Below are 52,398 nucleotides of genomic sequence, written 5' to 3'. Positions count from 1 at the left end.
CTTCTCTTGAATCATTTTGCAGAACGAACGGTAAATCGGTTGTGGGACGAGTTCTTCCTTCACCAAATAAAACGTCCAGTCCCGATTCTTACGACTGATTTCTACTTGATCGATATAACCGTCCATAAAATAGGTCCGCACCATATCGCCTGGAATCTCGGCTTGCTGCATCAAAAGCTCAAAGCGATTCCGTTTATCAGCCAGATTACTCATGAACAGCCTCCCCATAAAAAATACGAAGGGCAATGGAGCCTAGACTCCAAGTGCCCTGGATTTGAAACTTAATAACTACGGCCAAAAACAACCGTGTGCTTCGCGGCTTCCCCGCAAATGAGACATGTCGACTTCGTTTCGGATGGTTCGAAAGGGATATTGCGGCTTGTCGCCCCTGTCTCTTCCTTCACTTGCGCTTCACACGCATCCGAGCCGCACCAGCCGGCTAACGCGAAACCGCGCTTCGTCTCGAGGAACGACTTGAACTCGTCGACCGTATCGACCGCAATGTAATGTTCATCGCGGAATTGCTTCGCTTTATCATACATCTGCTGGTGAATCTCGGCAAGCAGATTTTGCACTTCTTCTACAAAATTCGCCTGCTGAACGACCTTCTTCTCACCGCTCACGCGGGAAACGAGAACGACTTGTCCATTCTCCATGTCGCGAGGTCCAAGCTCAACGCGAATCGGAACGCCGCGCATTTCGTATTCGTTGAACTTCCAGCCCGGGCTTTGATCGGCGCGGTCATCTACTTTGACGCGAACTCCGGCTTTTTTCAGCTCAGCAAATAACTCGTCCACACGTCCGATGACTTGTTCACGTGTTTTTGGAGGTCCAATTGGAATCATGATGACTTGCGTCGGTGCAACCTTCGGCGGCAGCACAAGACCGCGGTCATCCCCGTGCACCATGATCAACGCGCCGATCAGACGGGTGCTTACGCCCCAAGACGTCGTATGCGCGAATTGATGCTGATTTTCACGGTCAAGGAATTTGATATCAAACGCAACTGCGAAATTGGTGCCCAGGTAGTGGGATGTACCGGCTTGCACCGCTTTCCCGTCCTTCATCATTGCTTCGATGGAGAAAGTATCTACTGCGCCAGCGAACTTCTCGGAAGGCGTCTTCTGGCCGACGATCACCGGAATCGCAAGGAACTCTTCAGCAAATTGGCGGTACACTTCCAACATTTGCATCGTTTCGCGGCGTGCATCCTGCTCGTCTTCGTGAGCGGTATGACCTTCCTGCCAGAGGAACTCGGTTGTACGCAGGAACGGCAGCGTGCGCTTTTCCCAACGAACTACGTTTGCCCATTGGTTAATCAGCAAAGGAAGATCCCGGTAGGAGTTGATCCACTCGGCGTACATGTGGCCGATCATCGTCTCCGACGTCGGACGAATTGCAAGGCGCTCTTCCAGTTTCTCTCCTCCGGCTTCCGTTACCCATGGCAATTCAGGGTTAAAGCCTTCGACGTGCTCTTTTTCTTTCTGGAAAAAGCTCTCCGGAATAAACAGCGGGAAGTACGCATTGCGGTGTCCCGTCGCTTTGAACATGCTATCCAACTCGCGCTGAATGTTCTCCCAGATTTCAAAGCCGTCCGGTTTGAACACGATGCAGCCGCGAACCGGCGAGTAGCTCATCAGATCCGCTTTCTTGATAACATCAATATACCAGCGGGAGAAGTCTTCTCCCTGCGGTGTAATTTCTCGGACAAATTGTTTATCGTTCGACATAAATCCTCCCACGATTCTTGGACTACCCTTTGATTAATCGTAAAATATCATTGTAGGTGACAGCCACCATCAGCAGCATGAGCAGCGCGAAACCGACAAAGTGAACCAGACTTTCGCGGTTCGGATCGATTGGCTTACCGCGAAGCGCCTCCAGCCCCATGAAGAGCAGGCGGCTTCCATCCAGTGCCGGAATTGGCAGCAAATTGAAGATCCCCAAGTAGAGACTTAGTGTAGCCGCCCAAGAAATCAAGTACGTAATCCCCATCTTAGCAAACTCCGCCGACACTTGCGCCGTTCGTACCGGTCCGCCGAGATCGTCGAGCTTGAACTGCAGCATAACAAGCTTCTGCAAGCCGGTCACTATGCTAATGGTTGTTCCTACGACCTGGTCATATGTACCGGTCATCACTTCTTTAAATGTTGCATTGCGGCGATCCCCACTGATGACGACACCTAATTTGCCTGTTCCCGCTTCGAGTTCAGGAGTCACTTGCAGCGTTAAAGGCGCCCCCGCACGATCGACGACCCAAGTCATCGTTTTGCCGGCAGAGGATTGAATCGCCGTCACGAGTTTCTCGCGGTCGTCACCAATCACCTGATTATTGATGGAAATGATCACATCGCCTTTGTGCAATCCAGCTTTTTCACCAGCTTTGCCAGCCTGAACCGTATCCAACTTCACATTCGTGAACACGCCGGACATGATGACAACGATGAGGAACAGCACGATGGCCAGTACAAAGTTCATCACAGGCCCCATCACAATGGCTAGCGCACGCTTGCCCACCGGCTTGGAGCCAAATTGACGATCATACGGCGCAATCTGCGTCTCGGTCCCCTTGGTCACCATCAGTGCTTGCGGATCCACAGCAAATGCCGCATTCTCTCCATCAACATCAAGAGCTACGCGGAGCGCGCGTTCCAAATCGATCGATTCAACAACACCCAGGATGACGTTGGAACGGCGGTCTAATTGATCGAGGTACAGGTGCGTGACTTGATTCTGCTTGTTCACCTTAACGGCAATTGTCTGACCGGGATTAATCTGAACGATTTCAGGATCCTCCCCTGCCATTCGCACAAAGCCGCCGATCGGCAAGATGCGCAGCGTATAGCGGGTCTCGCCTTTTTTATATGAGAAAATTTTCGGTCCAAATCCGATGGCAAACTCGCGTACCAAAATGCCCGCCCGCTTGGCAAAGTAAAAATGGCCCCATTCATGAATCGTCACAAGGACGAAAAACAGCAAAATCACCTTTAACGCAACTTCAATAGCCGACAAGTCGTATTTCCCCCTTCGGGTTGTCTTAGAAACTGTCCTATGTAGAAAGGAGAGCGTATTCTTAGATTACCACTATTGAACCGCGGAATACAAGCTATGCGCACTCAGATCAGTATACGAGCCAGGAGGACGAATTAGACGTTATTAGCTAGCGCCCGTTCCATTTAAAACGTCATCGCAGCCGCAACCTGTCTCGCCCATTGATCTTGTTCATGAATGAGTTCAATTGGAGGATTTGGATAAAATTCATGCTTTTGAAGTGTTGCTTCGATAATGGATTCGATTTGGAGGAACGTGATTTCGCCTTTCAAAAAGCGAGCAACCGCAACCTCGTTGGCCGCGTTGTACACGGTCGGTGTCGTGCCGCCCTGCCTGCCGCTTTCGAACGCCATGCGCAGGCACGGAAACCGTTCGTAATCCATCTCGCGGAAGTTAAGCTTGCCGATGGCCGCCAAATCCAAACGCGTCGTCGGTGTCGGAATCCGATCAGGATACGTCAGCGCGTAGGAGATTGGAATCCGCATATCCGGATTGCCAAGCTGAGCGATGACGCTATGATCGATGAACTCGACGTAGGAATGGATCACGCTTTCGGGATGAAGGATAACGTCAATGTGATCATAATCCAAACCGAAAAGCCAATGCGCCTCAATCACTTCTAGCCCTTTGTTGACCATCGTCGCGGAATCGATTGTGATTTTGGCGCCCATGGACCAATTCGGGTGATTCAGCGCTTCCTTGACCGTCACGCCTTTGAGCTCAGCGCGTGTGCGATCCCGGAATGAGCCGCCTGACGCGGTCAACGTAATGCGCTCGATTTGCGAAGGCTTCTCGCCGTTCAAGCATTGAAAAATCGCAGAATGCTCGCTATCCACCGGCAAAAGCGCAACGCCTTTGCGTTTTGCCGCCTCCGTCACGATGTGACCGGCGCTGACGAGCGTTTCTTTGTTGGCAAGCCCAATATGCTTGCCTGCTTCAATCGCAGCCAGCGTTGGCTTCAGGCCTTGGCTGCCTACCAGCGCAGTCACAAGGATGTCCGCGCCGCTTTCCGTCGCGACCGCCATTAAGCCCTCCTCGCCGTGAATCACACGAGTGCCCGTAGGCACATGTTGTGCAATCCGGTCGGCCAGCTCCTTCGTTGCCACGGATACAAGCTGCGGACGAAACCGCTGCGCTTGCTCAATGATCAGTTCGCTGTTAAAACCGCCGGAAATGGCGGTTACTTGGAACTGTTCTGGCGCGTGCGCCACAATATCGAGCGTCTGCGTACCGATCGATCCGGTGGAGCCGAGTATGGCTATTTTCTTCATGATTTGCACACCCCACAGGTAATCATTATTGCGGAATTAAGCCAAGCAAATAAACAAAAGGAAACACGATCAGCCAACTGTCCATGCGATCCAGCACACCGCCATGACCAGGGAGCAACGTGCCCGTATCTTTAATCCCTTTGACCCGTTTATAAGCCGATTGGATGAGGTCTCCCACTTGGCCCACAACCGCGATGACGAGACCTAAAAGAAGCGCCTGCGGAATGCTCAATAGTTCCGGGGAGGCAATAGCAAAAATAATCGCTGCGATCACGGAAATAACGATGCCGCCAATGGCGCCTTCAACGGATTTTTTAGGGCTGATCTGCGGCCATAACGGCGTTTTCCCAAGCTTGGAGCCAACAAAATATGCGCCTGAATCGGAAGCCCAAATACAAACGAAAATCAAGAACGTCCAGAACAGGCCGTGGTCTCCGAGCCTAGCCGCGATCATGTAATTGAAACCAAGACCAATGTAAACGACGCCAAGCAAAATAACCGAGACTTGATCAATCGTGATTTTATTCTTCGAGGCGACGGTAATAAAAAGAAGCAGGAACATGCCGAGCCAGATAACAGCAGTAGTCGAGAGAGGAAACGAACCGCCGAACTGATCTTGTTCCCAAGGAATCGTTAAAATAAGCAAAGCAATGAGTCCGATGCCCGCTGTCAGTTTGTAAGGCATGTACCCGTTCATTTGCAAGTATTCGCGATAACCGATAATAGACACCAACACAATCAGCCCTGCGTACCAGTATCCGCCTAATACGAGCAAGGTAAGGAATACAATTCCGGCGATAATACCGGTAATTAATCTCTGTTTCAAGGTGAATCCCCCTAGATACATCTAAGCTTTAAACTCCGCCGTATCTTCTGCCGCGGCGCTGATACTCCGCAATTGCTTGATAGAACAAGTCTTCCGTAAATTCAGGCCAGTATGCGTCCGTGAACCAAAGCTCGGAGTATGCCAGCTGCCACAGCAAAAAGTTGCTGAGTCGCAGCTCTCCGGAGGTTCGGATCAGGAGATCGGGATCCGGCAGATCCGCCGTTAGCATATAGGATGAAATTTGCGTTTCGCTCAGTTCATCAGGATTAAGCTTTCCTACCTGGACGTCTTGAATCAAATNNGCGGCCGCCATAATTCAAAGCAAAATTCAAAATCAACCCTGAATTATGCTTCGTCCGTTCAATCGCATCTTCAATTGCATTCAGCGTGTAGTCGGGCAGCCCTTCTTTCCATCCGGTCATCCGAATCCGCACGTTGTTTTGGATCAACTCTTCAATCTCCAAAGGAAAAAACTCTTGTGGAAGCTTCATGAGAAACTCCACTTCTTCCTTCGGACGCTTCCAATTTTCCGTGGAAAATGCATACAAGGTCAGCACTTTAACGCCGATGTCGTTAGCAGCCATCGTTATTTTTTTCACATTTTTCATCCCGGAATGGTGTCCTGCAACGCGAGGCAAGCCTCTTTGCTGCGCCCACCGTCCGTTGCCATCCATAATGATCGCCACATGCGCCGGGACTTTATCCAGCTCAATCTCCGGCAGGGATAAACGAGCAGGCTTGCGGTTGTTACCGAACCAATTTTTGAATAGCTTAAGCACTGTTGTTCCTCCCAACTCGGGAAAGATGAAAAGCCCCCAGTGATTACTACCCGGGGGCGCATATCTATCGCTAAACTTCCATAATTTCCTTCTCTTTCGCTGCCAGCACTTTCTCGACCTCGGCTACGAATTTGTCGGTGAATTTCTGGATGTCCTCTTGATGTTTACGGGATTCATCCTCCGAAATTCCGGATTTCTCGAGCTTCTTGATGTCATCGTTCGCGTCGCGGCGAATGTTGCGGATCGCAACTTTCGCTTCTTCGCCGAATTTCTTCGTCATTTTCACGAGTTCAGCGCGACGCTCTTCCGTCAAAGCCGGGATGACGATTCGAATCACGGAACCATCGTTGGAAGGCGTTAAACCAAGATCCGATTTCATGATCGCTTTTTCAATCGAAGACATCGAGCTCTTGTCCCAAGGCTGGATAAGCAGCGTACGGGAATCCGGTGTCGTCAAGTTCGCAAGCTGATTGACCGGGGTCATTGCACCATAATATTCGACTTGAATACGATCTAGCAGCGACGGCGTAGCGCGTCCGGCACGAAGCGTCAGCAGATCTCTCTTGAGCGCGCCGATTGCTTTCTCCATCCGGTCTTCTGCGTTCTTTTTCACTGATTGCGGCATCGATTATACACTCCCTTTAACAGTCGTACCGATTTTCTCACCAAGAACAACGCGTTTGATGTTGCCTTTTTCCGTAATATTAAACACCACTAGCGGGATGTTGTTGTCCATACAGAGGGAAGAAGCCGTTGAGTCCATAACGCCAAGGTTATTGCTAATGACTTCCATGTAAGTCAGCGTTTCGAATTTTTTTGCTGTCGGATCCTTGAACGGATCAGCGGAGTATACACCGTCAACCTTGTTTTTGGCCATCAAGATAACTTCAGCCTCAATCTCTGCTGCTCGAAGCGCGGCGGTCGTATCTGTCGAGAAGTAAGGATTGCCCGTACCAGCCGCGAAAATCACGACTCTTCCCTTCTCCAGATGACGCATCGCTCTTCTGCGAATATACGGCTCAGCCACTTGCTGCATCGTAATCGAAGACTGAACACGTGTCGGTACGCCGATATTCTCAAGCGCATCCTGAAGCGCCAAAGAGTTCATCACTGTAGCAAGCATGCCCATATAATCCGCGGTTGCACGATCCATCCCTTTTTCGCTGCCGGCAATGCCGCGCCAAATGTTGCCGCCGCCAACAACAACAGCCACTTCAACATTTAATTCTACTACATCTTTCACTTGCTGAGCAATGGAGGTAATAATTTCGGAATCAATGCCGTACCCTTGCTGTCCCGCCAAAGCTTCCCCACTCAATTTCAGTACAATTCTTTTGTAAAAAGGTTGACCCAACTTGTATAACCTCCGTTTCCTTGCAAACCGATCAAGTAAAGGGCTAAAAAAGAAGGAACACCAAGTGTTCCAACTTTTTGTCGCTGCTTATTATAGTTTCACTTGGGACATAACTTCTTCCGCAAAGTTTTCTTGTTTCTTCTCAAGGCCTTCACCGAGTGCAAAACGTACGAAACGACGGATGGAGATGTTCTCGCCGATCGTTGCGATTTTTTCGTTCAGCAGTTGCTCGATCGTTTTGTCTGGGTCTTTCACGAAGGATTGCTCCATCAAGCAGTACTCTTCGTAGTATTTGCCGATACGGCCTTCAACCATTTTTTCAACGATTTTCTCAGGCTTGCCTTCGTTCAATGCTTGAGCGCGAAGGATTTCTTTTTCTTTTTCTAAAGCCTCACCTGGTACTTCATCGCGGCGAACGTAGATTGGGCTTGCTGCTGCAATGTGCATCGCGATGTCGCGGCAGAACGATTTGAATTGGTCTGTTTTACCTACGAAGTCTGTTTCACAGTTGATTTCAACCAGAACGCCAACTTTACCGCCAGCGTGGATGTAAGACTCAACAGCGCCTTCCGTTGCGATACGGCCAGCTTTGTTTGCCGCTGCGGAAAGACCTTTCTCACGAAGAATTTCAGACGCTCTTGCGATATCACCGTTTGCTTCTTCAAGCGCTTTTTTGCAATCGAGCATCCCCGCGCCTGTTTTTTCACGTAGTTCTTTTACTTGTGCAGCTGTAATTGCCATGGAAAAGAAACCTCCTAATTGGATTAAATAATATGTAACGCCATTGTTATTCCAAAAAAAGGGTGGTGACAGGCTGTTACACCTTCCAACCACCCTTTTCACATTCATATGGATTAAGCTGTTGTTTGCTCGCCTTGGTGTGCTTCGATAACCGCGTCAGCAATTTTCGCTGTCAGCAATTTCACAGCGCGGATTGCATCATCGTTACCTGGAATCACATAATCGATTTCGTCCGGATCGCAGTTTGTATCAACGATACCAACGATTGGGATACCCAATTTGCGAGCTTCTGCGACAGCAATACGCTCTTTACGAGGGTCGATAATGAAAAGTGCGCTAGGCAGGCCTTTCATGTTCTTGATGCCGCCCAAGAATTTCTCAAGACGTTCTTTCTCTTTGCGGAGAATGATAACTTCTTTCTTAGGAAGAACTTGGAACGTGCCGTCTTCTTCCCATCTTTCAAGAGTTTTCAAACGGTCGATACGTTTTTGAATTGTAGCGAAGTTTGTCAGTGTACCACCCAACCAACGTTGGTTGATGAAGTACATACCGCAACGTTCTGCTTCTTCAGCAACGGAATCTTGCGCTTGTTTCTTAGTACCTACGAAAAGCAGTGTACCGTTCTCTTCAGCAACGGATTTAACGAAGTTGTAAGCTTCTTCAACTTTTTTAACCGTTTTTTGTAAGTCGATGATGTAGATACCGTTTCTTTCAGTGAAAATGTACTTGTCCATTTTCGGGTTCCAACGACGTGTTTGGTGACCGAAATGTACGCCAGCTTCTAAAAGCTGTTTCATGGAGATTACTGCCATCCCCAATCCCTCCTCAAAATGGTTTATTTGGCATCCGCCGCCCCTCGCATCTTTGCATAAAACCTACATATGTAAGCACCATTATGCAAATTGACGGGCGTGAGTTTTTAACACCGTGAATAAATATACCACAACTGAAAATCGGTTGCAACTTTTTCTCCCTATCGAAATTTGGCCGTTTCAACAAAAAAAGATCTTTCGAAGAAGATCTTTTAGCCCGACTTATTTCGGCGGCTGCGTCAACAAATTGGCCACGATTCCGGCCATATCCTGCACGCCCTCGAAGGCGTGGAAGCCGACCTGAATCTTGTAATTGCCCCCCTGTTTGGCAAGCTCCGCTGCAAACGCGTTGCGATCCGCAATGACGCCGGATTGAACGAGCAAATCGGCGACGGCCGTCGCATCAAGATTAGGTTGAACGTAAATTACAATTTTCTGCGGCGGCGCTTTGGCCGTCTGTTGTTCCGTTTTCGGTGCGGCTGCCGCTTTGTCTCCCTCTTCTTTGACTTTCTTCTGCACAGCTGCGTCAAGCTCGGCTTGCGTAAACATTTTCACATTCAAATCGTAGACTTGAAAATATTTAGAGGCTTCCTGCTTAAGCTTCTGCGGGTCCATCTCCTCCAACGAAATCGTGCCGGAGGGGTTGGTATTCGGCGCCGCGCTAGGACGAACAAGCATAATTTCCAGCAAAATCGCCCCAACGATGACGCCGATGCCGAGACCTGAAACGAATAAACGATTCTTAAACATGCGTACGCTCCTCCTGTCTGGAGAGTTGGAGGATCAAATTGACTTCGCCTTTATTCATATTCAGCTTTTTGGCGATGGCCTCAACGCTTTTGCCTTGGTCATGCAAAGCAAATAGCTCCATATAGCGCGTTCTCATGCTTAACCCTGTGTATGGTGGCTCTGGATCGGGCTGCGCCGCTTGATCGGCTGCTGCATAACTTTCCGCTGCCGCATGCGCTTCCTGTACTTCTTGCGGGCTGATGGAAACGGCCGTCTCCGCCATCGTGGTACGATCAGCTCCAAGCTCAGCTGAAGATTGCTTGGTCAGTTCGCGCGAAAGCTCGATTTTTTGGCGCTCCAACGACTCCAAGCGCCCCGCCAGTTTGGCGAGCTCCACTTCGTAGTCATGTTTCGTTTTCGTAAAGAGATCGAGCATGGCCTGATTTTGTTCATCCATTTCCGCCGCGAAATGTTCGATTGTTTCCTCGATCTCCTGAACGGCCGATTTCGCCTTCCCCGCTCCGGTTGAAACGGTTTTTGGAAGAAACCGCGCGTAGACGACCAAGACCAGACCGAGCAAAATAACGTATACAAATGGCGGCATTGCCATGAGTTTCACCTTTTTCTTTTCAGCGGTTGTTCAAAAAAATTAAAGAGACAAATCAATATGATGCCCTTTATAGGGATGTACGGGAACGCGCACGCCGTCCTCTGGCACAGCGGCCGTTTGCCCGGAGGCGGCGCCGCGAGCCTTGCGCTCTTGCGGAGCGCGCTTCTGCTCATGCTTGTCTTTGAGATCCGGGCGTGCGCTTTCCTCCAGCTTGGCGCTGCGATGACGATCGTGATCCGTCTCCAGCAAAGCATGCTGCTCAAGCACGACTTCATCGTGCCGCGGTTTCTGCATCAGTTGGTTTTGCTTTATCCCGGCCTCGTCGTTTTTGTGTACGGCGAACTGTAAATCGATGGCTTTAAAACTCATCGCTTACACCTCCCCATTTACACATTAGCACTAAATGAAATATCTCCATCGTGAAGACGATAAGTAACGCGATTCGCCTGATCTTTGATGAATTTGGTATTGCGGCCGATCACGAGCTTCGTCCCGCCATAGATCGTCGAGATAACTTGAACCTTGGCAGTGGAGGAATCCTCCAGCGACTTCTCGATTTCAAGCATGCGTTCTTTGAGCACGTTCTGCTCTTCAATCGCCTGTTTCTTCGTATGATTCAACTTGACGCGCATGCCCACTTTATCCGGCGTCAATTGGCCTGCAGCAGCCAGTTGGTCCAGGATCGAAAGCGCTTTAGTCGTCTTTTCAAAATTGTCCATATGCGTGCGAAGCTGTGCGCGAAGTTGCACCAGTTCGTTGCGAAGCTCCGGCAGCACGCCGACTTCAATAACGGTCGTCGTTGACATGGAATTGCCGATCGTTCTCGCCGTCACCTGTTCGCCGGCTTGAATCGTTCCTCCGACAATGAGTCCCTTGGAACCGGCACAAATCACACTTTTTCCTGCGCGCACTGTCGAATGCATAATACTTTGCGAAACCGTTAAATCTCCCCCTGCTTCAATGGTTGCATCTTGGATAAAGGAGCTTTTCACATTGGACCCGGCTTTAATATTCGCTTTATTTTGCCCGACAATGCCTGCAGTAATCTCAATCGAGCCCTCTGCTTCCAACTCGGCCGCTTCGACGCCACCAATGATCCGAATGTCTCCGGCCGCGCGAACTTTAAAGCCTGGAAGAACATTGCCGCGGATGACAACTGTGCCGATAAAATCAATATTCCCAACACGATAATCGACATCGCCATTGACTTCATAAATCGGAAATACGTTGATTTTATCCTTGTCGGTCTTGACCACCATGCCGTCGATTGTAGCATATAGTCCCGTAGCATCGTTATCGGCCACGACGTTTTTCCCCATTTTGAAACGGGTTTCTTTGCCTTTCTTATAAGGCAGCATTTCACCGGTTACCGCTCGGCCGGGTGCACCATCCGTCGCCAGGAAGCGCTGTCCGATCAACTGCCCTTTTTTCACATTGTGCAAGGAAATGACTTCTTTGAAATTAACCCGTCCGTCCTCTTGCTCGATCGCTTTCTTATCGTCGGCTTCCATATCGAACAAGAGCTTCACATAACCGTTTTTCCCGTCTGTGGACGGAGTGCCTGAAGCAATCTGCGTTTTCCGCTGTGCAAACGACCGGGGATTGGCAACGATCGCCGACAAAACCGATTCGTCTACGCCGTGAACGACTTGATGGGACTGAACAAGACCTTTCAGCTGCCCTAACGTTACCGTAAAATTGTCGTCCAGATTGGAAAGAAGTGCATGTGCCGACAGCTTATCATCCGACACTGAGATTTGAATGTAATACTCCAAAGGCATGTTCCCCTCGCTCATGGACATACCACCTTTCATTTCGTTCAGAATGTGTTAGCTATCTTGGAAGAGTTGATTCTTAAAACGTCCCAGCACACCTTTCAACCTAAGAATCGCCTTAGAATGCAGTTGAGAAATACGTGACGGCGATAAGCTCATCACCTCGGCAATTTCACTCAAGGACAACTCCTCAAAATAAAACAGCGAAACAACCGTTCTCTCCTTTTCAGTCAAGCGCTCGATCGCTTTCGCCAAAGATTCTTTTAAATAAAATTCATTCACCTGAACTTCAGGGTTCTTCGCCTTTTCGTCCACAAGTAAGGAAAGCCTAGTTTCAGACTCTTCTTCCCGAATCGGATCATCGATGGAGCATACGGTCGTGATCGATATATCCTGGAGCATTTGTTGAAATTCCTGCTCGGTAATTTGCAAATAGGCACTAATCTCCGAATCCGACACAGAACGCAAGTACTGTTGTTCAAGCTTTTGATAAGCATCCTCGATCTTTCTAGCCTTCTCCCGAACGGATCTCGGCACCCAGTCGCCTTGCCGCAGCCCATCAATGATGGCGCCGCGTATGCGCCAAGAAGCGTACGTTTCAAACTGCAGTCCTCGCTCATAATCAAACTTCTCTATCGCATCGATCAAGCCCATCACGCCAAAACTGGACAAGTCATCTTTCGAAACCGTTTTAGGGAGCCCAATCGCCAGACGCCCGGAGACATAGTCGACAAGCGGCAAATAACTTTCGATCAGCGACTGTCTAGCGGCAATCTGGCTATGTTCCTTCCACTGCTTCCACAAGTCAATATTAGCAAGATGCGGTTGTTTTTGTTCAATCATGGTTCTAAACATTCACCATCCTTAATCTTCGGACATTCGCCTTAGTGCACCCGCCAGTTGTTCAGGGTCCAATTCTTTCTTGGTGACTAGCTTAGGTGGATTCAGTGGTGAAAATTGCATGTCTGACAGTGAATCGGCATTCTGGTTTGAAAGATTCGACTTCATAAGCTCAAGCGTTTCGCCGTCCTCGTTCGGAGTCACCATATCTAAATTCTGTCCCAGTTGCCCATTCTCCTGCATAGGATCAGCTGAGGTTTTGGCCGAAGCTTCTCCCGCTCCCGCAACCAGGCCCAGCACCCAACGAAAACCGAAAGTAAGCACGAATAAAATAAGGAAAGCATATACGCTTTTTAGCAAAGTCGACAGCAGCAAATTGTTGCCGATCGATAAGGCAAAAGTGAATAGGCCCGCTAGTGAAGCTACGATGACGTTAATTCGCATTGTACCAATCATAATTAAATTTCCTTTACGCCTAATTGAACGCTTCGGATGACCAAAATCCCCGTCTCACAGATAAACTCGATTGTGCGACCGTAATTGGCCCCCGTATCCTCCGCTATAATCGGGATGCGATATTGACTAAGCATTTCTTTGCAGGATTCCACATTGCGCGGACCGATTCTCATGGTGTCGTTATTCCCGGCAAATGCAAACATCTGAGCACCGCCGGCTAGCTTAGCCTCAAGCTTGTGAACATTGGCGCCAAGCTGCGCCATTTTGGATATTAATTCAGGAATTGCGGTATCCGCATATTTGGCGATATTGAGTGACCCTTCACGGGCGATTTCAGAAGAAGGCAGCATCACGTGCGCCATCCCTCCGACTTTCGCCCGGCTGTCATAAAGGGTTACGCCTACACATGAACCCAGGCCTGTAGTTTTTAAGACACCACCGCGTTCTGCAACATTGAGGTCAGCCATACCTACTTTTATTAGACTATCCTGCATCATCAGAGACTACCCCTAGTGCGGAAAATATTTTACCAAACGATTCCGGATCGGGGATCAAGAAGAAGTGCCCCTGCACTTCATTCTCCCCTTCCAAAAATTTGGTATCAATGAGAAGGGCCTGGTCTCCCATTTGACCAAATTGCAGTAAACCATAACTCAAAATTGCGCCGGACATGTCGATCGCCAGAGACGGGACCGTCGGCTGCAAATTCAAGTTTGTAAAATCAGCAAGTGAAGACAAGTACGAGCCGGCCAATATGTTACCGATTTCATTCAGCGCAGACAATTCCAACTCGGAGTACTCCCCTTGCTCGTCCGAAATGTGAAGACCAATGAGATCGCGCAGCATATTTTTCGCTGCATCCAAATTCAAAATGAAAAACATGTTGCCAGGCGCATCCCCCTCCACTCGCAAGAAGATGGCCAGTACAACGGCCTCCGCGCCGCCGACGCTTTCACAAATTTCTTCAAACGGCAACATTCTTACTTTTGGCACGAGCATGTCAATCGGCTTATCCAGCAAAGTGGAAAGCGCAGTTGCAGCATGACCTGCTCCAATATTGCCGACTTCCTTGAGGACATCCAACTGAAACTCTTCCAAGCGACCGAATACATCCACTAGCCTAGTCCTCAAGTCTTTCTAATTGCGAAATCTCGCTTTTATTGAGCACTTGCTCCAGGTTTAATAGAACAAGTAGTCGATTATCCCCAACGCGCGCAATACCGTCCAGGTACTTCGCCTTAATGCCGCCGACAATTTCAGGCGGTGTGTTGATGTTGTCCGTATCCACATCAATCACATCATTGGCTGAATCTACAATTAGTCCTACTTCAAAGTCGCCGGCGGAAACGATAATAATCCGTGTAGCATCCGTGCTTTCGTTCTCTTCCAACCCGAATCTAGCACGCAGATGAATGACAGGGATGACAACGCCGCGCAAATTGATAACGCCTTTAATGAAGTCCGGTGCCTTCGGCACACGCGTCATCGGTTGCATTCTTTCAATCGTTCTTACTTTCTCGACTTCAACCCCATACTCTTCCGATCCAAGCGTAAAGACAATGACCTTTTTTTCTTCTCCCATGGTGATAGCCTCCTTAGCGAATATGGTTTATTTAATAAGTGCGTTCGTATCAATAATCAGGGCCACTTGACCGTCGCCCAGAATCGTTGCGCCGGAAACCGCGAAAACGCCGGTTAAGTATTTGCCAAGCGGCTTCAGTACAATCTCCTGCTGGCCGATAAACTCGTCCACCATCAGCGCTACTTGCTTGTCGCCCTTGCGGACAACAACGATTTCCGTTTCGGTTTCCTTATCTTCGTCGTAGTCCGGCACCTCAAACAACGTGCTCAAGGAGACGACCGGGATGATACTGCCCCGATAATCGATCATCAGATTGCCGTGAATATTTCGGATTTGTGATTTCTGGATCGCCGACGTTTCGACGATGGATGAAAGCGGAATCGCGTATTTCTCGCTGCCTAGACGAACGAGCATAGCCGAAATGATCGACAGTGTCAGCGGCAATTGGACCGAGAACTTGCTGCCGAAGCCAGGCTTGGAATCAACCTGCACGTGGCCGCCCAGTGTTTGAATTTTCGTTTTTACGACGTCGAGACCGACACCGCGCCCGGAAATATCGGAAATTTTTTCCGCTGTGCTGAAGCCTGAGGCGAACAATAAGTTGTACACTTCATGGTCGGTCAGTTTCGCGGCTTGCTCTTGGGTAACAAGCCCATTTTTTAATGCCGTCTTGAGCACTTTATCACGATAAATGCCGCGGCCGTCCTCTTCGATTTCGATGAAAACATGGTTGCCGCTGTGGAAGGCGCGAAGATAAATTGTGCCGTGCTCCGGCTTGCCCGCAGCCAAACGGTCGCTGATCGGCTCTATGCCGTGATCCACCGCGTTGCGCAGCAAGTGAACTAACGGATCCCCAATCTCGTCAATGACTGTGCGGTCAAGCTCGGTCTCCGCACCTGTGATGACGAGTTCAACTTTTTTATCCAGCGATTTCGCCAAGTCGCGAATCATCCGTGGGAATCGATTGAACACCGAATCGACCGGCACCATGCGAAGCTTTAGCACGATATTTTGCAAATCGCTGCTGACGCGCGACATATGTTCTACGGTTTCCGTCAAATCGTTACGCTTCACTTCGCTCGCCAACTGCTCCAGACGCACGCGGTCGATCAACAGCTCGCTGAACAAATTCATCAGCGTGTCCAGACGATCGATATCCACGCGAATTGTGCGGCTTGCGACGGGCGCTCCGCCTGCTCCTGCAGCAGGCTTGCCAGCGGCCGTAGGGGCAGGCGCCTCCGGCTTTGCGGGTGCAGCTGGTGCTGGTGCAGCAGGAGCCGCTGTCGCTGCAATTTCCTTGCTAGCCGCATTTACTTCAGCTGCAGCGGGGTTCGACAATTCGGCCAATGATTCCGAATCTACCGTGATAATGACAGCGGACGCGATTTCGGAGACGTTCAGGATTTCTTTCTCCAACGTGGCTTGATCCACTTGGGAAATAAAATAGAGGGAGAAGGAACGATCGAATTTCTCCTGCTCGATTTCTTGAACAGATGGCGTCGATTTGACGATCTCGCCCATTCGTTCCATCGCGTCAAATACCATATAAGCACGTGCTGCTTTTAACACACAGTTCTCGTTAACGGTGACTTCCACATAGAAGACGCGGAATCCGGAGTCGATCGACTGCTGCAGGATGGAATATTGAAATTCATCCACTTCAATACCGCGGGTCGGCGCTTTAGACGGAGCGGCTGCAGCAGGCGCTTCCGTCTTCAAGTAATCACCGGAGACAATTGAACGCAGCGAAGCAACGATTGCAGAAACATCGGCGCTTCCTGTTCCGCCTTGAATGATGTCCTCAACCATCGTTTCCAGGGAATCCAAGCTCTTGAAAATGCAATCGAAGATGAACGGATTCATTTCAATTTTACTGTTCCGTACGAGATCGAGCACGTTCTCCATATCATGGGTCAACGCTGCGATGTCTTCAAACCCCATTGTTGCGGCCATCCCTTTTAACGTGTGAGCGGACCGGAAAATGTTATGTACGATGCTAATATCCTGAGGATTCGCTTCCAAACTTAAAAGATTTTCATTCAACGATTGCAAATGCTCTTTGGATTCATCGATAAACATTGATAAGTACTGACTAATGTCCATATTCAAACACCCCCATTAGAATCGTCCTGCACCTGACATTGACACGCCTCTGCTCATCCATCTTGCAAAACGCACCGGGCAATCCTGCCTGCGATTTCTTGCTGCGGAAGCACCAACATCGCCGCCTGGCTTTCAACCGCTGCACGCGGCATGCCGTACACCACGCATGTTTCTTCCGCTTCGGCAATTGTCGTGGAACAGCCGGACTGCTTGAGCGACAACATGCCTTTCGCCCCGTCGCTCCCCATTCCCGTCATAATGACGACGTGCCGTTTGAGCTCCGGTACACCAAGCAAGGATTCAAACATTACATCCACGGAAGGTCGATGTCCTGACCGCGGTTCTTCCTTTGTCAAACGAATTTTATAAGTGCGATTTGGTTCTTTTCCAATCACCATATGCCAGCCGCCAGGCGCGACATAAGCTGTTGCGGTTTGGAGGATATCCCCTTCCGCGGCCTCTACGACTCTGATCTGCGAGATGTCATTCAAGCGCTGTGCGAGCGATTTCGTGAAATTCGGCGGCATATGCTGGACAATTAAAATTGGTGCAGGAAATCCCGCGGGTATCTGGGATATCACTTGGTGCAAGGCGCGCGGTCCGCCCGTTGAAGTCCCGATCGCTACGATATGCTCAAAATGCGATGACCCGGGATTAACCGATTTCACCGATGCTGCCGGTTTCGACGGCGAAACTGTGGTTGTGCTTTTGATCGCTGCTGTTGCCGCCGTCTGCTGAACGGCTCCTTGCGCGTTGTCCGGCTGAATGCCTCTCACCTTTGTCCGAACGGCAATTTGCAGCTTTTCAAGCAGTAACTGTTTCACTTTGTATAAATCCAGCGAAATGGAGCCCGAAGGCTTTCGAATAAAATCGACGGCTCCCCATTCCAGTGCTTTAATCGTTTCGGCCGCGCCTTCCTGCGTAAGGGAACTCACCATAATGACAGGTGTCGGCTGTTCGCGCATGATGCGCTGCAAAGCTTCCAAACCGTTCATGATAGGCATTTCGATATCCATCGTAATCGCATCGGGACGCAGCAGCTTAGCTTGCTCAATGGCCTCTTGCCCGTTTTTGGCTGTTCCAACCACCTTGAATTGTGGATTTTCTGAAATCAGGTCACTGATGATTTTTCTCATAAAGACGGAGTCATCGACAACAAGAATGTTATAAGATGCCATAGCTGTTCCCCCCTCTTTATGTGTTATTCGACATGATCTGCGAAATTCCTATTTCAAAAGTCTCATCATTTTATTTAGAAAGCTTTTGACGCCGGATGAAGGCGTGTGGCTCGTACGGTAGCCGCCTACAAAAGCTTCGGAGATCGCACGAATGTTCCCGGCCGCAGCCGAATTGGGAAAAGCGAGAGAGAAAGGAACTTGCTTTCTTACTGCTTTCGACACCGCCGCGTCATCCTCAATGAAGCCCAGTGTCGGAATTTGAAGATCCAAAAATTGATGCGCAACCAACGATATTTTATCCGCCGTCTGCCTGCCTTCCTTCGCGTCGGTCACCCGATTGATGACCAATTTGAAGGACACCTGATGCCCCATGGACGTCACCATTTTGATAATCGCATAAGCATCCGTGATCGACGTCGGTTCCGGCGTAGTCACAACAATCGTTTCTTCCGAAGCGAGAATGAATTGCAGCGTTTCTTTGGAAAGCCCTGCACCGGTATCGAAAATAATAAAATCCGCATACCCATTCAGCTCGCCGATCTGTTCGGAGAAATAATTCAGTTCTTCTTCTGTCAGACGAAGCAAATCCGTAAAGCCAGACCCGCCGGCGATAAATTCCAAGCCATTGGCGCCTTTTTGAATGATTTCCCAGATCGTTTTTTCCCTTTTCAAGAGGTGGTACAAATTGTACGTCGAAGGTACGCCCATCAACACGTCGATATTGGCAAGCCCGATGTCAGCGTCAAAAACAAGCACCTTGTAGCCCTGCGCTTGAAGCGATAAAGCGAAGTTAAGCGTAAAGTTCGATTTGCCGACCCCGCCTTTACCACTGGTCACGGTAATGATCCTGGTCTGTCGTATACTTCGATCTTGGTGAGTTTGAACCAGATGCCGTAACCCTTCTGCTTGATCCTTCATGTTTGCGGTTCCTCCAATAACAAATCGATGACTTGCCACTCATTCAATTCCACAATATCGTCCGGGACATTTTGACCGGTGGTCACGTAAGACAGCTGCAATGAGAATTCATTGACGACATTCACGATCGCCCCGTAGGAATCGGTTTCATCCATTTTCGTAAACAACACTTTATCGAGCTTGAACTTGCTAAAATTGTTTGTAATCGCTTGAATGTCCCGATACTTGGTCGTCAAGCTAAGAACAAGAATGGTTTCACTTTTGCCTTGTGTTTTCAGAAGAGAATTCAATTCCGAAACGTACATTTCATTTCGGAAATTGCGGCCGGCCGTATCCATAAAAATCACGTCGCAGTCCGCAAGATTCGTGAACGCTTTCGCTAGGTCTTGCGGGGAGAATACGACTTCAAGAGGTACATTTAAAATCGTCGCATATGTTTTAAGCTGCTCGATCGCAGCGATACGGTAGGTGTCGGATGTAATGAAGCCTACCTTGCGGTGATATTTCAGCACTTGATCCGCTGCGAGCTTGGCGATCGTCGTCGTCTTGCCGACTCCCGTCGGACCGACGAAATGAACGACACGCGTCTGATCGGAGATGTGCTTGCTTTGTTCGGAATGGAGCGTCTGCCCCAGCTTCGCGCGTACGAGTTGTCTCGCATTCTCTTCCGTAATCGGTTCGCCCGCGGCTTCCAAATCGCTCTGGACTTCCTCCATCATACCGCGGACGAATGCAGGATCTACCTCCTGCGCGCAAAGCAACTGTTCCAGCTTCTCCAGCGGTTCCGGCATGCGGTCCGGTTCAGCGGTTGCCGTCAGTCTCTTCATCATTTCTTTCATCTGCTTCAGTTCATCCATCAACTGATTTTCATTCAAAAGGGACTGTGCGGGAGCCGCCGCAGTTGCCGTAGCCGTAGCTGCTGTCGGCGCCTGCACTTGCGCAGCGGCTGGCGCGTAGGCTTGCTGTTGGCGTTGGCGAAGCGAACCTTCGACGATAGGCTGCGGCGGCGCAGCCTCTTGCTTCAGTGCAGACGGAACCAGCACATCCGGCACCTCGGGGAAATCGGATTGCTGCGCTCTCGCTGGCGCTTGCACATTCGGCATGATCGGCTTCTGCGCCTGCTGCGCAAATGACGGTGCCGGACGGCTCGATGCGCCGCCGGAAGCGGCGGCAGCCCCATCGATCGCGGCGATCACTTCGATTTTCTTTTTGCCGAACATCCCTAGAAAGCCGCCGGTGCGGATCTCCTTCGTATTGAGAATGACCGCATCCTTGCCCAAATCCGTTCGGATCTTCTGCAAAGCGTCCGGCATGGAATCGACAACATATCGTTTTACTCTCATAAATTGACTACCCCCATGCTTTGAATTTCAACGCTCGGCTCAAGCTCGCTATAAGATAAAACCGGAATGTCTTGCAGCGTGCGTTCCAGCAATTGTCGTACATACATGCGAATCGTAGGCGATGTTAAAATAACCGGCTGCTGCCCAGATTGAATCAATTTGGTCACTTGTTCCGTCACGCGGTGATGAATAATTTGGGAAGACGACGGGTCCAGGGCCAAATAGCTTCCTTGATCCGATTGTTGGACGGATTCCGCAATTTTTTTCTCCACAGAAGGACCGACTGTAATGACTTTCAACGAATCTCCGATGGACGTGTACTGCTGCGTAATTTGACGAGACAGCGCTTGTCTCACGTATTCCGTCAATATTTCAGGATCTTTGGTATATGTCCCGTAATCCGCCAACGTCTCCAAAATGGTAACCAGATCGCGTACAGAAATTTTTTCACGAAGCAGCTTGGCTAGCACTTTCTGCACGTCCCCCACGTTAAGAACGGAAGGAATAAGATCATCCACAAGCGCCGGGTACGTTTCGCGTACATTGTCGATGAGCGCTTTGGTTTCTTGACGTCCAAGCAGCTCATGCGCATGTTTCTTAATTATTTCCGTCAAATGCGTTGCGACAACAGACGGTGGATCGACAACAGTGTACCCTGAGAGTTCGGCCCGCTCTTTGTTCATCTCATCGATCCAGATGGCCGGAAGTCCGAACGCAGGTTCGGTTGTCTCGATACCGGAGATTGAATCGTCATCAATGCCCGGGCTCATAGCCAAGTAGTGATTGAGGAGCAATTCGCCACGGGCGACCGTATTGCCTTTAATTTTGATGATATACTCGTTGGGCCGCAGTTGAATGTTGTCACGGATCCGGATGACCGGAACGACAACCCCAAGCTCTAACGCGCATTGACGTCGGATCAGGATGATCCGGTCCAGTAGATCTCCGCCTTGCTGCGTGTCCGCGAGCGGGATGAGCCCATAACCGAACTCGAATTCGATCGGGTCCACCTGCAGAAGCGAAATGACGCTTTCCGGACTCCGCACTTCTTCGATCTGCTGCTCCTCGACCAGCTGTTCCTCTTTAATCGCCTCGCGCTCCAGATTTTTCTGCATTCTGTAGGCTGCGTAAGAAAGCAGACCTGCAATCGGGAACGTTGTAAACCAGTGAATCGGTGTAAAAACCCCCAACACCACCAACGTACCTGCGACGATATACAGCAGCTTTGGCTGGGCAGTCAATTGTTTTGTGACATCATGCCCCAGATTGCCTTCCGAGGAAGCCCTGGTAACGATAATACCCGCAGCTGTGGAGATGAGCAGCGCCGGAATCTGGCTGACCAATCCGTCACCAATCGTCAGAATGGAAAACGTTTGGAGCGCCTCGGAGAAGCCCATCCCTTTCATCGACATGCCAATAATGAAACCGCCGATTAAGTTGATAACCAGGATGATAATGCCTGCGATCGCATCCCCTTTTACGAACTTGCTGGCACCGTCCATCGCTCCGTAAAAATCGGCTTCACGTTCAATCTTTTGCCGGCGCTCCCGCGCCTGGACTTCATTAATCATGCCGGCATTGAGGTCGGCGTCGATACTCATTTGCTTACCTGGCATTGCATCGAGCGTAAACCGTGCCGCAACTTCGGCCACGCGCTCAGAACCTTTGGTAATTACGATAAATTGTACGAGGACCAAGATCAGAAAGACGACGAATCCTACGACAATGTTGCCCGCGGCAACGAAAGAACCAAAAGTTCTGACCACGTCCCCTGCTTCCGCGTGAGACAAAATGTTGCGTGTAGTGGATACGTTGAGTGCCAACCGGAATAAGGTCGTAATGAGCAGCAAGGAAGGGAAAATCGAGAATTGCAGCGCTTCCTTCGTATTCATCGCGACCAGAATAACCATTAGGGCAATAGAGATATTGATAATGAGCAAGAAGTCGAGCAAAGGGATTGGAACCGGTACAATCATCATTAAAACGATGCAGATAATGCCCACGAGTACAAATAAATCTTTGACTTTCAACGGATTGCACCTCCCTCTTTCGTTAGTTCGTACGGCCTTTCATCTTATATACATACGCCAGTACTTCTGCAACAGCCTGGAACAATTCGGCAGGAATCGCTTCGCCGATTTCCACTTGGGCATATATCGCTCGAGCAAGCGGCTTGTTTTCCATCGTCATAACGCCGTGTTGTTTGGCAATTTCTTTAATTTTCAAGGCCATGTAATCGGCGCCTTTGGCAATTACCGTCGGCGCTTGCATGTTTTTCGAGTCATACTGCAAGGCTACGGCGAAGTGAGTTGGGTTCGTGATGATGACATCCGCTTTCGGAACTTCCTGCATCATGCGTTGCATGGCCATGGCCCTCTGCTTCGCCCGAATTTTTCCTTTAATTTGCGGGTCGCCTTCACTCTTCTTATACTCATCTTTGATGTCTTGCTTCGACATGCGAAGGCTTTTCTCGTATTCATACTTCTGGTAGATGTAATCAAAAATCGCCAGCACGACTAGAATCGCGCCGATTTTAATCCCTAAGCTTAGCGTGACGGAGCCGATGAAAGAAAATGTGCTTTCCAACGGAGCGTGACCTAGCGCCAGGAGCTTCGTCTTTTGCCCCACTAACGTGGTGTATACGACGAGACCGATAATGAGTAATTTAAACGTGGATTTCAGAAAATCCATCACCGTACGCATGGAAAACATGCGCTTAAATCCTGCAAGCGGATTGATTTTATCGAACTTAGGTATCAGTGGTGAACCGATGAACATAAAGCCGATTTGCGCATAGTTGCCAATCACGGCGATCAGCATGACGAGAATGAACATCGGGGCCAGAATAATCAAGCCTTGCATCATCAGATCGTGAAACAGCGCTTGAACGTTGCTGCTCGTAACATCCATAGAGAGCTGATTTTCATATACCTTTCGAAACATCAGCATAATCCGATCTTTCATAAAGGAGCCGAACAGCATAAGCGTTACAAAGGAAAACAACAGGATGAGCGCCGCGGGCACATCCATGCTCTTGGCAACTTGCCCTTTCTTCCTGGCATCCTGCCTCTTCTTTGGCGTCGCCCGTTCCGTCTTCTCACCGGCAAACCATTGCAAATCGAGCTGCAAACGAAATCTTTGAGCCACGGGACTCCTCCTGCTTATGGGGCTGGCGAACTTCCACCGCCGATGAGCTGCAGCATTTTCCCCACATAATCAAAAGCTGTACCGAACAACTGCTGAAACTGAGATATCAATTCCGGGAACAAGAAAATCAGAATGAAAAATCCTAAAATCATTTTCAACGGCGCCCCAACAACAAAAATGTTGAACTGCGGTGCCACTCGGGTCAGCAATCCCAGACCCAAATCTGTTAAAAACAGCGCGGCGACTACAGGTGCAGCCAGTTGAAAGGAAAGATAAAACATTTTCGATAACGATTGAAAAAGAAAATCCGAAACTTGCCCGTTGTAGATCCGTGCAAACATCTGATTGTCGAGCGGCACCCATTTATAACTGTCGATAATCGCTTTTATCAAGTAATGGTGTCCGTCGAACGATAAAAATAAAAGCACGGCGACCATATACTTGAGATTCCCGAGCATCGGATTCGAGGTTCCTGTCAGCGGATCGATGACGCTTGCCATGCTGAATCCGATCTGCATGTCCATGAAGGCACCGGCTGTCTGAACGACTGTAAAAAAGATATAGACAACAAAGCCAAGTGCGACGCCAATCAGCATTTCACGAATGATCATGAGCACATAGACGCCATCCATCGGGATTGTCTGGTTCCAACCCACAATCGCAATCGTGATCAAAGAGATGAACATCGAGATGCCGATTTTGAACATCGCAGGGATGTTTCGGGACGATAAGACAGGCACCACGACAAAAAACGAAGTGATTCGACAAAAAATAAGCAGAAAGACAGGAAGCGCTTGAAAAAAAATGGCCATTTCGTTCACAACCTAACCAACGAATTTATACAGATTGTTGAGCAGGCTGAACGTAAAATCAACCAATGTATTCATTATCCAAGGACCAAAGATCAAGATGGACAGCAGCACCGCCACGATTTTTGGAACAAAGGCCAAGGTCTGCTCCTGAATCTGCGTCGTTGCCTGAAAAATGCTGATGATCAGTCCAACGACGAGCCCAATGACCAACATTGGCGCGCTGGCTTTAAGAACGGTGTATACCGCCTCTCCTGCAATTTTAATAACAAACTCCGAACCCATGAAGGTCTCCTCCGTTATGATCTTCGTCAACTATAGCTTAGAAGCAATGATCTCACGACAAGATACCACCCATCCACCAGGATAAAAAGGAGAATCTTGAACGGCAGTGCAATCATAACCGGCGGGAGCATCATCATCCCCATGGCCATTAAGGTACTTGAGACGACCATGTCGATGACCAGAAACGGTATGAATATCATGAACCCCATCTGAAACGCCGATTTCAGTTCACTGATCGCATAAGCTGGAACTAGCGAAGTAATAGGAATATCCGCCACGCCTGTCGGTGCTTTCGCTTTCGTATAATCCAGAAACAGCTTCAGATCTTTTTGACGCGTATGCTTAAACATGAATTCTTTCATCGGCAGGGCCGCTTTCTCAAAAGCAACCGTTTGGTTGATTTCTCCCTTGAGATAGGGCTGAAGCGCCACTTTATTAACTTCTCCCAAAGTTGGAGACATGATAAAAAAGGTTAAAAACAGAGCGAGTCCGATTAGAACCTGATTGGGCGGCATTTGTTGAGTTCCTAACGACGTTCGAACAAATCCAAGCACGATGACGATTCGTGTAAAACTGGTCATCAAGATCAAAAAAGAAGGTGCCAAGCTAAGCACCGTGAGCAGCAACAACAACGTAACTGTATTTGCTGATCCCCCGGTTGCCGTGCTTGTGCCAATGTTCACATTGAGTCCTGGAATCGGATTGTTGGGATCCGGCTCCGCTGCCGATGCCGTCATGGCAAACGCAAACAAGAAGATACTTACAATGACGAGCAGTAACGCAAATTTATTTCGTTTCATTCATCATTCAACCGATCTGTTTGTTTTTGATCCGAAAGCCATTGCTGCGCTTGCTTATTGCGCGTAGACACCTGTTGGATCTTATTATGAAATACTTGTTGAAAAGAAGCTGTCAATTCGACTTCCTCTTCTTCAACCGTCTTTTTGCCTGACAACTTGCCCATCCACTTGCTCACGGAAGCCAAGCCCATCCGATCCTCCTGCGACTGTTGCAACAAATCCGTAATGTATGCAATTTCGTCGGCGTCCGTAATTTTATCCAACATCTGAATATTGTCGCCGACACCAACGACCAATATCGAATGGCCAATCTCGACCAATTGAATGGATTTGTTGGGACCAAGCGGCACCCCGCCAAGCGAGCGAATGGAGCTTCCGAACATCGAGCCCCTGTTCTTCCTTGCCAAATATCGCATCAGCACATAGAAGAGCACAATGATCAGCACCAGAACAATAATCACCTTAACAATCATAAAGAAGGAGCTGGCTCCCGTTAGAGTTGAAGGAAAATCCGCCGGTGACTGATCGATTGTGTTGTCTGTTTCCGCCATCGCCAATTGGCCAGTAGCTAGTGATGAACTAAAGAATAATAGCGCTGTAATCCCTAACTTCGATTGAAGTCTTTTCATAAAAACAACCCTTTCGGCATATGTCGGACTCAACCGAAGGTTATCACTTAACCCAGAGTCTTTTTGATTGCTTCGATAACGCGGTCGGCTTGGAACGGCTTCACGATAAAGTCTTTCGCGCCTGCTTGAATCGCGTCGATAACCATTGCTTGCTGACCCATCGCAGAACACATAATCACTTTAGCGTTAGGTTCAATTTTCTTAATTTCTTTCAAAGCTTGAATGCCGTCCATCTCCGGCATCGTGATATCCATGGTGATCAAGTCCGGCTTTAACTCTTTGTATTTCTCGATCGCTTGCGCGCCATCGTTTGCTTCGCCACAAACCTCATATCCATTCTTAGTTAGAATGTCCCGAATCATCATTCTCATAAATGCAGCATCGTCCACAATTAGAATACGGTTAGCCATTTCAAAAAATCCCCCTTAAGTTATTGTAGCTTTTGAATTCGTTCCCATTGATTGACAATGTCGGTTACGCGAACGCCAAAGTTCTCGTCAATGACGACAACCTCGCCTTTGGCAATCAGTTTATTATTGATCAAAATATCCACGGGCTCACCTGCAAGCTTGTCCAATTCAATAATAGATCCTTGCGACAGTTCTAAGATGTCCTTGATCACTTTATGCGTTCTCCCGAGTTCTACCGTTACCTTGAGCGGTATATCTAACAGCAGATTCAGGTTCGTATCGTCCGCATGTGTCATAGACCCCGATTGCAAGTTGCCGAACTGCACAGGCTGAACATTCACATTGCGATTAGGCATGCCGCCATACGCTGCCGGAGGCTGCTGATACATCGGTTGCTGCGGCGGGTACATCGGCGGCGGCTGTTGTGGCGGATACATCGGCATCCCCATTGGCGGCTGCTGATACATCGGTTGTTCATACGCAGCAGGCGGCTGTTGGTACATCGGTTGCTCGTAAGCTGGCGCAGCAGGCTGTGACATAGGTGCCTCTTGCACGGGAGGAGCTACTGGAGCAGGCGCTTGTGCAGCAGGTGCCGCTTCCATAGCAGCATCGGAATCACCACCCATAAGGATTGATACCATTTCCTTCGCGAATGGAACCGGCAGCAATTGCATGATATTGGAATCAATCAGGTCGCCAATCGTGAGTCGGAACGATATTTTAATAAATACGTCCTCATCAGGCAGTTTTCCTTCTCCTTTCGACAAATTTAATATGTCGATTCCAGGAGGAGAGATATTGACAAACCGATTAAAGATGGTAGACATCGAAGTTGCCGACGATCCCATCATCTGATTCATGGCTTCCTGTACGGCGCTGATATGAATTTCGGATAAGTTCTCATCGCCGCCAGTACCGTCACCGCCCATCATCAGGTCGGCAATGACTTGCGCATCACGCGTCTTGATTACGAGCAAGTTAATGCCGTCGAAACCGTCGACATAGTTCACGTGCACCGCAACATGCGGTTTAGGAAACTGCTCCTCCAGCTCTTCTTTGCCGATTACTGAAACCTTGGGTGTCGTAATATCAACTTTTTTACCAAGCAAGGTAGATAGTGCGGTTGCAGCGCTGCCAAATGTAATATTTCCAATTTCGCCAAGCGCATCCTGTTCAAGCGGTGATAAAAAATCTTCAACTTTTGGAGGCCCATGCAAAGAAGAGGCTGAACTTTCTTCCGAAGATTGTCTCAATAAAGCATCGATCTCTTCCTGTGACAAATAATCTCTGTTATTCATCATTTTCTTCTTCACCTTCATTCACGATTTCTGTGATTTGTACAGCCATCTTCCCTTTTACGGTACCAGGGCTTCCGAGATATTTCAGCTTCTCGCCGATTTTGACTTGAAGCGGATCTTCGACGGATTTTTGCAGCGGAATCACATCGCCGGCCGTTAGACCCAAGAAATCTCTAATCGAAATTTCCGATGTGCCCAATTCTGCAATGAGAGGTAGCTTGGTTTTTTCCAAGCGGGATTGAAGTGCTTCCACTTCCTCAGGAGCTCTCGTCTTCTTCTGCGACACAAACCAGTGATGTACAGAAAGGCGAGGCATGATGGGCTCGATGACGACGTGCGGGATACAGAGGTTAATCATCCCTGTCGTATCGCCGATTTTGGTACTTAACGAGATAAGCGCTATCGTTTCATTTGGGGAAACAATCTGCATAAACTGCGGATTCGTTTCCAGTGCCTCGAGTCTTGGCTGAATATCGATGACGGTTTTCCATGCTTCCTGTAAACTGTCGAAAGCTCTGCTGAATATACGTTCCATGACAATCGTTTCAATTTCCGTCAATGCGTTAATCTTCGTAGGCGTTGTGCCTGCCCCGCCGAGCAAACGGTCGAGCATCGCGAACGCTACGTTGGGATGAACCTCCAGCACCATTCGCCCCTCTAAAGGTTCCGCTTCAAAGATGTTCAAAATGGTCATTTTCGGGATCGATCGAATAAATTCGTCGTAGGGCAGCTGTTCGACCTGGACAACGCTGATTTGTACGAACGTACGCAGCTGTGCCGAAAAATACGTTGTTAAGTATCTCGCAAAGTTTTCATGAATCCGGGTCAAGCTTCGAATATGGTCTTTGGAAAAGCGGACTGCGCGCTTAAAGTCATACGCCCTTACCTTCTTCTGTGTATCCTCTTTCTTCAGTTCATCGGCATCCATCTCCCCGGAGGATAACGCAGCGAGCAAGGCATCGATTTCATTCTGCGATAATACATCAACCATTCGAGTCACCTCCTTAAGCAAAATTTAGATTGAGTTACTGAAGTACTTTGTCGGTTATCCAAATTTGTTTGATCTTGCCTTCATGCAGTTGCTTGTTCAATTTGTTCATCAATGTAGCAACCAGATTATCGGAGCCTTTGCTGCCTCCAATTTGATCAAGCGTCAAATCGCCAAGCGTTTGAACGATCGTACCTTTCACTGCCGAGTCCATCAAGCTGTCGAATTCGGCTTTCGCTTTCGCGTTTTCCATTTCAAAGGCGAAGCTGATCTTAATGAAATTTTGGCTGCCCGAAAGGTTAGTGAGCACATCTTTCACAATCGACGTATTCGCTTTTATCGTTTCAGCAGAAGGTGCCTTCGTCGGCTTGACATTGGCGACAGACTCTTGTGCTTGAACGGCAGGATCCGTGGATTTGTTGTTCTTCTCCATGAAGTTCCAGAGAACAAAGGCTGCCGTCAAAATCAGCGTAATTGCAATAAGAATCGATACGATTAGTACAAAAATTTTATTCTTGAACACCTACGACTCCTCCGTTTCTTTAGACTTGATTACCGCCCGAACGGAGCCGATTTCTTGCATGTAGGTCCGAACTAAGCTTACCACAACCTCCGCCTTCTCGAGAACTGTGATTTTCTTGCCTGTCGTCAACGTGATCATCGTATCGGGCGTTTCTTCGATCAACTCGATGAGTATGGCGTTCAGTATAATGGGTCTACCGTTTAAACGAGTAAGAGAAATCATCTTTCTCCTCCTGAATTAAGGTGTGGGGAGCGAAAGCTCCCCTAGTTACTTAACGATTAGCGTTTCAAGTTGACGACTTCTTGCAAGACTTCGTCGGATGTTGTAATAATCCGGGAATTCGCTTGGAAACCGCGCTGCGCGATGATCATTTCGGTGAATTCACCGGTCAAATCAACGTTCGACATTTCCAGTTGGCCGGAAATAATCGTGCCTGTGCCCGTCTCTGGGTTTGCAGCAGCTGTTACTTCAATCGCCCCATCCGGGTTCGCATTTGCCGTCATCTGATACAAGTTGCCGCCGAGCTTCTCTAGACCAGCAGGGTTTACAACTTTCACGACACCGATTTTCTGCCCCGTATCGACGGTTTCGCCAGCGGCGTTAACCCCCATAATCGAGCCGTTTTGCGAGATGGAAAAAGCAACGATGTCATCCGGAATGACGATCGGTCCCCCACCGTCAGCGCCCATCACATGCAAGCCTTCGGCATTGACCAAATTGCGGTTCGCATCCAGCGTAAAGTTGCCGGCACGCGTCAAATAAGGAGCATCGACTTGATCGGTCGTCCCGACAGCGAAGAAACCGTCTCCGTTAATCCGCAGGTCCGTGGTGACGTTCGTTGTCATCGCGCTCCCTGCTGTATGTACAGTGTCGATGGCAGCCAAGCTTACGCCAAGGCCGACTTGCTGGGCATTCACGCCGCCGCGGTTTTCATCTGCCGCACTGACGCCGGAAACCGTCTGGCTCAAAATATCTTTGAACATCACGCGGCCGCCTTTAAAACCGATCGTGTTCACGTTCGCGATGTTGTTCCCAATGACATCTAACTTCGTTTGAAAGCCGCGCATACCGGATACACCGGAATAGAGAGATCTTAACATGAATTGGCCTCCTATGAATCGTTAAGTTTGGTGCGAGCTGCTTCCATCGTTCCACAGCTCCAGGCTTCCTGCTCGGTCGAGCCTGTGTATTACGAAATAATCATGGCACTGTCAATCTGGGTAAACACATGTTCATTCATGGCATGCTCATCAAGCGCAGTAACGACAGTGCGGTTGGGGACGTTGACGATGTAGCCATTGCCGGCCATAATCATCAAAGCATCTTTAGCGCCTTTCGAAGCCGCTTTATCAATGGCCGTGTTCAGCTTTTCCAGTTGCTCTGGTTTCAGCTGGATGCCGCGTTCGCGCAATCGGACTTCAGCATGATGACTAAAGTGCAGAATCTGCTTTTGAAGCAGCTGCTCAAAACCTTGATTGCGAGTTGCGCCGGCTTGAGGCTGATTGGCAATTCGTCTCGCTGATGCAGGAAGTGTTGTGCCTGCATTCGGATAAAGCTGGCCGATCGAGACCCGTTCGGTCATTGTTTCTCTCCGGCATCTTCAATCTTCGAAACTTTGTCAAGCGTTATTTCTTTTCCGCCGACGTTCGCATATTGATTGCCGTCTTTAAATGTAATGGAATCTACGATCCCGGACGATTCAACAGAAGCACCAGAGGAATCTATATCGGTCCAAGTAATCGATTTGCCGATCAGTCCCGAAACGAAACCAAGCGATTGCCGCATAAGTTTCATCTCGCTCGCCATATTCGTGAGCTGCTCAACCGATGTAAATTGCGCCATTTGCGCAATAAATTCTTTATCTTGCAAAGGCTGTGTCGGATCTTGATTTTGCAGCTGGGTAATGAGAATTTTCAGAAAGTCGTCTTTACCAAGCGTATTATTGTCTTTATCTTTGGTTTTCGTAGTCTGGCCCGCGTTAATTAAATCTGAAACGTTGCCGATCGGACTTGTAGCCATCCTTTCACCTCCAATTGGACTGCGCGATAGAAGTGCTACGCCGTAGCATTAAAAGAGTTGCCCTGCAACTGCGTACGAACTTCCGCCACCTGCTCCATTTCTGGGTTAAACTCCACAGAATCCGTTTCATAACCTTCGGATTTGTGCTTATTCCGCTGCTGAGACTGCTGAAAGGATTGCGGTTGACGCTGATCCTGGAACATACTCGAAGACATGTTCGGGCTTTGCGTAACTTCGATCTTCTCAACCTGAAGTCCTTGCGTCTGAAGGGCTTGTCTCAATTGCGGCAGTTGGCTTTCGAGCATTTGCTTTCCTGCCAGCGTGTCTGCGGCGAACTGTGCAATAACTTGGCCCTCATGCATGGAAATTTTCACATCAATATGCCCCAGGTTTTTTGGGAACAAGCTCAGCTTGGCCTCAGAAAAGCCGTCTGTCATCGTAATCTTCATGTTTTTCAGCACATGAGATGCCATCTCTTCCGTAAAGTTCGCTGCGTGAATCACAGGCAACTGCGCTTTATCTGCGGTTGCAGGCGCTTGCTGCTGCTTTTGAAGTTCGCCTACGGTCATCGTTGGGCTGACAACAGGTTGATCATCCAGCGGAAAATCAACGAGCGGCAATGTGGGTTCCGTACTTGCAGCTTGCTCTGCTGACGTACCCGCTAGCGGTACATGGCGAAGTGCAAACGGCTCAGACTTCTGTGCCCCTGCTTGGGAAGCGATACTAGCCACAGTAGATGCTGCTGTTTCCGTCCCGCGGTTGCTGCCAAGATGCTTCGAATGCAAGGCTCTACCGACCGGAACCGTGCTTTTCTTGTCCGTTTCCTTAGCAGCAGGTACGGCTGTCGCCTCTGCCTCGTTCGCAAGCGAAACAGGCAAGGCAGGATCCGTTGCAGGTTTGAGCGCCGCCATAATTTCCGGCAAAATCGGTTGAATCGCAGCCGTAAGCTCTTGATTCAGGTGCTGAATAATCGGATTTTGCAGATTTTGCTGCATCATGCTGGACAGCGTCAGCAAGGTGTTTTGCGCTTTTAAGCTATCCACATTGACGGAACTTTGCGTCAAGTTGAACGGAAGCGCAGCTAAAGCATCTTGCTGGGAATTACCAAGCGCGCTGAGCAAATCTTCGGCTTGTTCAAACCACGCTTTGACCTTCGGATATTGAAGCAGCGTTTGGGCGATGGCAGGATTGCTGTGCATGGCTTCTACGAGCAATTCAGGAAGCTGCTGCTCCTTATTCGCTGCATCTTCTGCAGGAACCGGAGTCGTGCTGCCCTGTACCGGAGATATGAGACTTTGCAGCATTTGCAGCATCATCGACATCGACAATTGCGTGTCCGAAGCATTCGTGCCGTCGGCCACAGTCGCCCCTTGTGCTCCGCCTAAAATTTGTGCAAAGGCTTCATTGGACGCTGCTCCTTTCGCCGTGCCTTTTGCAGCACTTCCACCGTTTGACGAAGGTTGTCCAGCGCCGGGAACAATCATCATTGGCATTTCCATTATGTATTCACCTCCTTTCGAATCCAAGCATTAAGGAGCCAGCTTCGCAGTAATCGCTGCCGCTACTTCTTTATCGGCATCCGTTATCGCCGACATCACTTTCGAACGGGAAGCATTGTCCATACCGCTCAAAATGGAAAGCACTTTCGTCGGACTCGACTTGTACATCTCGATCAACACGGAAGCGGCGCTTTTCGGCACCATATTCGCAAACGTCTGTCCAAGATCTGAAGAACTAACCGTTGTTGATGCCGTCGTATCCACTTTCGAGCCGTTCGTTGCCAAGCGCTCTTGCAGTGCGGCAATTTCTTTATCCCGCAATGGCGTTACGTCTTTGAGGCCAATTGAGGCAACTGCGGCCTTAGACGCGTCCATTTTCTCCATAATCGCCCCGCGGCTGTCTGCCTTCATCATCGAGAAGATAAGCACCATTTCTTTGGGGGTCAACGCTTCGATGATCGGTGCCGCCTTACTTGGCGACATTTTCGCATACATATTGGCCAGTTGCGTAATTTGATTTGCGTATTCCTCGTCAGTTTGCGTCTTATCCTTCAGCTTCTCCTCAAGATCGGCAGCTTTCGCCTCCGCTTCTTTAAGCGAAGAGTCTTTCGCCGCGGCATCCGCTTGCGCTTTTTGCAAAGACGCTTGCAGATCGTTCACCTTGGCGGTGAGCTTTGCAACATCGTCCTCTTTCTGCTTTAAGCTTTCTTCCGTCGTCTGCGCTTTGCCAGTTGCCGTAACAGTAGCCGTTTCTTTCGGAGCCGGAACGATCATGCCGATAACCGGCGTATTGTGCAGCGCTCTTTGAATGTTGCTCTTGATATCGTAATCAAAAATCGAGAGCAGTACGAAGAGCAAAACAGCCGTAAACACAAAAGGGATGACAAACCATATGAGAAACCGCTCCATTGCACTGTACGACGAGCCCTCAACGCCTGTATCAGCCATCTCCTTTTCCCCCCTTTAACCTTTAAAACGATGCTCGCTTATAGCGATTGGTCGCCATCTCATCGAGCGCATCCTGCTCTTTTTTGGACATCATCGCTTGAAAGTGATCGTATGCCTTCTCTCTTGCTTTGCTCCATACTTTTTCGTCCATCATCTTTTCCGAAAGATGGGCTTGTTTCTGCGTCACGACAACGCGCGCCTGCTGTACATCCTGATGCTTGCGTTCAATTTGTTTATCCACATGGTTCAAATAGCTTTGCATCGTCAGCATACTTGAAATGGACACGGACTGTATGGAAGCATTAACCATCTCTTGATGCAACCGCTCTTTTCGTTCAAAAAGCCCGTGCAGGTCCGTCTCCTCATTCCTGAGCTGACCCATCGCTTCTGACAACACCCACTCGGCTTGCGTGCGTTCGTTATTTTTCAAATCAACAATTTGCTGAAAAGAATAGCGAAAACTCATTTAGAACCCTCATCCCTTATAAAATTCGTGAAGTAAACGTTCTTGAGCCTGCTCGTAGGTTAATTTTTCCGTTGTTTTTTGCTTGGTATAGGACCAAATGCTGTCGATATGATCCATGGCTTCGTCAATATTCGGATTGGACCCTTTTTGGTACGCCCCGATATTGATCAGATCTTCCGAACTTTTGTAAATAGAGAGAAGCCTCTTCAATTGATCGGCTGCTTCCATATGCTCGGAAGGCACAATTTCCTTCATCACTCGGCTAACGCTAGCGAGAACATCGATGGCCGGATAATGCCCGCGGTTCGCGATGGCACGGTTGAGCACGATGTGACCATCCAGAATGCCTCGAACGGCATCCGCGATCGGTTCATTCATGTCATCCCCATCGACAAGCACGGTATAAAAAGCGGTGATCGAACCCTTAGGCCCTGTTCCCGATCGTTCGAGCAGCCTTGGCAGCATCGCGAAGACAGACGGTGTGTAACCGCGTGTTGCTGGCGGCTCGCCGACGGCAAGACCCACTTCCCGCTGCGCCATGGCAAACCGTGTAACCGAATCCATCATCATCATCACGTTGAGGCCGCGATCTCGAAAATATTCGGCGATGCTCGTTGCGATCATCGCGCCTTTAATTCGGACAAGCGCCGGCTGGTCGGAAGTCGCCACGATGACGACGGATCGAGCAAGTCCTTCCGGACCCAGATCTCGTTCAATAAAATCAAGGACCTCGCGTCCCCGCTCCCCGATGAGCGCAATCACGTTCACGTCAGCCGACGTATTTCTGGCGATCATGCCCATCAAGGTACTTTTCCCGACGCCGGACCCGGCAAAAATACCGACCCGCTGCCCTTTGCCAATCGTCAGTAATCCGTCAATGGCACGGACGCCGACGGAGATCGGATGCAAGACTCGCGGGCGCGTTAAGGGGTTGCCCGGTGCGTTATTCGTAGAATACTGCGCCATCCGTGAAGGAAGAAACGAACCGTCGAGCGGCTGTCCCAAGCCATCGAGCACCTTTCCAAGGAGCTCATGGCCGACTTGTACGGTCAGCGGCTTGCCTGTTCCGACAACATCGCAGCCAGGCCCGATGGCGTCCAGATCGCCAAGCGGCATCAGCACCACTTTGTTGCTGCGAAATCCGACGACTTCGGCTTTGAGCGGCTTCGTCGATTTATGCGGATAGATATAGCACAAATCACCGATACTAACGTCCGGTCCTTCGGATTCAACGGTAAGACCGATGACCTGTGTCACCTTGCCGTTAACCCGAATCGGGTCGAGCGTTTGTAAATGCTCTTTGTATTTGGCAGCCTTCGGCAGCGGAATTGTCATCCCTATGCCCCCTCACTTTGCGTAGCCAGCTGCTGTAATGCCGTTTTGATTTCTTTCAACTGCGTATCGATGCGAGCATCAATGCTACCGAAGGAAGAACGAATCACGCATCCGTGATCCTGCACCGTGGAATCCGGAATAATCTCCAATTCCGCCTGTGAGTCAATCGAAGTCAGCAGTTCTTCTCTTGCGTCTTGAATGTACGCGAATTGAGAAGGCGATACGCAAAGCGTGATGATGCCTTTCTCCCGTCTGCGCATAAGCACGCTCTGAATGAGCTCAATGACCCACGCCGGTTCAAGCGAAAGCTGACGGCCAACGATTTTTTCAGCGATCGATGTGCTGAGTTCAATCAGAAATGGCTCGGATTCTTGAATAATCTGTTGCTTTAACTGGTAGGACTGCTCCAAAATCGAACTCGCTTCAGCCAGCATATCGGCATAAGCCTGCTTCACCGACGCTTCAGCCTGAACCATGCCGGTCTGATAACCTTCCGCAAATCCGGCTTCCCTGGCTGCATCCGTAATGGCTGCGTCTTCCGCTCTGCGAGTGTCCCACCATGTGGACATCTCGTCCTGGGTCTGCTCTCGAAGGGCTGCGCATTCCTGCATCGCCTGCTGAATTTGTTCATTGGCGAAAGCTTCCGCATCTTCGAGAATTTGATTTTTGAGCGTCGTCGCATCCGAAATTTCTTGATGCATTTCCGGTGTCCACGGATCTTCCGGCGCCAAACTTTCAGTCAAGTGCTTGAAGGCCGCCGCGGTGTCTACAATTTTTTTATCATCAACAGGAACGTATGCGAATGATTTAATGACACTAGACAATAATATCGTCTCCTCCGCCGCGAGCGATGATGATTTCACCCGATTCCTCTAAGCGACGAATCGTGGCCACGATCCGAGTCTGTGCTTCTTCAACATCCCGTAAGCGTACAGGACCCATAAATTCCATTTCTTCCTTGAATGTCTCTGCCATCCGTTTGGACATATTCTTGAAGAGGACATCGCGCACTTCTTCACTCGCCACTTTGAGCGCAAGCTGTAAGTCGGCATTCTCGATGTCACGAATAATCCGTTGAATGGAGCGATTATCGATATTGACGATGTCTTCAAAGACAAACATACGTTTCTTGATTTCTTCCGCAAGCTCTGGATCTTGAATCTCGAGAGAATCCAAAATGGTACGTTCCGTACCGCGGTCCACCCCGTTCAAAATTTGAACGATCGAAGTAATACCACCGGCATTCGTGTAGTCCTGCGTAACGGTCGAAGACAACTTCTGCTCCAGGACGCGCTCCACCTGGGAGATGACTTCCGGGGACGTGCTGTCCATCAGCGCAATCCGCTTCGCCACATCCGCTTGTTTATCTTGCGGGAGCGAGGACAAAATGATGGAAGCTTGTTCCGCCTGCAAATAAGAGAGAACGAGTGCGATCGTCTGTGAATTCTCATTTTGAATAAAGTTTAGAATTTGCGCCGGATCGGCTTTGCGTGCAAAATCGAACGGTCTCACTTGCAGCGTTGCCGTCAGGCGATTAATGATATCGAGCGCTTTCTGGGAACCGAGTGCTTTTTCCAAAATATCTTTGGCGTAAGCAATACCGCCTTGCGAAATAAATTCCTGCGCCAGACAAATCTGATGGAATTCCTGCAAAATCGCGTCTTTCTCCAGCGAATCCACTTTGCGGACGTTTGCGATTTCCAACGTGAGTTGCTCGATTTCCTCTTCACGCAAGTGCTTAAAAATTTGTGCTGACACTTCAGGGCCTAAACTGATCAAAAGAATGGCTGCCTTTTGTCGTCCGGTTAACCCGTTCATTGTAGCTCTGGCCATGCAGGTGCACCTCTATTCATCTACTAACCAAGTGCGCAGCAAATTGACGAAATCTTCCGGACGTTTTTTCGCAAGCGTTTCGAGCTGCTTACGCACTTGATTGTCATTTGTTACATTTTCAATATCAATGGTTGGAAGCTCTGCTTTGTTCGCCGAAATGCTGAGATCCTCTTCCAACTTAGCTTGATTCGCTTTTCTGCGTCTGCGGATCGCGTAGCCTGCAATGCCGCCAATCGCCAACGCTGCCAAAGCAAGACCGCCGTACAATAAGTAACTGGATGTCTTCGAAGCCCCGCTGTCATTCGTTCTAGCAAAAGAATGTGCAAAAACGGTAACTTTTTTCTGCAATTCATCGTCTGTATAAGTGACCTTGTTATCTGCGAGTGCCGTCCTGACGATATTGACCAAAGCGTTTTGAATCGCCGTCTTCGTTTCAGCCGTCAAGGAATTCGGATCGTCGCTAACAGGAGGCTCAATGCCGACGTTAATGCTTAAATCTTTCACGACATAAGGTGTTGCAATAATATCGTTCGTAATGCGGTCCACTTCGTAGTTAACCGTCTTACTTGTTTTCTCTGAATTAGAATTACCGGAAGTCGAAGATCCTGGATAGCCCGGTACATCCGTCGAGCCTGTTCCAGGCACACCGCCTGCGTCGGCCCCTTTATTCTGATACGATTCGCTGGCTTCTTGCAAAGAGATTTCCAAGCCCTTCTGATCGACCTGATTCGGTGCGCGGACAAGTTGTTCTTTCGTTTTTTTCTGATCAAAGTTCATCGTCGTAAACACACTAACGCTGACTTTATCAGGCCCGAACATGCGACTAAGCATTGCAGAGATGTTCTTTTGCAGATCGTTTCGGAACTGGTTGTTAATCTCCGTTTGGCTTGTTGCAAATGAGGATGACGTATTGCCCGCCGCAAGCTGAGAAGAAACCAAACTTTGACCGTACTGATCAGAAATTGTAATGTTTTCCAAAGGCAAATTTTTCACGCTGTGGGAAACGAGATTGTAAACCGTATCGATTTTGGCTTGATCGAGCTTGTAACCCGGCTTGACTTGCAGCACGACGGAAGCCGATGCTTTCTCTTCCTGCTGTTGAAGGAAAGGTCCCTCTTCCGGCAGGTTAATCAATACTTTTGAACTTGAGATCGCTTGGTTGGCATTAATGAGTTGTTGAAGCTCGCCCTGAATGGCATTTAAATATTTCACCTTGAATTCGTTATCGGTAATACCAAACGAGCTTCCGCTGTCAAAAGCTCCAAAACCGAGCGAACCGTTTTTATTCAACCCTTGGGATTCGACAGCTAATTTGACATTGGCGACCTCGCTGGTCGGCACTTCAATGCTCTTTCCGTCTGCGCTCAGCTTGTACGGAATTTTGGCTGTATCCAGGTAAGATTTAATCGACGCAGCATCGCTCGGTTGTAAATCGGTATAGGCGAGCGAATAATCCGTTTTCGATAAATTAATGCTAATGATCGCTGCGGTCAGGATCAGGAGCAGCACGGTTGCGATAAATGTTATTTTGGTCGTTCGATTATAACGATTCCAGTATTGCTTCACCTTTTCCCAGTACTGGAGCAGGTTCTCGTTCACTCTGTCACCTCATTGACCCAAATTTAGCAGCATCTCTAGAAACTATAGCTGCATTCTCATCATTTCTTGATAAGCGTCCAGAACCTTGTTCCTGACTTGTACCGTCAGTTCCAGCCCCAGGGATGCTTTCTCAGAAGCAATGGTCAATTGATGTACATCAGAGAGTTCACCTTTGATAAAGCTTGTATTGAGTTGATCCACTTGCTGTTGCTGCACATTCAAATTCGTGATGGCATTGTTCAAAAAATCGCCAAACTTTTTACTTAAGTCCGCGGCACCTTCGCCGGAGTTTCCCTTCGGCTGAACGGAACTGAGCACATTCATCGGACTATAGCTGATTTTGTCAATCATTTATGAAACCTCCCGGTCGGATTATCTGCCAATTTCAAGTGCTTTCGTAATCATCGATTTGCTGGCGTTCAGGGCCGTTACGTTAGCTTCGTACGATCTCGTCGCGGAGATCATATCCACCATCTCTTTCAGCACATCCACGTTCGGCATGTAAACAAAGCCATTTCTGTCCGCATCCGGATGACTTGGATTGTATACCTGCTTAAACGGAGAATGGTCTTCGAATATTTTATTAACGCGAACCCCTTCGCCCGTGCCGTCGGCCATCGCCGAATCCAGCGTCTGCGCAAAGCTCGGCTGTGACTTCGTCTCAAACGATACCAGCTTTCTGCTGTACGGCACCCATTTGCCGTCAACAAATTTCGCTCTCGTCGTATCCGCATTCGCAATATTGGACGAAACGACATCCATCCGGAGCCGTTGTGCCGTCAAGGCTGATGCACTAATATCAAATCCGTTAGTGAGTCTCATCGGTTATTATTTGCCCCCCAGCACCGTACGTAATTTTTTGAACTCACTGTTCATCTGCTGAATCATCGTGTTGTATTTCAGTTGATTTTTCGCCATTAACGACATCTCGTAGTCCATATCCACGTTATTCATGTTATTGTTGATTGCTGTCGACTCATCGGTCTTCACTTCGGAATTCGGCAGGCTGGTCGAGTTGCCAATGACAAAATGACGCGGATCCGTTCGTCTTCCTTCTATAGAAGGCGTACTTCCATTCAATTGGTCCTGCAGCAGCTCTTCAAACACAACATCGGCGCGTTTATAGTTCGGGGTATCCACGTTGGCAATGTTATTCGCTACAACCTTTTGCCTAAGTGCGGATGCATCCAGCGAACGCTCCATTAAATTCCAACTGGGTTTGTCTAAAAATGACATTGCGAAATCCCCTCTTCTTTCAATTGCATTACTACTACTTCCACATAAAAAGCGCGATTCCTTCTTATTTCGACACAATCTACAAATTTCCGATCGGATGTGAAAAATTGTAGAATTTTGTAACTCTCGAATTTATATAACTTATCATCTAAGAAATTAGCCCACCTGACAATAAGAAAAAAGCCCTATCTTTTTTTCAAAGACAGGGCTTTACAAAAATAAAAAAGTATCCAATCAAAGCTTCGTTTTGAGCTGTTCAATGCTGTTAATTAACTGTTCTTTGAGAATACGGATATAAGTGCCTTTCATCCCGAGCGACCGCGTTTCAATCACGCCTGCGCTTTCCAATTTCCTGAGCGCATTGACGATCACGGAACGGGTAATGCCTACGCGGTCCGCAATTTTGCTCGCGACAAGCAGCCCTTCCTTCCCTTCCAATTCCTCGAAAATATGCTCGACCGCTTCCATTTCACTAAACGACAGCGACCCCATCGCTACTTGCACGACAGCTTTGCTACGCGCTTCCTCTTCAATCTCTTCCGCACGTTCTCGCAAAATTTCCATTGCAATCACGGTAGATCCGTACTCAGCAAGCACTAGATCGTCATCGATGAAATGGCCTTCATTGCGACTTAAAATCAATGTACCCAAGCGGGAGCCCGCGCCGATGATTGGTACTAAAGTCGTGTAGGTATAGGGAAACATATCCTTCATTTGTTCCGTGTAGTAATAATACGGACTATCCGGCTCTGAAGCCGATGCTGTCTCTTCAATTTTGAGCAGCAAATTGTTGGATTCTGTTGGAAAACGGCCTTCAATTAGAATCGTTTGGTCCATTTCCGGGTTAACGGGATCGTTCGTAACGGCGTAACCCAGAATCTTCCCCTTGCGACTCACGACGTAAATATTGGCGATAACGATATCCCGCAGCACTTCCGCCATATCCATAAAGCTAACGGCGTTACCCGCTTCCTTCTGCAGCAAGCGATTCAGCCTTCTTGTCTTGTTCAATAAACTCATGTAACTGCCTCCTACTACCTTCACCTTGCAAGAATCTTTTATAAAATGTACTGACTCAAGTCCTTGTTCATCACGATGCTGTTCAGTTTCTCGCGCACATACTCCGGATTGATCACAAACGATTCCAGAGTAATTTCAGGTGCTTCATAAGATAAATCTTCCAGCAGTTTTTCTAAAATGGTATGGAGCCTCCGCGCCCCGATGTTCTCGGTTTGCTGATTCACTTCCACGGCGATCCGAGCGATTTCTTGAATCGCTTCGTCCGAGAATTCAATCGATATCCCTTCCGTTTCGAGAAGCGCGGTATACTGCTTGGTCAGCGCATTTTTGGGCTCCGTCAAAATAGACACAAAATCCTCCAGCGACAAATCGCTGAGTTCGACCCGGATCGGGAACCGGCCTTGAAGTTCCGGAATCAGATCCGAAGGCTTCGCAATATGAAACGCTCCGGCGCCAATGAACAGCACATAGTCCGTTTTAACCGGGCCGTATTTGGTCACAACCGTCGAACCCTCCACAATCGGCAAAATGTCGCGCTGCACACCCTCACGGGAAATGTCCGGGCCGCTGCCGCCGCGGGAAGAGCTCGCCACTTTATCAATCTCATCGATAAAAATAATGCCGCTTTGCTCCGCGCGCTGCACGGATTCCTGGATGACGTCGTCCATGTCGATCAACTTTTGGGCTTCTTCCTGCGTCAGCACTTTCCGCGCTTCCTTTACCAGCAGCTTGCGCTTCTTCATCCGCTTTGGCAGCAAGCTGCCGAACATCTCCTGCATGTTCATGCCAGCCTGCTCGTTGCCGCCCTGCCCGCCCAGCATATCCAGCATCGACGGCGCATTGTCCTCGACTTCCACCTCGACAGTTTCATTCTCAAGCTTCCCGCTTGCCAACTGTTCGGCGATTTGCGAGCGTTTTGCGCTTATCGATGGATCGGGTGCCGGCTCATCCTGTTCAACCTGATTTTGGCCGCCGAAAAGCATCTCGAACGGATTCTTCTGCGATTTCGCGCGAACCGGATTCGGCGCCAGCAGCGCGACGAGCCGCTCGTTAGCCAGCTTCTCTGCGCGATCCTTCACCTTCTCCATCCGTTCCCCTTTGACCATGCGGACTGCAACCTCAACCAAGTCCCGAACCATCGATTCCACATCGCGGCCGACATAGCCGACCTCGGTAAACTTGGTCGCCTCCACTTTAACAAAGGGAGCTCCTACCAATTTGGCAAGGCGGCGCGCAATTTCAGTTTTCCCGACGCCCGTCGGTCCGATCATCAGGATATTCTTGGGAACGATTTCATCCCGCATTGCCTCTTCGACGAGATTTCTCCGGTAACGGTTGCGGAGCGCAATGGCTACCGACTTTTTCGCTTTCTTTTGACCTACAATATATCGATCCAGTTCCTGAACAATTTGCTTCGGAGTAAGGGAGCTAATCGCCATTTCGGTAACCTCCTTCATATGCTCAAAGACAAACGAATTCTGCGCGCTACTCAATCTCTTCAACTATAATATTTTGATTGGTGAAAACACAAATTTCAGCGGCCGTCGTTAAAGCGGCATGCGCGATCTCCTTCGCGCTAAGCTGCGGTGCGTGACGATGCAGCGCTCTGCCCGCTGCCAGCGCAAAACTGCCGCCCGAACCGATCGCCAAGATGCCGTCGTCCGGCTCAATCACTTCACCGTTGCCGCTGAGCAGCAGCAAACCGCTGGCATCCATCACAATCATCATCGCTTCCAGCCGGCGAAGCACGCGATCCTGGCGCCAATCCTTCGTCAGTTCCACTGCGGCGCGCTGCAGATTCCCATGATGCTCTTCCAGCTTGCCCTCGAACTTCTCAAAGAGCGTAATTGCATCCGAAACGGAGCCCGCAAATCCGGCAATCACTTTCCCTCTATATAAACGCCGCACTTTCTTGGCTGTGCTCTTCATGATCATGCTATTGCCGAACGTCACCTGACCGTCGCCTGCAATAGCCCCCTTACCCTGATGACGGATAGCAAAAATCGTTGTTGCATGGAACGTAGCTTGACTCGGATCCATCCTTATTCACTCCTCGATCAGATTTTTGCCGGGCTTATGTGCGCATATCTGAATGTGTCTTTAAAATGAGAGAAACCTCTAGCGAGGCCTTCGGAATCGAACGACCGCATCTAGAGGTAAATGTATGATCAAACCCATGAAAAATGCAACAAAACATAATTATATTAACACACGGACAATTACATTGACAACTTATTCAGAAATCAAAGTCTTAAAATTCTGAATACTTTCCAGCGCACGGTTAGCCAGCTTTTCGTACTTTTCTTTTTTGTTGCGAATACGTTCCGGCAATTGCGGCAGCAAACCGAAATTCGCATTCATCGGCTGAAAATGCTTGAAATCCGCCGTTGTGATGTAATTCGCCATGCTGCCGAGCGTCGTCTCCGGCGGTACGACCACACAGGCAAGGCCTCTAGCCATGCGGCCTGCGTTCAATCCTGCAATCAGGCCCGATGCCGCCGATTCTACATACCCTTCGACGCCGGTCATTTGTCCTGCGAAGAAAAGATCTTCGCGCCGCTTAAATTGATATGTCGCGTCCAGCAACTTCGGCGAATTGATGAACGTGTTGCGATGCATCACGCCATATCGTACGAATTCCGCGTTCTCAAGCCCTGGGATGAGCGACAGCACGCGTTTCTGCTCGCCCCACTTGAGATGGGTCTGGAAGCCGACAAGATTATACAGTGTGCCCGCAGCGTTGTCCTGGCGAAGCTGTACGACTGCATAAGGCATTTTACCTGTATGCGGGTTGAGCAGTCCGACCGGCTTCATCGGACCGAACAGCACGGTCTGCCGGCCGCGCTTGGCCATCACTTCGAGCGGCATGCAGCCTTCGAAATAAATTTCTTTTTCGAACTCCTTGAGTTCCGCGACCTCGGCCGTAATGAGTGCCTCGTAGAAAACGTTGAACTCTTCCTCCGTCATCGGACAGTTCAGGTAAGCGGCTTCTCCCTTATCATAGCGGGAAGCGAGGTACACCTTGCTCATGTCGATAGAATCCTTCTCGACAATCGGCGCCGCCGCATCATAGAAATACAGATACTCTTCCCCCATCAGACCTTTGAGCGCCGCTGACAAATCCGGCGACGTCAACGGTCCCGACGCGACAACCGTAATCCCTTCCGGCAGCGCCTGCACTTCTTCATTGCGCACCTCAATCAACGGGTGGTTTCGCAAACGGCTCGTGACCGCCTGCGAGAACCCTTCGCGATCTACCGCCAGCGCACCACCCGCAGGTACTGCATGCTCATCGGCGCACGAAAGGATTAGGGAATCCAAGCGGCGCATTTCTTCCTTCAGGACGCCAACGGCATTCGTTAGTCCATTCGCACGTAGCGAATTGCTGCATACCAATTCAGCGAATTGATCCGTAATATGTGCAGGCGTCTTTCTGACATTGCGCATTTCGTATAGTGTAACGGGCACGCCTTGACGCGCGATTTGCCAAGCAGCCTCACTGCCTGCCAGCCCTGCGCCGATAACCGTCACCCTTGTTGTTTCCGACAAAATCGTACACCTCTAATCTTCGATTTCAAACGACTGGTCTTCCGCTTCAGCCGCTTCCTCTTTATGGTCGCACTTCGTACATTGGAGCGTCGCACCGCTCTTCGTGCGTTTCTCAATCATCAGCGAGCCGCATTCCGGACACGGACGGCTGGCCGGTTTATCCCAAGACACAAAGTCGCAGGTCGGATATTGATCGCAGCCGTAGAAGACGCGGCCTTTCTTACTTCTGCGCTCCACGATTTTACCCACATGACACGTCGGGCAAGTTACGCCGATATCTTTGATGATCGGTTTCGTGTTCCGGCAGTCCGGGAAGCCCGAGCAGGCAAGGAACTTGCCGAAGCGTCCCATTTTATAGACCATCGGCTTGCCGCACTTCTCGCACAGTTCATCCGAAACTTCGTCTTGAATCTCAATCTCTTTCATTTCTTCTTCGGCGAACGTAAGGCGCTTTTCGAAGGAAGTGTAGAAGGAATCCAACACCCGCACCCAGTCCTCTTTGCCCTCTTCGACGAAGTCCAGCTCCTCTTCCATATGGGCCGTGAATTCAATATCGAGAATTTCGGGAAAAAATTCCTGCATGAGCTGAATAACCAGCTCGCCAAGCTCCGTCGGCACGAACTTCTTCTCCTCGATCGCTACGTATCCGCGCTTCTGAATGGTCTCTAGCGTCGGTGCATACGTACTTGGACGCCCAATACCCATTTCCTCCAACGCACGGACGAGACGGGCTTCTGTGTAGCGCGGCGGCGGCTGCGTAAAGTGCTGCTTCGGCTCGACACTTTGTTTCTCCAGCGAATCCCCTTTGGCGAGCGGAGGAAGTAGCTTGTCCTCTTCCGTCGTGCCATCGTCGTTACTCTCCACATAGACCTTCATGAAACCGGCAAACTTCAGTTTAGAGCCGTTTGCGCGAAAAACCGTTTCGCCGGCAGCAAGATCAATCGTCATCGTATCAAGAATCGCGGACGACATCTGGCTGGAAATGAACCGCTCCCAAATCAGCTTGTATAAGCGATACTGATCTTTGCTCAAGAACTCTTTTACATGTTCCGGTTCGCGAAGCACGGACGAAGGACGAATCCCTTCGTGCGCATCCTGGGCGTTGGCATTCTTTTTGATATATTGGCGCGGCGTCTCCGGATAATAAGTTGGTCCGTATTTGGCCAGAATGAACTCTTTCGCTTCTTCCTGGGCAACCGGCGAAATTCGGGTGGAATCGGTACGCATATACGTAATTAACCCGACGGTCCCTTCTTTGCCGAGGTCGATCCCTTCGTAGAGCTGCTGAGCGACTGACATCGTCTTCGATGCGCGGAAATTCAGCTTTCTCGCCGCTTCCTGCTGCAAAGAGCTTGTAATGAACGGCGGCGCAGGATTGCGCTGACGCTCTTTCTCTTTGACCTCCGAAACGGTGAACGGGCCTGAGCCCATCGCAGCGAGTACACGATCTACGTCGTCCTGCGAGTTCAGTTCTTTCTTTTCGCCGCCGATGCTGTAATATTTCGCTTCAAAGGCCGTCTTGCCTGCGCCGAGCATCGCCGTAATCGACCAGTATTCTTCTGGTACGAACGCTTTAATCTCGTTCTCGCGGTCCTGAATCAGCTTCACAGCAACGGACTGCACGCGCCCGGCAGATAAGCCCTTTTTCACCTTTTTCCACAGCAACGGGCTGATCTTATACCCCACTAGACGGTCCAATATTCGTCGTGCCTGCTGCGCGTTCACCAGATCTTGATTGATCCGGCGAGGCGTTTTGAAAGCATCCTTCACAGCATCCTTCGTAATTTCGTTAAACACGACACGGCACTGCTCTTCCGGCCCTACATCAAGGTAGTGCGCCAAGTGCCACGCAATGGCTTCCCCTTCACGATCCGGGTCAGCCGCCAGATAGATGCGTTTTACTTTTTTGCTCGCGTCTTTGAGTTCTTTCAGAATGGACCCTTTTCCGCGAATCGTTATGTATTTAGGCTCAAAGTTACGTTCCACTTCTACGCCAATTTGGCTTTTCGGAAGGTCGCGTATATGACCCATCGAAGCTTTCACGATGTATTTGCTGCCTAAATATTTTCCAATGGTTTTGGCTTTGGCGGGTGACTCCACAATAACTAATGAATCTGCCATGGTCCGTCCTTCCTCCCTTCATCATTTCAAAGGTAAAAGTTGCTTGGCGAGAAGAAAAACTTCGTGATTTGCCTATGCTCGAATGTATGATGAACCCGGAAGCTGTTTAATCGCCTTTTTCAATACCAAAGATAACAGAACTCCATGCAAATGTCCAAACGTAAATTGCGTTGCTTCTATTAAAGTGTCAATGGAGACCGGCTCCTCCGACACAATCCGGTAGATTTCGAGCTCGTCGGGCGTCAAGGACAAGACCGGATTTGCCTTGCCAATCATGCTAAAATCGGCTTTGCCAAGCAGATGTTTATATTCTTCGACAATTTCTTCAACTTGCGTAACTAATTTGGCCCCATCTTTTAAAAGCTTATGAACACCGCCGCTCTGCCTGGAATGAATCGGCCCCGGAATCGCAAACACGTCGCGTGACGCGTCAAGCGCATGCTCCACGGTAATCAGCGATCCACTGTCTTCCGCAGCTTCAACCACCGTCACTCCAAGAGACAGTCCCGCAATAATGCGGTTGCGTTGTGGAAACATGCCGGGATGCATCCCGCATCCGATGGGATATTCAGAAATAATCACGCCTTCCTCTTCAATCCGGCGGTACAGCAGCGCATTCTCGCGCGGATAGATTTGGTTAATTGCGCAGCCCAACACAGCCACCGTACTTGACGGTCCTTGCAGTGCGCCGGCATGTGCCCGGCTGTCGATCCCTCTGGCAAGGCCGCTTACAATGCCCAAGCCTGCCCGCGAAAGCGCACTTGCCCATTCTTCCGCGATCTTTTTGCCGTACAGCGTCGGCGTTCGGGTCCCTACCATGCCAAGCAAATGTTCCTTGAGCAAAGCAATGCGCCCTTTCGCATACAATACCCATGGCGGCCCAGCAATTTCATTCAGTATAGCCGGAAATTCGGCATCCATACGTGTCACGAGCTGTACGCCGTGCTTGTTATATAAGTGAAGCTTATCTTCAATGAACGATGGCGTCAGCTTCGCAGCAATTTGCTCCGCGACCGCGCCGCGCAGTCCAGCTGCCCGAAGATCGCTTGCGGAAAGCGTCGGCAGCACCCCAAGTTCGGGAAACTTCGTTACCACCTGATCAATCGTTTTCCAGCCAACTCCCTCAAGCTCGTGTAGACCTATTAGTACATCGCGATTATTCATAAGTATATACACTCCCTACCCGAATGACAAATTTGCCTAAAATGGCTCCAAATAAAAAAACCTCCCAAAGCCCTGTCGATCAGGGCGATGGAAGGTTGCTTACCTTCAATAGCGTTGCTTATTTTTTAGTGATCACTTTGTCCAGCAGACCTTTTTCTTCCAGAACGGCAACCAGTGTGGAGCCCATTTCGGAAGGTGTAGCCGCTACGCGGATTCCGCATTTTTCAAGTGTCGCCACTTTTTCAGCTGCAGTTCCTTTACCACCGGAAATGATGGCGCCAGCATGGCCCATGCGTTTTCCTGGAGGCGCTGTTTTACCGCCGATGAAGCCGACAACCGGCTTCGTCATGTTAGCCGCGATCCACTCTGCTGCTTCTTCTTCCGCTGTACCGCCGATCTCACCGATCATGATAACAGCATAAGTGTCTGGATCCGCTTCAAAACGTTTAAGGATGTCGATGAACTCGGAACCTTTAACAGGGTCCCCGCCAATACCTACGGCAGAGGATTGTCCGATGCCGCGAGTTGTCAGTTGGTGAACAGCCTCGTAAGTCAGGGTTCCGGAACGGGAAACAACGCCTACGTGACCTGGCGTGTGGATGTAACCCGGCATAATGCCGATTTTGCACTCGCCTGGTGTAATAACGCCTGGGCAGTTTGGCCCGATCAGCACGGTATTTTTGCCTTCCAGGTAACGTTTTACGCGCACCATGTCAAGGACAGGAATACCTTCTGTGATACAGATAACGAGTTCCAGCTCAGCTTCGATTGCTTCGATGATGGACTCTGCCGCGAAAGCCGGAGGCACGTAGATAACGGATGCTGTCGCACCAGTTGCGTTTTTCGCTTCAAGAACTGTGTTGAAAACCGGAAGCTTCACAAGCTCGCCGTTTTCCAGCGTAATATCAACGGTTGTGCCGCCTTTACCTGGAGTTACACCGCCAACCATTTGTGTGCCGTAATCCAAGCCGCCTTTGGTATGGAACAAGCCCGTAGCGCCGGTAATCCCTTGAGTAATGACTTTTGTATGTTTATTAACCAAAATACTCATGATCTATGGTTCACATCCCCTATATTAGTTGAAAAACCGTTCAAATTTTCCTTATTTTACAAGTGCAACGATTTTTTGCGCGCCGTCAGCCATGGAATCTGCTGCAACGATATTCAGACCGGATTCGTTCAGCAATTTTTTACCAAGCTCAACGTTAGTGCCTTCCAAACGAACAACGAGCGGACGGGAAAGACCGAGCTCTCTAGCTGCAGCGATAACGCCCTCAGCGATAACGTCGCAACGCATGATGCCGCCGAAGATGTTAACGAAAATACCCTTAACCTGCTCGTCCGACAAAATGATTTTGAATGCTTCTGTAACTTTCTCTTTCGTAGCGCCGCCGCCTACGTCCAGGAAGTTCGCAGGGTCGCCGCCGTAGTGCTTGATGATGTCCATCGTCGCCATAGCAAGACCCGCGCCGTTAACCATACAGCCGATGTTGCCATCGAGCGCAATGTAACTCAAATCATATTTGGAAGCTTCGATTTCTTTCGCATCTTCCTCTTCCAGGTCGCGAAGTGCAACGATGTCTTTGTGACGGAAAAGTGCGTTGGAATCGAAGTTTAATTTCGCGTCAAGAGCCATTACATCACCAGCGCCAGTCACAACCAGCGGATTGATTTCTGCAATGGAGCAATCTTTGTCAACGAATGCTGTGTAAAGCGCCAACATGAATTTCGCAGCTTTATTAACCAGTTCGTTAGGGATATTGATGTTGTAAGCGAGTCTGCGTGCTTGGAAAGCTTGAAGACCGATTGCAGGGTCTACCACTTCTTTAAAAATTTTCTCAGGCGAATGAGCCGCAACTTCTTCGATCTCTGTGCCGCCTTCTTCAGATGCCATCATAACAACGCTGCCTGTTGCACGGTCTACGACAACACCAACGTAGTATTCTTTCTTAATATCGCAGCCTTCTTCGATCAGAAGACGCTTTACTTCTTTACCTTCCGGGCCTGTTTGGTGCGTTACAAGCACTTTACCCAGAATTTCGTTTGCATATGTACGAACTTCGTCGAGGTTTTTAGCTACTTTAACGCCGCCTGCTTTACCGCGACCTCCGGCATGAATTTGCGCTTTAACCACGACGACGGACGAACCGAGTTCTTTCGCCGCTTCCACAGCCTCGTCTACGGTGAACGCAACCTTTCCGTTAGGAACGCTGACGCCGTACTGTCTCAGGACTTCTTTTCCTTGGTACTCATGGATATTCATTTCCTAAAATCCTCCTATCAGTATGGACTTTCTATACGTGCTATACAGGGAAAAGTGTAATTTCCAATTTGCGTTAGGCACGAAAATCGATCTTGCTACCGGAATTAGTATCACACTTCTTCGCAAGCCCTAACCATTGTATCACATTATTTTCGACAGTTTCCTTATTTTTTTCGTGAAGCCCTTCAAACTTTCCTTTCACAGTGAAAAACTTTAGCTATCACCCCAGAAAAGTCTAAAGTAAACGACTCGCTAAAAAAAGAGAAGCCGCATTTCCATTTCTGAAAATACAGCTCCCGCTTTCGATTAATATGGCGCCATCGTCCCGCTGTCGCTGCGCGGTTCACGTTCCGCCTGCTTGATAAAGCGCATTTCGTTGCCGGAAAAAGAACAGATCAGACATTGAATGATCGGCTCCTGCTCCGCAATCATATTCGGATCGGTAAACTCCATAATCATCCCGGAATGTGCATCCTTCAAAAAAGACTGCGCATAGCTGGTGATTACATTAAATTTAATCCGATTCGAGCGGCAATTTGGACAAAAATACGGCTTCTCTTGCATACCTACCACCACCTCTTTTTTACATTATGGGCAGCTCGAGGAATTTTAATCCGTTTTTGCAGGCTTGCATTGATTTCCCATTTTTTGCTATGATATGAGTACATATCGGAGGCATGAGGAAGCACCTCGACTCCTGTTGCACAGGCTGCCAAGACGGCTTGATTACCAACGGAGAAAGGGTGTTTTTGTAATGTACGGAAAAGTGATGAGCGCCTGCCTGCGAGGCATTGACGGGCAATTAATCGAAGTAGAAGTCGATATTTCGAGCGGCTTACCGCAGATCAATGTCGTTGGATTGCCTGACTCGGCGATCCGAGAATCGGTCGAACGCGTGCGGTCTGCGATCAAAAATTGCGGCTATACGTTCCCAATGGATCGTATAACCGTCAATTTGGCCCCTGCGGATCTGCGTAAAGAAGGGTCGTCCTTCGACCTCGCCATCGCCATGGGGATCCTGCTGACTTCTGGGCAAATTGACCGGCAAATGCTGTCGCAACAGACACTTTTTCTCGGTGAGCTCGCATTGGACGGCTCGCTCCGCCCTGTTCCCGGCGTACTGTCGATGGTCCATGCCGCCAAGAAGCTGGGCATCTCGCAGGTCTGTCTCTCCCGGCACAACGCTGCGGAGGCCGCCTTAATCGAGGGATTGACGGTATGCACCATTACGAGTCTGGCGGATTTCAAAAAGAATCGTCAACTGCCTGAGTATGTTGCAGAAACAAGGGATAACGATGACAGCTCCGTTGAGAATCCGGCTGCCGGAGCTTTTAACGGATTTCAACTCATGGAAGATTACGCCGATGTCAGCGGTCAGCATCAGGTCAAACGAGCCATGATGATTAGCGCTGCAGGTATGCACAATATTCTTCTCCTCGGTCCGCCCGGAACAGGCAAAACGATGCTGATCAAGCGGCTCCCCTCCATTCTGCCACCGATGTCGGACAAAGAATCGCTTGAAGTGACGAAAATCTACAGCGTATCCGGCAAGCTCGCAAGCCGCTCTTCCTTGATTCGCACGCGCGCCTTCCGCGCACCTCATCACTCGATCTCAGCGGCCGGACTCGTTGGCGGCGGCTCCATTCCGAAGCCCGGAGAGGTCAGCCTCGCGCATCGAGGCGTCCTGTTTCTGGACGAGCTGCCTGAATTCACACGCGGCGCGCTCGAGGTGCTCCGCCAGCCCTTGGAGGATCGTCATGTCGTCATTTCCAGAGCTCGGGCCTCTTATACGTTTCCTTCACAATTTTTACTGGCCGCCGCCATGAATCCATGCCCTTGCGGGTACTACGGAACGGCTACCCCAACCCACATCTGCACCTGCTCCCTCGCCAAAATCGTACACTACCGCTCCAAAATATCCGGTCCGCTTCTCGACCGCATCGATCTGCATGTGGAGGTGCCTAAGCCGGACTACTCACACTTGCGGGATAAATCCAACCAACTTTCCTCGCATGACATGCGAGAGCGGGTCATGCGCGCCCATCGTCGTCAGCAGCTGCGCTACGCCGGCACCCCAATTAGCCATAAT

Annotated in this window: 57 protein-coding genes and 1 pseudogene; 1 reads left to right on the top strand and 57 read right to left on the bottom strand. The window is 49.5% G+C overall.

Going from position 1 to position 52,398, the window contains the following annotated elements:
* The 57 genes and pseudogenes from EJQ19_RS30680 to EJQ19_RS30405 all read right to left on the bottom strand — a co-directional run.
* Nucleotides 1-213: PolC-type DNA polymerase III N-terminal domain-containing protein (locus EJQ19_RS30680; RefSeq protein ID WP_164716837.1), on the bottom strand; the 213-nt coding region annotated here is incomplete at its 3' end.
* 68 nt (nt 214-281) lie between these two features.
* Complete coding sequence (gene proS, locus EJQ19_RS30675; RefSeq protein ID WP_126145013.1) at nt 282-1,730, bottom strand: proline--tRNA ligase; 1,449 nt, start codon at nt 1,728-1,730, stop codon at nt 282-284.
* Nucleotides 1,731-1,752: 22 nt separating this feature from the next.
* Nucleotides 1,753-3,012 (bottom strand): RIP metalloprotease RseP, encoded by a 1,260-nt coding sequence (gene rseP / locus EJQ19_RS30670; protein ID WP_126145012.1) that lies wholly within the window; start codon nt 3,010-3,012, stop codon nt 1,753-1,755.
* 164 nt (nt 3,013-3,176) lie between these two features.
* Nucleotides 3,177-4,322 carry a 1-deoxy-D-xylulose-5-phosphate reductoisomerase gene (locus tag EJQ19_RS30665; RefSeq protein ID WP_126145011.1) on the bottom strand — a complete coding sequence of 382 codons (1,146 nt, stop codon included), beginning with the start codon at nt 4,320-4,322 and terminating at the stop codon, nt 3,177-3,179.
* 25 nt (nt 4,323-4,347) lie between these two features.
* The gene (locus EJQ19_RS30660; RefSeq protein ID WP_126145010.1) at nt 4,348-5,148 is read right to left on the bottom strand and encodes a phosphatidate cytidylyltransferase; all 801 of its coding nucleotides are present in this window, start codon (nt 5,146-5,148) and stop codon (nt 4,348-4,350) included.
* Between the two features lie 28 nt (nt 5,149-5,176).
* Nucleotides 5,177-5,448 (bottom strand): annotated as a pseudogene (locus EJQ19_RS32730) (undecaprenyl diphosphate synthase family protein); the annotation flags it as partial.
* A gap of 2 nt (nt 5,449-5,450) precedes the next feature.
* On the bottom strand, nt 5,451-5,927 hold a 477-nt coding region (uppS, locus tag EJQ19_RS32725; protein WP_420901710.1), incomplete at its 3' end, for a polyprenyl diphosphate synthase.
* 70 nt (nt 5,928-5,997) lie between these two features.
* Nucleotides 5,998-6,552 carry a ribosome recycling factor gene (gene frr / locus EJQ19_RS30650; protein ID WP_126145009.1) on the bottom strand — a complete coding sequence of 185 codons (555 nt, stop codon included), beginning with the start codon at nt 6,550-6,552 and terminating at the stop codon, nt 5,998-6,000.
* A gap of 3 nt (nt 6,553-6,555) precedes the next feature.
* The gene (gene pyrH / locus EJQ19_RS30645; protein WP_126145008.1) at nt 6,556-7,281 is read right to left on the bottom strand and encodes a UMP kinase; all 726 of its coding nucleotides are present in this window, start codon (nt 7,279-7,281) and stop codon (nt 6,556-6,558) included.
* A gap of 90 nt (nt 7,282-7,371) precedes the next feature.
* A complete protein-coding gene (tsf, locus tag EJQ19_RS30640) occupies nt 7,372-8,022 on the bottom strand; it encodes a translation elongation factor Ts (RefSeq protein WP_126145007.1) in 651 nt (216 codons plus the stop codon).
* A gap of 113 nt (nt 8,023-8,135) precedes the next feature.
* Entirely contained in the window at nt 8,136-8,834 is a 699-nt protein-coding gene (rpsB, locus tag EJQ19_RS30635; protein WP_126145006.1) for a 30S ribosomal protein S2, read from the bottom strand.
* A gap of 222 nt (nt 8,835-9,056) precedes the next feature.
* The gene (locus EJQ19_RS30630; protein ID WP_126145005.1) at nt 9,057-9,584 is read right to left on the bottom strand and encodes a hypothetical protein; all 528 of its coding nucleotides are present in this window, start codon (nt 9,582-9,584) and stop codon (nt 9,057-9,059) included.
* Complete coding sequence (locus EJQ19_RS30625; RefSeq protein ID WP_126145004.1) at nt 9,577-10,173, bottom strand: DUF6115 domain-containing protein; 597 nt, start codon at nt 10,171-10,173, stop codon at nt 9,577-9,579. The genes EJQ19_RS30630 and EJQ19_RS30625 overlap by 8 nt, the downstream gene beginning before the upstream one ends.
* Nucleotides 10,174-10,212: 39 nt before the next feature.
* Nucleotides 10,213-10,542 (bottom strand): hypothetical protein, encoded by a 330-nt coding sequence (locus EJQ19_RS30620; protein ID WP_126145003.1) that lies wholly within the window; start codon nt 10,540-10,542, stop codon nt 10,213-10,215.
* Nucleotides 10,543-10,559: 17 nt separating this feature from the next.
* Nucleotides 10,560-11,969: a DUF342 domain-containing protein gene (locus EJQ19_RS30615; RefSeq protein ID WP_126145002.1), complete on the bottom strand. Its 1,410-nt coding sequence runs from the start codon at nt 11,967-11,969 to the stop codon at nt 10,560-10,562.
* Between the two features lie 33 nt (nt 11,970-12,002).
* Entirely contained in the window at nt 12,003-12,791 is a 789-nt protein-coding gene (locus EJQ19_RS30610; RefSeq protein WP_126145015.1) for a FliA/WhiG family RNA polymerase sigma factor, read from the bottom strand.
* A 21-nt stretch (nt 12,792-12,812) separates the two neighbouring features.
* A complete protein-coding gene (locus EJQ19_RS30605) occupies nt 12,813-13,244 on the bottom strand; it encodes a hypothetical protein (protein ID WP_126145001.1) in 432 nt (143 codons plus the stop codon).
* 2 nt (nt 13,245-13,246) lie between these two features.
* Nucleotides 13,247-13,741 carry a chemotaxis protein CheD gene (locus EJQ19_RS30600; protein ID WP_126145000.1) on the bottom strand — a complete coding sequence of 165 codons (495 nt, stop codon included), beginning with the start codon at nt 13,739-13,741 and terminating at the stop codon, nt 13,247-13,249.
* The gene (locus EJQ19_RS30595) at nt 13,728-14,360 is read right to left on the bottom strand and encodes a chemotaxis protein CheC (RefSeq protein WP_126144999.1); all 633 of its coding nucleotides are present in this window, start codon (nt 14,358-14,360) and stop codon (nt 13,728-13,730) included. The genes EJQ19_RS30600 and EJQ19_RS30595 overlap by 14 nt, the downstream gene beginning before the upstream one ends.
* A gap of 4 nt (nt 14,361-14,364) precedes the next feature.
* Nucleotides 14,365-14,826 (bottom strand): chemotaxis protein CheW, encoded by a 462-nt coding sequence (locus EJQ19_RS30590; RefSeq protein ID WP_126144998.1) that lies wholly within the window; start codon nt 14,824-14,826, stop codon nt 14,365-14,367.
* A gap of 27 nt (nt 14,827-14,853) precedes the next feature.
* Nucleotides 14,854-16,929 (bottom strand): chemotaxis protein CheA, encoded by a 2,076-nt coding sequence (locus EJQ19_RS30585; RefSeq protein ID WP_126144997.1) that lies wholly within the window; start codon nt 16,927-16,929, stop codon nt 14,854-14,856.
* Nucleotides 16,930-16,982: 53 nt separating this feature from the next.
* Nucleotides 16,983-18,107 (bottom strand): protein-glutamate methylesterase/protein-glutamine glutaminase, encoded by a 1,125-nt coding sequence (locus tag EJQ19_RS30580; RefSeq protein WP_126144996.1) that lies wholly within the window; start codon nt 18,105-18,107, stop codon nt 16,983-16,985.
* A 48-nt stretch (nt 18,108-18,155) separates the two neighbouring features.
* Entirely contained in the window at nt 18,156-19,025 is an 870-nt protein-coding gene (locus EJQ19_RS30575) for a MinD/ParA family protein (RefSeq protein WP_126144995.1), read from the bottom strand.
* Nucleotides 19,022-20,368, bottom strand: coding sequence for a flagellar biosynthesis GTPase FlhF (gene flhF / locus EJQ19_RS30570; protein ID WP_126144994.1), 1,347 nt, complete (start codon nt 20,366-20,368; stop codon nt 19,022-19,024). Before flhF ends, EJQ19_RS30575 begins: the two co-directional genes overlap by 4 nt.
* Entirely contained in the window at nt 20,365-22,398 is a 2,034-nt protein-coding gene (gene flhA / locus EJQ19_RS30565; RefSeq protein WP_126144993.1) for a flagellar biosynthesis protein FlhA, read from the bottom strand. The genes flhF and flhA overlap by 4 nt, the downstream gene beginning before the upstream one ends.
* Nucleotides 22,399-22,420: 22 nt before the next feature.
* Nucleotides 22,421-23,515, bottom strand: a complete 1,095-nt coding sequence (gene flhB / locus EJQ19_RS30560; protein ID WP_126144992.1) for a flagellar biosynthesis protein FlhB — start codon at nt 23,513-23,515, stop codon at nt 22,421-22,423.
* Between the two features lie 14 nt (nt 23,516-23,529).
* Nucleotides 23,530-24,327: a flagellar biosynthetic protein FliR gene (gene fliR, locus EJQ19_RS30555; RefSeq protein ID WP_126144991.1), complete on the bottom strand. Its 798-nt coding sequence runs from the start codon at nt 24,325-24,327 to the stop codon at nt 23,530-23,532.
* Nucleotides 24,328-24,339: 12 nt separating this feature from the next.
* The gene (gene fliQ / locus EJQ19_RS30550) at nt 24,340-24,609 is read right to left on the bottom strand and encodes a flagellar biosynthesis protein FliQ (protein WP_126144990.1); all 270 of its coding nucleotides are present in this window, start codon (nt 24,607-24,609) and stop codon (nt 24,340-24,342) included.
* 26 nt (nt 24,610-24,635) lie between these two features.
* Nucleotides 24,636-25,409 (bottom strand): flagellar type III secretion system pore protein FliP, encoded by a 774-nt coding sequence (gene fliP / locus EJQ19_RS30545; RefSeq protein ID WP_126144989.1) that lies wholly within the window; start codon nt 25,407-25,409, stop codon nt 24,636-24,638.
* A complete protein-coding gene (gene fliO, locus EJQ19_RS30540) occupies nt 25,406-26,038 on the bottom strand; it encodes a flagellar biosynthetic protein FliO (RefSeq protein WP_126144988.1) in 633 nt (210 codons plus the stop codon). Before fliO ends, fliP begins: the two co-directional genes overlap by 4 nt.
* Before the next feature lie 47 nt (nt 26,039-26,085).
* The gene (locus tag EJQ19_RS30535) at nt 26,086-26,448 is read right to left on the bottom strand and encodes a response regulator (protein ID WP_126144987.1); all 363 of its coding nucleotides are present in this window, start codon (nt 26,446-26,448) and stop codon (nt 26,086-26,088) included.
* Nucleotides 26,449-26,468: 20 nt separating this feature from the next.
* On the bottom strand, nt 26,469-27,746 hold the full coding sequence (fliY, locus tag EJQ19_RS30530; protein WP_126145014.1) for a flagellar motor switch phosphatase FliY: 1,278 nt from the start codon (nt 27,744-27,746) through the stop codon (nt 26,469-26,471).
* Nucleotides 27,739-28,737, bottom strand: a complete 999-nt coding sequence (fliM, locus tag EJQ19_RS30525) for a flagellar motor switch protein FliM (RefSeq protein WP_126144986.1) — start codon at nt 28,735-28,737, stop codon at nt 27,739-27,741. The genes fliY and fliM overlap by 8 nt, the downstream gene beginning before the upstream one ends.
* Before the next feature lie 34 nt (nt 28,738-28,771).
* Nucleotides 28,772-29,257, bottom strand: a complete 486-nt coding sequence (locus EJQ19_RS30520) for a flagellar basal body-associated FliL family protein (protein ID WP_126144985.1) — start codon at nt 29,255-29,257, stop codon at nt 28,772-28,774.
* Nucleotides 29,258-29,479, bottom strand: a complete 222-nt coding sequence (locus EJQ19_RS30515) for a flagellar FlbD family protein (RefSeq protein ID WP_126144984.1) — start codon at nt 29,477-29,479, stop codon at nt 29,258-29,260.
* Nucleotides 29,480-29,535: 56 nt separating this feature from the next.
* The gene (gene flgG / locus EJQ19_RS30510; RefSeq protein ID WP_126144983.1) at nt 29,536-30,357 is read right to left on the bottom strand and encodes a flagellar basal body rod protein FlgG; all 822 of its coding nucleotides are present in this window, start codon (nt 30,355-30,357) and stop codon (nt 29,536-29,538) included.
* A gap of 89 nt (nt 30,358-30,446) precedes the next feature.
* A complete protein-coding gene (locus EJQ19_RS30505) occupies nt 30,447-30,839 on the bottom strand; it encodes a TIGR02530 family flagellar biosynthesis protein (RefSeq protein ID WP_126144982.1) in 393 nt (130 codons plus the stop codon).
* A complete protein-coding gene (locus tag EJQ19_RS30500; protein ID WP_126144981.1) occupies nt 30,836-31,276 on the bottom strand; it encodes a flagellar hook capping FlgD N-terminal domain-containing protein in 441 nt (146 codons plus the stop codon). The genes EJQ19_RS30505 and EJQ19_RS30500 overlap by 4 nt, the downstream gene beginning before the upstream one ends.
* A 35-nt stretch (nt 31,277-31,311) precedes the next feature.
* Entirely contained in the window at nt 31,312-32,775 is a 1,464-nt protein-coding gene (locus tag EJQ19_RS30495) for a flagellar hook-length control protein FliK (protein WP_126144980.1), read from the bottom strand.
* A gap of 30 nt (nt 32,776-32,805) precedes the next feature.
* Nucleotides 32,806-33,723 (bottom strand): MotE family protein, encoded by a 918-nt coding sequence (locus tag EJQ19_RS30490; RefSeq protein WP_126144979.1) that lies wholly within the window; start codon nt 33,721-33,723, stop codon nt 32,806-32,808.
* 22 nt (nt 33,724-33,745) lie between these two features.
* Nucleotides 33,746-34,189: a flagellar export protein FliJ gene (fliJ, locus tag EJQ19_RS30485; RefSeq protein WP_126144978.1), complete on the bottom strand. Its 444-nt coding sequence runs from the start codon at nt 34,187-34,189 to the stop codon at nt 33,746-33,748.
* A 9-nt stretch (nt 34,190-34,198) separates the two neighbouring features.
* Nucleotides 34,199-35,524, bottom strand: coding sequence for a flagellar protein export ATPase FliI (gene fliI / locus EJQ19_RS30480; RefSeq protein WP_126144977.1), 1,326 nt, complete (start codon nt 35,522-35,524; stop codon nt 34,199-34,201).
* Nucleotides 35,525-35,526: 2 nt separating this feature from the next.
* Nucleotides 35,527-36,348: a FliH/SctL family protein gene (locus EJQ19_RS30475; RefSeq protein ID WP_126144976.1), complete on the bottom strand. Its 822-nt coding sequence runs from the start codon at nt 36,346-36,348 to the stop codon at nt 35,527-35,529.
* A complete protein-coding gene (gene fliG / locus EJQ19_RS30470; RefSeq protein ID WP_126144975.1) occupies nt 36,341-37,357 on the bottom strand; it encodes a flagellar motor switch protein FliG in 1,017 nt (338 codons plus the stop codon). Before fliG ends, EJQ19_RS30475 begins: the two co-directional genes overlap by 8 nt.
* A 12-nt stretch (nt 37,358-37,369) precedes the next feature.
* A complete protein-coding gene (fliF, locus tag EJQ19_RS30465; RefSeq protein ID WP_126144974.1) occupies nt 37,370-38,956 on the bottom strand; it encodes a flagellar basal-body MS-ring/collar protein FliF in 1,587 nt (528 codons plus the stop codon).
* Nucleotides 38,957-38,998: 42 nt separating this feature from the next.
* Nucleotides 38,999-39,307, bottom strand: coding sequence for a flagellar hook-basal body complex protein FliE (gene fliE, locus EJQ19_RS30460; RefSeq protein ID WP_126144973.1), 309 nt, complete (start codon nt 39,305-39,307; stop codon nt 38,999-39,001).
* Between the two features lie 21 nt (nt 39,308-39,328).
* On the bottom strand, nt 39,329-39,778 hold the full coding sequence (flgC, locus tag EJQ19_RS30455; RefSeq protein ID WP_126144972.1) for a flagellar basal body rod protein FlgC: 450 nt from the start codon (nt 39,776-39,778) through the stop codon (nt 39,329-39,331).
* Nucleotides 39,779-39,784: 6 nt separating this feature from the next.
* Nucleotides 39,785-40,192, bottom strand: a complete 408-nt coding sequence (gene flgB, locus EJQ19_RS30450) for a flagellar basal body rod protein FlgB (RefSeq protein ID WP_126144971.1) — start codon at nt 40,190-40,192, stop codon at nt 39,785-39,787.
* Nucleotides 40,193-40,426: 234 nt separating this feature from the next.
* Nucleotides 40,427-41,212 (bottom strand): GTP-sensing pleiotropic transcriptional regulator CodY, encoded by a 786-nt coding sequence (gene codY / locus EJQ19_RS30445; protein ID WP_126144970.1) that lies wholly within the window; start codon nt 41,210-41,212, stop codon nt 40,427-40,429.
* Between the two features lie 38 nt (nt 41,213-41,250).
* Nucleotides 41,251-42,651, bottom strand: coding sequence for an ATP-dependent protease ATPase subunit HslU (gene hslU, locus EJQ19_RS30440; protein ID WP_126144969.1), 1,401 nt, complete (start codon nt 42,649-42,651; stop codon nt 41,251-41,253).
* A gap of 46 nt (nt 42,652-42,697) precedes the next feature.
* On the bottom strand, nt 42,698-43,252 hold the full coding sequence (gene hslV / locus EJQ19_RS30435) for an ATP-dependent protease subunit HslV (protein WP_126144968.1): 555 nt from the start codon (nt 43,250-43,252) through the stop codon (nt 42,698-42,700).
* Nucleotides 43,253-43,444: 192 nt separating this feature from the next.
* Nucleotides 43,445-44,761 carry an FADH(2)-oxidizing methylenetetrahydrofolate--tRNA-(uracil(54)-C(5))-methyltransferase TrmFO gene (trmFO, locus tag EJQ19_RS30430; RefSeq protein WP_126144967.1) on the bottom strand — a complete coding sequence of 439 codons (1,317 nt, stop codon included), beginning with the start codon at nt 44,759-44,761 and terminating at the stop codon, nt 43,445-43,447.
* 12 nt (nt 44,762-44,773) lie between these two features.
* Nucleotides 44,774-46,882 (bottom strand): type I DNA topoisomerase, encoded by a 2,109-nt coding sequence (topA, locus tag EJQ19_RS30425; RefSeq protein ID WP_126144966.1) that lies wholly within the window; start codon nt 46,880-46,882, stop codon nt 44,774-44,776.
* 72 nt (nt 46,883-46,954) lie between these two features.
* Nucleotides 46,955-48,046 (bottom strand): DNA-processing protein DprA, encoded by a 1,092-nt coding sequence (gene dprA / locus EJQ19_RS30420; RefSeq protein ID WP_126144965.1) that lies wholly within the window; start codon nt 48,044-48,046, stop codon nt 46,955-46,957.
* Nucleotides 48,047-48,164: 118 nt separating this feature from the next.
* Nucleotides 48,165-49,097: a succinate--CoA ligase subunit alpha gene (gene sucD, locus EJQ19_RS30415; protein WP_126144964.1), complete on the bottom strand. Its 933-nt coding sequence runs from the start codon at nt 49,095-49,097 to the stop codon at nt 48,165-48,167.
* A gap of 51 nt (nt 49,098-49,148) precedes the next feature.
* Nucleotides 49,149-50,309: an ADP-forming succinate--CoA ligase subunit beta gene (gene sucC, locus EJQ19_RS30410; protein WP_126144963.1), complete on the bottom strand. Its 1,161-nt coding sequence runs from the start codon at nt 50,307-50,309 to the stop codon at nt 49,149-49,151.
* A 306-nt stretch (nt 50,310-50,615) separates the two neighbouring features.
* Entirely contained in the window at nt 50,616-50,873 is a 258-nt protein-coding gene (locus EJQ19_RS30405; RefSeq protein ID WP_126144962.1) for a hypothetical protein, read from the bottom strand.
* Nucleotides 50,874-51,063: 190 nt separating this feature from the next.
* Here EJQ19_RS30405 and EJQ19_RS30400 point away from each other — a divergent pair.
* Nucleotides 51,064-52,398, top strand: a 1,335-nt coding sequence (locus EJQ19_RS30400; RefSeq protein WP_164716836.1) for a YifB family Mg chelatase-like AAA ATPase, incomplete at its 3' end; no start/stop codon positions are given.

It is taken from the genome of Paenibacillus whitsoniae (genome assembly GCF_003955665.1).
Taxonomy (GTDB): Bacteria; Bacillota; Bacilli; order Paenibacillales; family NBRC-103111; genus Paenibacillus_E; species Paenibacillus_E whitsoniae.
This window is presented reverse-complemented; position numbering and strand designations above follow the sequence as displayed.

Bases quoted from the DNA above. Each gene is read 5' to 3' on its own strand.
- proS (WP_126145013.1), bottom strand. From the start codon at position 1,730: ATGTCGAACGATAAACAATTTGTCCGAGAAATTACACCGCAGGGAGAA.
- EJQ19_RS30665 (WP_126145011.1), bottom strand. From the start codon at position 4,322: ATGAAGAAAATAGCCATACTCGGCTCCACCGGATCGATCGGTACGCAG.
- frr (WP_126145009.1), bottom strand. From the start codon at position 6,552: ATGCCGCAATCAGTGAAAAAGAACGCAGAAGACCGGATGGAGAAAGCA.
- tsf (WP_126145007.1), bottom strand. From the start codon at position 8,022: ATGGCAATTACAGCTGCACAAGTAAAAGAACTACGTGAAAAAACAGGC.
- rpsB (WP_126145006.1), bottom strand. From the start codon at position 8,834: ATGGCAGTAATCTCCATGAAACAGCTTTTAGAAGCTGGCGTACATTTC.
- EJQ19_RS30630 (WP_126145005.1), bottom strand. From the start codon at position 9,584: ATGTTTAAGAATCGTTTATTCGTTTCAGGTCTCGGCATCGGCGTCATC.
- EJQ19_RS30625 (WP_126145004.1), bottom strand. From the start codon at position 10,173: ATGGCAATGCCGCCATTTGTATACGTTATTTTGCTCGGTCTGGTCTTG.
- EJQ19_RS30620 (WP_126145003.1), bottom strand. From the start codon at position 10,542: ATGAGTTTTAAAGCCATCGATTTACAGTTCGCCGTACACAAAAACGAC.
- EJQ19_RS30615 (WP_126145002.1), bottom strand. From the start codon at position 11,969: ATGAGCGAGGGGAACATGCCTTTGGAGTATTACATTCAAATCTCAGTG.
- EJQ19_RS30610 (WP_126145015.1), bottom strand. From the start codon at position 12,791: ATGATTGAACAAAAACAACCGCATCTTGCTAATATTGACTTGTGGAAG.
- EJQ19_RS30605 (WP_126145001.1), bottom strand. From the start codon at position 13,244: ATGATTGGTACAATGCGAATTAACGTCATCGTAGCTTCACTAGCGGGC.
- EJQ19_RS30600 (WP_126145000.1), bottom strand. From the start codon at position 13,741: ATGATGCAGGATAGTCTAATAAAAGTAGGTATGGCTGACCTCAATGTT.
- EJQ19_RS30590 (WP_126144998.1), bottom strand. From the start codon at position 14,826: ATGGGAGAAGAAAAAAAGGTCATTGTCTTTACGCTTGGATCGGAAGAG.
- EJQ19_RS30585 (WP_126144997.1), bottom strand. From the start codon at position 16,929: ATGGACATTAGTCAGTACTTATCAATGTTTATCGATGAATCCAAAGAG.
- EJQ19_RS30580 (WP_126144996.1), bottom strand. From the start codon at position 18,107: ATGGCATCTTATAACATTCTTGTTGTCGATGACTCCGTCTTTATGAGA.
- EJQ19_RS30575 (WP_126144995.1), bottom strand. From the start codon at position 19,025: ATGAAGGATCAAGCAGAAGGGTTACGGCATCTGGTTCAAACTCACCAA.
- flhF (WP_126144994.1), bottom strand. From the start codon at position 20,368: ATGAGAGTAAAACGATATGTTGTCGATTCCATGCCGGACGCTTTGCAG.
- fliR (WP_126144991.1), bottom strand. From the start codon at position 24,327: ATGGCCATTTTTTTTCAAGCGCTTCCTGTCTTTCTGCTTATTTTTTGT.
- fliQ (WP_126144990.1), bottom strand. From the start codon at position 24,609: ATGGGTTCGGAGTTTGTTATTAAAATTGCAGGAGAGGCGGTATACACC.
- fliP (WP_126144989.1), bottom strand. From the start codon at position 25,409: ATGAAACGAAATAAATTTGCGTTACTGCTCGTCATTGTAAGTATCTTC.
- fliO (WP_126144988.1), bottom strand. From the start codon at position 26,038: ATGAAAAGACTTCAATCGAAGTTAGGGATTACAGCGCTATTATTCTTT.
- EJQ19_RS30535 (WP_126144987.1), bottom strand. From the start codon at position 26,448: ATGGCTAACCGTATTCTAATTGTGGACGATGCTGCATTTATGAGAATG.
- fliY (WP_126145014.1), bottom strand. From the start codon at position 27,746: ATGAATAACAGAGATTATTTGTCACAGGAAGAGATCGATGCTTTATTG.
- fliM (WP_126144986.1), bottom strand. From the start codon at position 28,737: ATGGTTGATGTATTATCGCAGAATGAAATCGATGCCTTGCTCGCTGCG.
- EJQ19_RS30515 (WP_126144984.1), bottom strand. From the start codon at position 29,479: ATGATTTCTCTTACTCGTTTAAACGGTAGACCCATTATACTGAACGCC.
- flgG (WP_126144983.1), bottom strand. From the start codon at position 30,357: ATGTTAAGATCTCTCTATTCCGGTGTATCCGGTATGCGCGGCTTTCAA.
- EJQ19_RS30505 (WP_126144982.1), bottom strand. From the start codon at position 30,839: ATGACCGAACGGGTCTCGATCGGCCAGCTTTATCCGAATGCAGGCACA.
- EJQ19_RS30500 (WP_126144981.1), bottom strand. From the start codon at position 31,276: ATGGCTACAAGTCCGATCGGCAACGTTTCAGATTTAATTAACGCGGGC.
- EJQ19_RS30495 (WP_126144980.1), bottom strand. From the start codon at position 32,775: ATGGAAATGCCAATGATGATTGTTCCCGGCGCTGGACAACCTTCGTCA.
- EJQ19_RS30490 (WP_126144979.1), bottom strand. From the start codon at position 33,723: ATGGCTGATACAGGCGTTGAGGGCTCGTCGTACAGTGCAATGGAGCGG.
- fliJ (WP_126144978.1), bottom strand. From the start codon at position 34,189: ATGAGTTTTCGCTATTCTTTTCAGCAAATTGTTGATTTGAAAAATAAC.
- fliI (WP_126144977.1), bottom strand. From the start codon at position 35,524: ATGACAATTCCGCTGCCGAAGGCTGCCAAATACAAAGAGCATTTACAA.
- fliG (WP_126144975.1), bottom strand. From the start codon at position 37,357: ATGGCCAGAGCTACAATGAACGGGTTAACCGGACGACAAAAGGCAGCC.
- fliE (WP_126144973.1), bottom strand. From the start codon at position 39,307: ATGATTGACAAAATCAGCTATAGTCCGATGAATGTGCTCAGTTCCGTT.
- flgC (WP_126144972.1), bottom strand. From the start codon at position 39,778: ATGAGACTCACTAACGGATTTGATATTAGTGCATCAGCCTTGACGGCA.
- flgB (WP_126144971.1), bottom strand. From the start codon at position 40,192: ATGTCATTTTTAGACAAACCCAGTTGGAATTTAATGGAGCGTTCGCTG.
- codY (WP_126144970.1), bottom strand. From the start codon at position 41,212: ATGAGTTTATTGAACAAGACAAGAAGGCTGAATCGCTTGCTGCAGAAG.
- hslU (WP_126144969.1), bottom strand. From the start codon at position 42,651: ATGGCGATTAGCTCCCTTACTCCGAAGCAAATTGTTCAGGAACTGGAT.
- hslV (WP_126144968.1), bottom strand. From the start codon at position 43,252: ATGGATCCGAGTCAAGCTACGTTCCATGCAACAACGATTTTTGCTATC.
- topA (WP_126144966.1), bottom strand. From the start codon at position 46,882: ATGGCAGATTCATTAGTTATTGTGGAGTCACCCGCCAAAGCCAAAACC.
- dprA (WP_126144965.1), bottom strand. From the start codon at position 48,046: ATGAATAATCGCGATGTACTAATAGGTCTACACGAGCTTGAGGGAGTT.
- sucD (WP_126144964.1), bottom strand. From the start codon at position 49,097: ATGAGTATTTTGGTTAATAAACATACAAAAGTCATTACTCAAGGGATT.
- sucC (WP_126144963.1), bottom strand. From the start codon at position 50,309: ATGAATATCCATGAGTACCAAGGAAAAGAAGTCCTGAGACAGTACGGC.
- EJQ19_RS30405 (WP_126144962.1), bottom strand. From the start codon at position 50,873: ATGCAAGAGAAGCCGTATTTTTGTCCAAATTGCCGCTCGAATCGGATT.